This window comes from Massilia aurea, assembly GCF_024753205.1.
GTDB classification, from domain to species: Bacteria; Pseudomonadota; Gammaproteobacteria; order Burkholderiales; family Burkholderiaceae_D; genus Telluria; species Telluria aurea.
In genome coordinates this window covers 451,249-508,350 of sequence record NZ_JANUGZ010000005.1, presented here as the reverse complement: position 1 = coordinate 508,350, position 57,102 = coordinate 451,249, and the positions used below count along the sequence as shown (strand labels likewise).

Genomic DNA, 57,102 nt, shown 5'->3' with positions numbered 1-57,102 from the left:
CTTTTGACTTCCCCGAGATGGCCACCCGACTCGACGCGTGTTCTTCTGAAGAACTGGACCAGCTCGATTTCGGCGTCATCGGTTTCGACGCCAACACCGAGGTCAACCGGTACAACGCGTTCGAGTCGCAAGCCGCCGGCCTGTCGCCGCAGCGCGTCCTGGGCCAGCCGCTGTTCACCAACGTCGCACCGTGCATGAACAACTTCATGGTGGCGCAGCGTTTCGATGACGCGCTGGAACAAAACGTCGCGCTTGATGAAACCATCGACTACGTCCTGACGCTGCGCATGCGTCCGGTAAAAGTCGCCCTGCGCCTGCTGTCCACCCCGGGCAACGCAACGCGCTACGTTCTCGTCAAGCGGCAGCCAAAGTGACTGACGACCTCGCCCAGCTCAGCGCGGAATACGAGGCGCTGATCCAGTTCCTGTATCTCGCCCCGGTTGGGCTGGTGCAGCTCGACGGCGATGGCGACATCGCCATGATCAACCCGATCGCGGCCCAGCTCCTGATGCCGCACTCGCGCAATGGCGGGCTGGACAACCTGTTCGTCGCGCTCGAAGACATTGCGCCCGACCTGCGCAACCTGTGCCAGCAAAGCACGGTCCAGAGCGGCAAGATCTGCGACGGCATGCACGTGCACCTGCATGCCGGCAGCGGCTGCAGCAAGCGCATGCCGCAGATCCTGTCGATCACGCTGCTCCGTCTCGACGCCAGCCGCATCATGGCGGTCATCGACGACATCACCGAGCAGGTGCGGCGCGAATGCCGCCAGCGGCAGAACGACGCCTGGCTCAATGCGGTCCTGACCGGCATCACCGACTATGCGCTCGCCAGCCTGGACGCCCACGGCCGCCTGTGCGAATGGAACCCGAGCATCGGCCGCGTGACCGGCTTCGGTCCTGAAACCGCCGGCCAGAGCTACACGATGTTCTATCCAAACGATGCGATCACGCCCGAGCGCGCGCTGGACCGCCTGCGCGAAGCCGACGCCGACGGCTGGGCGCTGGACGAAAGCCGCCTGCTGCGCGCCGACGGCAGCGCATTCTGGGGCAGCGTGATGATCGCGCCGCTGCCGGAAGCCGACCGCGAGGCCGCCGATGGCGCCCCGAGCCTGCCTTGCGAAGAGGGTCCGGCCTACTGCCTGATCCTGCGCGACGTGAGCGACAAGCGCGACATCGCCGAGCGCCGCAGGCGCGAAGCGTTCAGCGACCACCTCACTGGCCTGGCCAACCGCCGCGCGCTGTTCGACGCCGCCAGCCAGGAGTTCGAACGCAGCCGCGCCGCGCCGCGGCCGACGGCGATGATCATCCTCGACGCCGACCACTTCAAGGCCATCAACGACCGCTACGGCCATCCGGGCGGCGACGCCGTGCTGCAACACCTGGCGGCGATCCTGCTCGACTTCTTCCGCGAAGTCGATGTCGTGGCGCGCATCGGCGGCGAGGAATTCGCCGTGCTGCTGCCGTCGACCGACCTGGCGCATGCGCTGGATCTGGCCGAACGCCTGTGCGCGCGCGTCGCACTGGACGCCAAGAGCTTCGACGGCCAGGCGATCGTGTGCACGATCAGCGCCGGCGTGGCGGTCTCGGTCGACGGCCAGTGCGGCGTCGACCTGCTCATCAAGCAGGCCGACCAGGCCCTGTACACGGCCAAGCGCGCGGGCCGCAACCGCGCCCTGGCCTGGCAACCCGAAGCCGTCGCCGCCCCGCAGGAGGCGCTCGATGGAGCCTAAAGTGCAGCACGACGCGGTCGACGCTTATGAAGCGCTGGTGCAGTTCCTGTACCGGGCGCCGATCGGCCTGGCCCAGACCTCGCTCGACGGCACGGTCGACATGCTCAACCCGATGGCGTCGCGGCTCCTGATGCCGCTGGCCACCGCACAGGGCCTGGACAACCTGTTCGACGTGCTTGCGCCGGTGGCGCCGCACCTGGCAACCATGGTCGAGGCATTTCTCGAACCATCCGGCATGATCTGCGAAGGCCTGCGCCTGCCGGTGGGCGTGCCGCACGCCGCCAGCGGCAGCCTGCAGGTGCTGGCGCTGAACCTGATGAAGCTCGACCCCGAGCGCCTGATGGCGACCGTGGCCGACGCCACGTTTGAAGTACAGCGCGAGCAAGAGGTGCTGTCGCGCCGCCTGCGCAACGCGGCGCGCACCGATAACCTCACCCGCATGCCCAACCGCGAGGCAGTACGCGACGCGCTGCAGCACCTGCTGGCGCAACCGGTGTCCGACGTCGGCTTCGCGGTACTGACGCTCAATTGCGACCGCTTCCGTCAGCTCAACGACAGCCTGGGCCAGGCCGTGGGCGACCATCTGCTGATGCACATGGCCGACCGCCTGCGCGGCGCGCTGCGCCCGGCGCTGGGCCGTATTGAACCTGGTACGCAGGCCGGCCAGCTGGCAGCCCGCACCGGTGGCGACGAATTCGTCATCCTGCTCGACGGTCTGCGCGGACGCGCCGATGCCGAGCGCATCGCGCTGCGCCTGCTCGATGCGCTGGCCCACCCGTATCTGGTCGATGGCCACGACATCGTCTGCGGCGCCAGCGTCGGCCTGGCCTGGAGCCTGGACGACCCGGAGATCGTACTGCGCGAGCCGGACGACGTGCTGCGCGACGCCGGCATCGCGATGGTCGAGGCCAAGCGGGCCGGCGGCAACCGCCACGTGGTATTTGCGCCAAGCATGCGCGAACGCGCTGCGCGCCGCGCCGGCATCGAAGCCGAACTGCGCCAGGCCCTGGTCGAGGAACAGCTGTTCGTCGTCTACCAGCCGGTCGTGCGCCTGCTGCCGTGTGGTGGCGTCGATTACGCCGCCGGGGTCGAGGCGCTGGTGCGCTGGCGCCATCCGGTGCGTGGGATCGTGCCGCCGATCGACTTCATCGAGGTGGCCGAGGAATGCGGCCTGATCGGCATGCTGGGCGACTTCGTCCTCGAACGCGCCTGTCGCGACTTTCTTGACTGGCGCGCGCGTCTGGGCGACCGCGCCCCCGGCCTGATGGCTGTGAACCTGTCGCGTGCGCAGCTGGCGCAACCGGGGTGGATCGACGGTGTACGGCGGATCCTGCACGACACCGGCATGCCGCCGGGCTGCCTGCAGCTGGAAGTGACCGAAAGCCTGGCCGCCCAGGACCAAGATATCCAGCAGCGCCTGCACGACCTGAAGGGCCTGGGCATCCAGCTGGCGCTGGACGATTTCGGTACCGGTTATTCGTCTCTGTCGAGCCTGCACCTGCTGCCCGTGGACACGGTCAAGATCGATCGCTCGTTTGTCTGCCAGGCCGATACCAGCGCCCATCATCGCGTGCTGATCGAAGCCACCGTCAAGGTTGCCCGCAGCCTGGGGATGACGACGGTGGCCGAGGGCATCGAAACGCAGTCGCAGCTGGACGTGGTGCGCAGCCACCTGTGCGACAAGGTGCAGGGCTATTTCTACAGCAGGCCACTACCGGCTGCCGAGCTGCTGGCCTGGCTGGCCACCCACGAGGCAGAAGTTCATTGACGACTGTACTGACGCCTGCGCTGACGTGCGCTGGGCGTGTCGTCCTACAAGAATGAACTCTCCGTTCCTATTCGTGTGAACCCGCGGTTGCTTGATGATAAGACAACTTAATCATCACGGAGACAACCATGACACGCACCCTCGGAACCGCACTGATCGCAGGCATGATGGCATTTGGCCTGGCAGCATGCGACACCCCAAGCAAGACGACCGACAGCATGTCGGGCTCGAGCAGCACGATGTCGAGCACCGGCTCGGTGCAGACCCCAAGCACCACCGCAGGCCAGGGTAGCTGGAATTCGGGCGCCACCGGTGCTACGGGCGTGAACAGCGCCTCGGGCACCTCCAGCAACAACGAGCCAGTCACCAACTCGGCCACCGGTCGCTGATCCATAGGCAGAAGTAGAAGCACGAACCCACAGCTGCACAACGTGCGCGTGGGCAGTCAGTCGGTCACCCCCGGGTGGCCGCACCTGACCATGTCATTCCACTCTCAAGGAGCAATGCTATGAAATCTCTTCACACTGCACTCATCGGCGGCATCATGGCTCTGGCCCTGGCCGGTTGCAACACCACCGACACCATGGGCACCAGCAGCAGCGGTTCGTCCTCGATGGGCTCGACGGCAGCTGGCTCGACCGGCAATTCGACGGTCGATGCCCAAATGGGCATTACCCCGACCGAAGGCGCGAGTACCGGTACGCCGACCGCGACGGGCAACGCCAGCACACCGACCAACACGGGTCACACGACCACCGGTTCGGATACAAAGTAACAAGCTGATAGACGCATGGCCGGCCTCCCGGTCGTGCGCCGGGCTGGCGCGGTAGAATCGCTCCATGCCCATACCTCTCCAGATGTCCTCCCCATGAAGCGCTGGCTTGCACGCCTGTTTGGCAATGCACCCGCATCGCCTGTCGACTACCCGCTCAACTCGCGTACCCTGCCGCCATCCGCCGAGGCCACCACGCCGATCGCCTGTGAATCCCCCTTGCCTGACCTGGATCTCGCCTTTTTCCATTGGCTGGCTGGTCCGCATATCACGGGCGCAGCGGGCGACGAAAGCCTGGTGCTCGATGAACTGGCGCGGCTCGTGCGCGATCCGCAGGCGGCCAGCACCCTCGTGCCGCGCGTGCCGGCCGTGATCCCGCAAGTACTGCGCAGCCTGCGCAGCGATATTGCTTCATCGGCCGACCTGGCGCGCCAGGTGGCGCAGGACGCCGTGCTGGTGGCGGAGGTCCTCCGTGAAGTCAACAGCCCGTATTACCAGCCAAGTTCGCCCGTGCGCAACCTGGAAGGCGCGCTGCTGCTGCTTGGCCAGAACGGTCTGCGCATGCTGCTGGCACGCGTGGCGTTTCGCCGGATTATCAGCCTGCAGACCAGCCGCCTCGCACGCCTCGTCGCGCCGCAGTTGTGGAGCCAGTCCGAGAAATGCGCGCAGGCGGCCAGCCTGCTGGCCCCAAGCCACGGCGCCGATCCGTTCGAAGCTTATCTGGCGGGGCTGATGCACAATGTCGGCCTGATCGTGGCGCTGCGCGTGATCGATGGCCTGTTGCCCACCGGCGGCCTGCCCGACAGCGATGCCTTCGGCCTTCGCCTGGTGCACGCCGCGCGTCTGATTTCGGCCGGGATTGCCGGCGAGTGGGAACTGCCACCGGCCATCGGCCACGCCATCGCGCATCTGGGCGACGCCGCGACCGTGTCCACCAGTCTGCCCGCCGCGCTGGGCGGGGCCGACCGCCTGGCCAAGCTGCACATGCTGGCCGGCGGCGGCCAGCCGGCATTCGTGGACGCCGTAACAGCCCTGCCCGCAGGCCTGAGACAGGTCTACGATACCTTCAACGACACCGACAACGCCAACCGGCAGGACACCTGAATGCCCTTTCCCATCGAAGAAAAACTCGTGATCGGCGTCGCTTCCAGCGCGCTGTTCGACCTGTCCGACTCGCACCAGGTGTATCTGGACGAGGGCCCGGAAGCCTATCGCAGCCACCAGGCGCGCCAGCGCGACGTGATCCTGGCGCGCGGCGTCGCGTTCCCGTTCATCCGGCGTTTCCTGAGCCTCAACCGGTGCTTCCCGCAACAGGCGCCCGTTGAAGTGGTGCTGTTCTCGCGCAATTCGCCCGAGACGGGCCTGCGTGTGATGCGTTCGATCGCCCACTACGGCCTGGACATCTCGCGCGCCGTGTTCATGAGCGGCAAATCGCCTTATCCGTATCTGCCCGCATTCAATACCGCCCTGTTCCTGTCCGCGAACGAAGAGGACGTCAAAAGCGCCATCACGGTCGATTACCCGGCCGGTCTCGTGCTGCCGTCCGCGATCGCCGACGAAGAAGACGACATCGAGCTGCGGGTGGCGTTCGACTTCGATGGCGTCATCGCCGACGATGAATCCGAAACGGTCTACAAGCGCAACAACGACCTGGGCGAGTTCCACGCCCACGAAACCCTGCACATGGCGCGCCCGCACCAGCCAGGCCCGCTGGCCGGGATGTTTCGCAAGCTGGCCATGCTGCAGCAGCTGGAACACGACGCACAGCAGGCCGACCCGGACTACCGCCGCATCGTGCGCATTGCCATCATCACGGCGCGCAGCGCGCCGGCGCACGAACGCGTCGTGACCACGCTGGGCAGCTGGGGTGTCTCGGCCGACGAGACCTTCTTCCTGGGCGGGATGGACAAGGCGCGCGTGCTGTCGGTGTTCAAGCCGCACATCTTTTTTGATGACCAGCTCACGCATCTCAAATCCGGCCCGGGCGGCACGATCCCGATGGTGCACGTGCCGTTTGGCGTCGCGAACCGGCGCGTTGTCGAAGGCTCCTAAAGCCGCGGCAGCGCCATCAGGCGGTCGAGCTCAGGCTGCATCGCCTTCGCCCAGATCGCATAGCCTGCTTCGTTCGGGTGCAGCAGGTCGGGCATGATCGTCTTGCTCAAGGTGCCATCAGGCGTGAGGAACGCGCGGTTCACGTCCAGGAACACGACCCGGTTGCCATCGGCCAGCGCCGGCAATTGCGCATTGATCGCTTCGTTGGTGCGGCGCAGTGCGCTCTCGGGCGTCGCATCGCGCGGGAAGATCGCCACGAGCAAGATGCGCGTGCGCGGCAGCCGTTGCTGGATTTCGTCCAGATTGCGGCGGATGCCCGCCACCGTATTCGCCGGGAAATCGCCGCGCAAGCCCGTGTTGTTGGTCCCGATCATCAGCACCGCCACCTTCGGATCGAGCCCGTCGACGGCGCCATTCTGCAATCGCCACAACACGTTTTCGGTGCGGTCGCCCCCAAAGCCGAGGTCCAGCGCATCGAACTTCGCATAGTGCGTTTGCCAGACGGGCGCCCCTTCCTTCTCCCAGCCCTGTGTGATCGAGTCGCCGATGAAGACCAGTTTCGGGCTACGGGCTTCGCGCACCAGCTGCTGCGCCTCGTCCAGTTTCTGGCGATGGCGGGGCAGCCACCAGTCGATCGACCAGGCTTCGTCGAGCTTGGCCGGCGTGACGGCCACCGTGCGCCAGTCAGGGCACGCCGTATTGGGCGTGCCGCCCGCTGCGATGGCCACGTTGGCGATGCCGACCTGGCCGCTGCCCGTGCCTTCCAGCGCAAACGGCCTGGCGACCTGCGAGAAATCGTCGCCATCGCGGGCGAAGCACGACAGCGCCAGCACGACGCGCTGCCAGCCCTTGCCCTGCGCGGCGCGCCCCGGGAGAACGAACGGCACCTGGCGTTCGCAGGACGGACCGCACCCGACCTTGACCATAAGGCCACCGGCGTCGAGTGCATCGACCTTCAGGTCGAACGCCAGCGTGCCGCGCGCCAGGAATGGCCGCAGGTCCTGTGGGGCCGTCTGCAGCGCCACGCCGCTTTTCCAGATCTGGCGCCATTGCAGCGTGAGCGCCGCGCCGCCATCGGGCCGCTTGCTGCGTGCGAGTTCGATGGCGCTGTCGGGGAACGTCGTGCGCAGCGCGGCGTCAGCGGTGACCTTCTCGCCATCCAGCCGGTGCGTGGTATCGGGCGCCAGCGCCAGGATCTCGACGCCGGGTCTCGGCGCATCGCCCAGCAGGACCACCGGCGCTGGCGGCGCCGCGCTGGCTGCTGCGCTCAGCAGGCATGAAACAAGCAGTGGCAAGGCGGTAAAAGAAGGGCGCATCGTATCTCCATCGTTTTTATGTTAGCGCAAGCATGCCCGCGATTCGGCTTTGGGACAAGCTGCCTCTCTCCACGCGGCGCGGCGGGCGGACACACGTTCGACTATAATTGGCGACCACTTTCCAGCGCATTTTTCACGGATATCTTACGCACGCGGCATGCCTTTCGACCTCGAGAAACACCTCCCCAAAGCAGGCCATCGTTTCGTCCTGCCGCTCCTCCACGGTTCGTCCGACGCCTACGCGCTGGCGGTTGCCGCCCTTGCTCTCAAGGCCCAGGGCCAGATGCTCACCGTCGTCGTGGCCAATGCCAGCGACGGCCAGCGGCTGCTCGATGAAATCCCGTGGTTCGCCGATGGCAAGCTGGCCTGCCACCTGCTGCCGGATTGGGAAACGCTGCCATACGATGCGTTCTCGCCGCACCAGGACCTGGTGTCCGAACGCCTGGCCACGCTGCACGAGATCCGTAACGGCCAGTGCGACGTGCTGATGGTGCCGGCGACCACGGCGCTGGTGCGCCTGGCGCCGCCGTCGTTCCTGGCGGCCTACACGTTCTTCTTCCGCCAGGGCGAACGCCTCGACGAAGTACGCCTGAAGGCGCAGCTCACACTGGCCGGCTACACGAACGTGTCGCAGGTGATGTCGCCGGGCGAGTACTCGGTGCGCGGCGGCCTGATTGACCTGTTCCCGATGGGCTCCGCCCTGCCCTACCGCCTTGACCTGTTCGGTGACGAGATCGAATCGATCCGCACGTTCGATGCCGACACCCAGCGCTCGCTGTACCCGGTGCGCGAAGTGCGCCTGCTGCCGGGCCGCGAATTCCCGATGGACGAAGCGGCAAGAACCGGCTTTCGTGGCCGCTGGCGCGAACGCTTCGAAGGCGACCCGTCACGCTCGCCGATTTACCGCGACATCGGCAACGGCATCGCCGCAGCCGGTATCGAGTACTACCTGCCGCTGTTCTTCGACTCGACGTCGACGCTGCTGGATTACCTGCCGGACGGGGCGTCGCTGGCACTGATCGGCGATATCGAAGGCGCCATCAACCGCTTCTGGATGGACACCGAGTCGCGCTACCGCTTCCTGAAAAGCGACCGTGAACGTCCGATCCTGGAGCCGACCGAACTGTTCCTGAGCGCCGAGCAGTTCTTCACCTGCATCAAGCCGCACGGCCGCTGGAATATCGCGCGCGACCCGCTCGCACCGGCCTCCGAACTGTCGGCGCCGATTCCCGACGTCGCCGTCAACCGCCGCCTCGACGATCCGCTGGCCAGTCTGCGCACGTACCTCGAGCGCAGCGACACGCGCGTGATGATCTGCGCCGATTCGGCCGGCCGGCGCGAAACACTGCAGCAGTACTTCAGCGAATACAGGCTCGATCTGGTGCCGGTCGAAGGCTTCGAGGGCTTCCGCGCGAGCGACGCCCGCCTGGCGCTGGGCGTGGCGCCGCTGCAGGCCGGCTTCGAGCTGCTCGATGCGGGCGCCGGCCACCTGGTCTTCATCACCGAGACCGAGCTGTATGCCGGTTCGGGCCGGCGCGCCGGCAAGAAGAAGCAGGAAGCGACGAGCCAGGTCGAATCGATGGTGCGCGACCTGTCCGAGCTCAAGATCGGCGACCCGGTCGTGCACATCAACCACGGCATCGGGCGCTACATGGGCCTGACCAGCATGGACCTGGGCGAAGGCGAGACCGAGTTCCTGCACCTGGAATACGCGAAGGACACGAAGCTGTACGTGCCGGTCTCGCAGTTGCACGTGATCGCGCGCTACTCGGGCACGGCCGCCGAAGACGCGCCGCTGCACTCGCTCGGCTCGGGCCAGTGGGAAAAGGCTAAGCGCAAGGCCGCCGAGCAGGTGCGCGATACCGCCGCCGAACTTCTGAACCTGTACGCGCGCCGCGCCCTGCGCCAGGGCCACGCGTTCGAGTATTCGAACGTCGACTACGAAAACTTCTCGCAGAGCTTCGGCTTCGAAGAGACGCCCGACCAGGCGGAGGCGATCCACAACGTCATCAAGGATATGACGTCGGGCCGCCCGATGGACCGGCTGGTGTGCGGCGACGTCGGCTTCGGCAAGACCGAAGTGGCGCTGCGCGCCGCCTTCATCGCCGTCATGGGTGGCAAGCAGGTCGCGATCCTGGCGCCGACGACGCTGCTGGCCGAGCAGCATGCGCAGACTTTCGCCGACCGCTTCGCCGACTGGCCCGTGAAGATCGCCGAGCTGTCGCGCTTCCGGACCGGCAAGGAGATCAACAACGCGATCAAGGGCATGGCTGACGGCACGCTCGACATCGTCATCGGCACCCACAAGCTGCTCTCGCCCGACGTGAAGTTCACGCGCCTGGGCCTGGTGATCATCGACGAAGAACACCGCTTCGGCGTGCGCCAGAAGGAAGCGCTGAAATCGCTGCGCGCCGAAGTCGATGTGCTCACGCTGACCGCGACGCCAATTCCGCGCACGCTGGGGATGGCGCTGGAAGGCTTGCGCGACTTTTCGATCATCGCCACCGCGCCGCAAAAGCGCCTGGCGATCAAAACTTTCGTACGGAGCGAAGACGGCTCGATCATCCGCGAGGCCTGCCTGCGTGAACTCAAGCGCGGCGGCCAGATCTACTTCCTGCACAACGAAGTCGACACCATCGAAAACCGTCTCACGATGCTGCAGGAGCTGCTGCCGGAAGCCCGCATCGGCGTGGCGCACGGCCAGATGCACGAACGCGACCTCGAAAAAGTCATGCGCGACTTCGTGGCGCAGCGCTTCAATATCCTGCTGTGCACGACCATCATCGAGACCGGCATCGACGTGCCGACCGCGAACACGATCATCATGCACCGCGCCGACAAGTTCGGCCTGGCGCAGCTGCACCAGCTGCGTGGGCGCGTTGGCCGCTCGCACCACCAGGCGTATGCCTACCTGCTGGTGAGCGACGTGCAAAACCTGACCAAGCAATCGCAGCGCCGCCTGGACGCCATCCAGCAGATGGAAGAACTGGGCAGCGGCTTCTACCTGGCCATGCATGACCTCGAAATCCGGGGCGCGGGCGAAGTCCTGGGCGAGAACCAGTCCGGCGAAATGCTGGAGATCGGCTTCCAGCTGTATTCGGACATGCTCAATGAGGCAGTGCGCTCGCTCAAGGCCGGCAAGGAACCCGACCTGGCCGCGCCGCTCTCGTCGACCACCGAGATCAATCTGCACGTGCCCGCCCTGCTCCCGGCCGACTACTGCGGCGACGTGCACGAGCGCCTGTCGATCTACAAGCGCCTGGCCAACTGCGAAAGCGCGGACCGTATCGACAGCATGCAGGAGGAACTGATCGACCGCTTCGGCAAGCTGCCCGAGCCCGTGAAGGCGCTGGTCGAGACGCACCGCCTGCGCATCGCCGCCAAGGCCGTGGGTATCGTCAAGATCGACGCCCATGGCGAAGCGGCCAGCCTGCAGTTCATGGAAAAGCCGCCGATCGATCCGATCAGGATCATCACGCTGATCCAGAAGAACCGCCACGTCAAGCTGGCTGGCCAGGACAAGCTGCGCATCACGGCCAGCATGCCCGACCTGTCGGCGCGCGTGAACCAGATCAAACAGACCATCAAACAACTACTCGCATGAACACGACGATGAATCTGGTGCTGCAAGGCCCGCAGGCCGATCCCGCCACACTGGCGCGCCTGGCGCAACTGGCCAGTCCGCAGCGCACCACGGCCCTGGGCGCGCATGCGCTGCGCTGCGAAGGCGTGGTGTTCAGCACTGACCTGAAAGAGCGCATTGATGCCGCTGCGTTCGAGGCAGGCGTGGACGCGACCTTCATCGCCCCCGGCCGCTCGCTGGCCGACGTGCGTCTGGTGGCGATGGACATGGATTCGACGCTGATCACGATCGAGTGCATCGACGAAATCGCCGACATGCAGGGCCTCAAGCCGCAAGTGTCCGAAATCACTGAAGCAGCGATGCGGGGCGAGCTCGATTTCTCGGAAAGCCTCAGGCGCCGCGTGGCCCTGCTGGCGGGGCTGGACGCGCGCGCGCTGCAGCGGGTGTACGACGAGCGCCTGCGCATCTCTCCGGGCGGCGAGGCGATGCTCAAGGCCGTACAGGCGGCCGGCATCAGGACGCTGCTGGTGTCGGGCGGGTTCACGTTCTTCACCGAGCGCCTCGGGGCGCGTCTGGGGCTCGATTACACACACGCGAACGTGCTTGAGATCGCGGATGGCAAGCTGACCGGCCGCGTCATCGGCGGGATCGTCGATGCAGAGGAAAAAAAACGTACCGTCGAGCGCGTGTGTGCTGAACTGGGCATCGCGCCATCGCAGGCGGTCGTGATGGGCGACGGCGCCAACGACCTCAGCATGATGAGTATTGCCGGGCTGTCAGTGGCATTTCGCGCCAAGCCGGTCGTGCGCGCGCAGGCCGATGTGGCACTGAACTTTTCCGGTTTGGATGGGTTGCTGACGATCCTGGCCTGACCAGCGCTCACGCATATGTACCGGTTTTTTTCGCGCTGTAACGAGGTGTAAAACCGTGCGCCACGTTGTCAGCAAGCTCGTATGATGGCTTCATGAGGAGGAGCGCCATGAAAAATCTTGCCATCATTATCGTGTCTCTGGGCGCGCTGGCCGGCTGCGCCGCGCCGGGGCCCTACTACAGCAATCAAGGCTATGCGCAACCGGCAGACTCGAGCCAGTGGCGTGTCGTATCCGTAACTCCAGTGCCAGTCGGCACCGGTGCACGTGTGGCGTCGTCTGGTGGCAGCACAGTCACATCGACCCCAGTGCCTGCAACAAGCTATTCGACCCCGTACTACACGCCGCAACAGCCGGTGTATGTCCAGCAGCAGCCGGTGTATGTGCAGCAGCCGGTGTATGTGCCGCAGCCGGTGTATGTCGAGCAGCCAAACTATTGGTATCCACCAATCTCGATCGGGCTGGGCTTCGACTTTGGCCGCAGCAGCTGGCGCGGCCATCGTGGCCGGGGATGGGGCGGAAGTATCGGGACGCATTTCCCGTACCGCAGATAATGTCCAACGAAGCCGGCCGATGCCGGCTTTTTTCATGCAGAAAAGCCGGGGTCAGGTCTGACATTTGGACACGATCTCGACAGTTGGCTGTCGAAACCAGATGGCACCAAGCCATTCTATTGCTGCTCAAGACGCCATTGAAAGTGGACAAGGCTGAGTTCGTGTCTGAATGTCAGACCTGACCCCGGCTGTGCCACATCCTCGCGCTTACGACAAATCGTGCAAATCTTTCTGCAGTGCTGGCTGTACGGAGAACTTGCTGAACAGTACCTCCAGACCACCACGCTTAGGAGTGCAGCACATGGGGCCGACGAGGTAATGGCCCGCCACGGGAAATGGTGCCAGACGCAGCAATGGCCACACGATACCATCGACCGAATACTGCGCCCTTACGGTGCCGGAACCAATGGTGACGCGGATCCAGAACCCGTCGCAGATAAACGGCGCAGGCATTACCGCCCAGTCGGACTTTTCGTTCGTCAACACGGTACTGAGCATCAATTGATCGTCTGAGAACTCGACACCGATCTTGATCCAGCGAGTCTCGTCGATCCTTACCATCAAACCCGCCTGGTCGTACAACGCCTGAAAGTCCGCGCGTACGTGCAGTTGAGCGGTGAAAGCATGATCGACAGGCCTGCCAAAGAAATGGCCATTGTCGTGAATAAAATCGTATTCGGTAATGCGCCAGAAGTCCGTGTTTTCACTGGTGATGACTTTTAGTGCGTCATGGTCGATCTGATGTTCGGGTGGCGTTTGAAGCCACGTGCATTCGTTGAACATGTAAGCTCTCTTTCATACTGTTTCGCTGCTTCACTAAAACGCATGTGCTTGGCAAAAAGCGGGGATCAGGTCTGACATTCGGACACGATCTCGACAATCGGGTAGCCAAAACCCGCTGGCACCGGGCAATGATAATACTGGTCAAGGTACCATTTTAAGTGTCGAAGGCTGAGGTCGTGTCCGAATGTCAGACCTGACCCCGGCTATACAATCAGCCACGCAAGCGCGGTTTGTGGATCAACTGCCGAACAGATCATGTGCATCGAGAATCGCCCAGGCGATCTCGGGCCGCATGGTCAAGCACCTCCGCACCGCTGCCGGCACGGATTGCCGTACCTTCTTGCACAGACCGGGCCGGTCTTCGAGCACGATCACGATGCCGCGCACGCTGCGCACTTCGTTTGGCCCCGGCGCGATGTGCAGCGTGGCGCCGATGTTCTTGTGGATCAGTCCCTGCACGTGCTGCAGGTCGGCGAGACTGTCGACTCGCTCGATCCGCTCGATCAGCTTGAGTTCTTGCTGGCGCGTGATCGTCAACGGGCGCTGATCCAGCTGCGGGTCGGCCAGGACGCGCGCCCGATCGCAAACGCAGGCGCCGGGCGGGCACTCGACGCGCAGGGGCACGGCGGCGGGCTGCGGGCCTGCAGTCGGGCCCGGCTCTGACTGGACGGCGGTGAATGAGTTCACTCGGATTGCGCAGTGACGTTTGGACTCGCTGATTCTACCCCGCCCTGGTCGCCCGACGGACCTACTTCATGCCCCATCAGTTCGAGCGCATTGGGCACGGCCGCGCCCTCGGCTGTATTGTCGAAGATGCACCATACCGTGCGGCCTGCCGCGACCTCGCGAGCGATGCGGCTGCGCCAGCGGGCAATCTCGTCGCCCGGATACGCCGAGTAATAGATGCGCGGCGCGCCGTGCAAGCGCACGTAGACGTGGGTATCGCTCGTCGGCTCGTGCGCCCCTGGCTGGCCGGCAGCAGGATCCGCGATGACGCGCACAATGCCGCACTCGCGCAGCGTCGCCGTGGCAGATTCCGAGAACCAGCTGGCGTGACGCGCTTCGAACGCGATGCTGCACCCGAAACGTTCACGCACCTGCCCAAAGAACGCATGCGCCAGTACGTCATCGAAACCGAAACGCGGCGGTAGCTGGACCAGCAGGCAGCCCAGCTTGTCGCCCAGCATGCCGGCTTCGCCCTGGAACCGGTCAAGCAGCGCGTCGACATCGCGAAGCCTGGCATCATGCGTGATCGCGCGCGGCACCTTGACCGCGAAGCGGAAGTGTTCGGGCACGCTGGCGGCCCAGCGCGCGTAGGTTTCGGGTTTGTGGGGCCGGTAGAACGACGAATTGATTTCCACGGCCGGAAATACGGCGGCGTAGCGTTCGAGGTGGCTTCCCTCTGCCGGAAACGCGGCGAAGTCCTTGCTCCCAAGGCTCCAGCCGGCACAACCGACCAGCAGGCGGCCAGGCATATTCTGCTCAGGCATACGATCGTCTCATTTGTATTATTGCAACCATTCTAGCGAGCGGAGGCAGCGGGCGGCGCATGGAAGCGCTGGCGACGTCGAGACCAGGCCCCGCTTACAATAAGAACATCGTATCGAACGGAGGAAGCCAGCATGACCGAACCAACCCACATCGTTTGCCCGCACTGCGACGCCGTCAACCGCATGCCACAGTCGCGCCTGCAGGACGCGCCGACCTGCGGCAAATGCACGCAGTCCCTGTTCACGGGGCGTCCGCTGGACGTCGACAGCGCGCGTTTCGAGCGCCACATCGGCCGCAACGATATTCCCGTACTGGTGGACTTCTGGGCCGAATGGTGTGGCCCGTGCAAGATGATGGCGCCAGCGTATGCCCAGGCGGCCGGGCAACTCGAGCCAGCCGTACGCCTGTTGAAAGTGGACACCGAGCGCGCGCAGGATCTATCGGCGCGCTTTGCGATCCGCAGCATCCCGACACTCGCGCTGTTCAAGGGCGGCCGCGAAATCGCGCGCCAGTCCGGTGCGATGGATGCGATGCGCCTATCCGCCTGGGTGCGCCAGCACACTGGGTAAAGCGGCGCGATAGCGACCGCTGATGGTGCTGCTACAATGGCAACAAAGGGGGTTGTCCCCGCACGAGGAGACGGTATGTCGCAAGAACTGATTCTGGAACGAGGCGTCGAAGACAACAAGCACTGGGCGCGCATCCTGTATGTGATCCACGCGCTGACATTCTTCTTTTCGCTCGGCATGCTGTCGATCGTGCCGGTGATCGTCAACTACGTGAAGCGTCCGGACACGGCCGGTACGATGGTCTACACGCACCACACGTGGATGATCCGCTCGTTCTGGTGGTACGTGGTGTGGATGGCGGTTGGTGCGGTGCTGTTCGCCACCATCATCGGCATTCCTGCCGCGTGGGTGGTCTGGCCCGTGGCATGGGTCTGGAAAGCCTATCGCCTGATCCGCGGCTTCATTGATTTGAACAACAACCGCGCAATGCCGGTGTAAAGAAATGGGGCCAGCGGCCCCATTTTTCATGTCATAACGCGTCGAAGGCCTGGGCCAGATCGGCGATCAGGTCGGCAGGGTCTTCCAGGCCCACATTGAAGCGCACCAGTACCCCGCCCTCCCACCGATCCCGCAAGCTGTTGATCCGATATGGCATCACAAGGCTGTTGGGTCCGCCCCAGCTATAGCCGATGCCAAACAGCGTCAGCGCATCGACCATGCGATCGACCTGCGCTTCGTCGAAGCGTGCGTCGAACACCACCGAGAACAAGCCGCCCGCCCCCGTGAAATCGCGCTGCCAGAACGCATGGCCCGGGCAATCCTCGAATGCCGGATGCAGCACCTTTGCGATCTCGGGCCGCGCCTTGAACCAGGCTGCCAGTTCGCGCGCGCTGGCGTCGTGCCGCTCGAAGCGCATCTTCATCGTCGGCAAACCGCGCTGCACGAGATACGCATCGTCGGGGCTCACACCCAGGCCCAGGCGCATGTGCGCCAGCGCCAGCCGGTCGTTCAACGCGCGGTCGCGCGTGATCACGGCGCCCATCAAGAGGTCGGCGCCGCCCGACTGGTACTTGGTCAGCGCGTGCATGACGATGTCGGCGCCAAGATCGAACCCGCGCAGCGCCAGGCCCGCCGACCACGTGTTATCGAGCGCCACGAGCACGCGCCGCTTGTGGGCTGCATCGCACAGCGCCGGCAGGTCGGGCACTTCCATCGACACCGAGCCTGGCGCCTCGGCCCACAGCAGTTTGGTGTTCGGCTGGATCAGCGCGGCGATGCCGGCGCCGATCATCGGATCGTAGTAGCGCGCGGTGACGCCGAAATCGGCGCTCAGCCAGCGGCCCAGTTCACGGTTCGGGTTGTAGACGTTCTCGGGCAACAGGACATCGTCGCCGCTTTTGAGCAGCGCAAAGTCGACCATCGCGATCGCCGCCAGGCCCGATGGCGTGAGCAGGCAATGGTTGCCGCCCTCGATCTCGGCCAGCTTGCCTTCGAGCGTGAACGTGGTCGGGGTGCCGTGCAAGCCGTAGGTATAGGCGGTCTTGTCTTTCCACTGGCTCGCGCGCATTGCCGCCGTATTCGCAAACAGCACGGTCGACGCGCGGTGCGTCGCCGGCGGGAAGGCATCGAACCCCGCCGGCGCGACATAGTCGCTATGCACCAGCGTGGTCTGGATCGACTTGGCGCTCATGAGCTCAGCTGCTTAGACGGGGTTAGCCCACAGGTCGTGCGCATCAGCCTTCGTGATGACGACATCGGCGAACTGGCCGACGACCAGTTTGCTCTTGCCTGGCACGAGTGGCCGCTTGATGTGCACGACGCCGTCGATCTCGGGCGCATCGGCGCTCGAACGGCCGATCGCTTCGCGGGCGCCGACTTCGTCGATCAGCACGCGCAGCGTCTTGCCGACCTTGGCCTGCAGGCGCTTGGCCGAGATCTCTTCTTGCAGCAGCATGACGCGCGCGCGGCGCTCTTCACGCACTTCTTCCGGCACCGGATTGTCGAGCAGGTTCGCCGTTGCGCCTTCGACCGGCGAATAGGCAAAGCAGCCCAGGCGATCGATCTGCGCTTCTTTCAGGAAGTCGAGCAGATACTCGAACTCGGCCTCGGTCTCGCCCGGGAAGCCAGCGATGAAGGTCGAACGGATCGTCAGGTCCGGGTTCATCGAACGCCATTTCAGGATGCGCTCGAGGTTGCGCTCGCCGCTGGCCGGGCGCTTCATGCGCTTCAGGACATCCGGATGCGCGTGCTGCATCGGAATGTCGAGGTACGGCAGCACGTGGCCATCGCCCATGAACGGGATCGCATGGTCGACGTGCGGGTATGGATAGACGTAATGCAGGCGCACCCAGGCGTCGTACTGGCGCGCGAGCTGGCCCAGCGCTTCGACTAGCTGCGTCATGTGCGTCTTGATCGGGCGGCCATTCCAGAAACCGGTGCGGAACTTGACGTCCACGCCGTAGGCGCTGGTGTCCTGCGAGATCACGAGCAGTTCCTTGACGCCCGATTTGAACAGGTTCTCGGCTTCGACCAGCACTTCGTCGATGCGGCGCGAGACCAGATCGCCGCGCATCGACGGGATGATGCAGAAGCTGCAGCGGTGGTTGCAGCCTTCGGAAATCTTCAGATAGGCGTAGTGCTTCGGCGTGAGTTTCACGCCGTGGTCCGGCACCAGGTCGATGAACGGATCGTGCGGCTTCGGCAGGTGCAGGTGGACCGAGTCCATCACCTCGGCCAGCGCATGCGGGCCGGTCACGGCCAGCACCTTCGGGTGTACCTTGGTGATGATGTCGTCGCCCGCGGCGTCCTTCTTGGCGCCCAGGCAGCCGGTGACGATCACCTTGCCGTTTTCGGCGAGCGCTTCGCCGATGGCGTCGAGCGACTCCTGCACGGCGGCGTCGATGAAGCCACAGGTATTGACGATCACGAGGTCCGCACCGTCATACGAGTTGGCGGTTTGATAGCCTTCGGCGCGCAGCTGGGTCAGGATCTGCTCAGAATCGACCAGCGCTTTCGGGCAGCCAAGCGAGACAAAGCCGACCTTCGGCGCGATCACGCCGGGCATGGGCGCCGGAATGATGACGCCAGGCGCCTTGGCTGCGGCAGCCAGGCTGCTAGAGTTGGCGGAAGGACTACGACGAAGTTCAGTCATGGGCAGCGGAAAAGTGTTTGGGCAATCCGCGATTGTACCTGAACCGGGCCTCGAAGGTGAGGCCCTGCTGCCCCAATACCGGGTGGTTTATTTCTTGTCGGTCGGCGGGGGCGTCATGCCCGGGAATGGAAACACACCGAACATCGCCTTGCTCTGACTCTGCATCTGTTCCTGCATCTGGATGAACAGGTTCTTGCTCTGGTCGATATAGTTGTTCATCATGCCCTGCATCATCGGACCCTGGACGTTCATGAACTGGGTCCACATCTCGGGGCTGAATGGCTTGCCCTCAATGGCGCCGGCGGCGTTGCTGGTGAATTTGTGCTGGATGTCGGTGAATGCCTGGACGTTCTTTTCCAGGTACGAACCCATCATGCCCTGCATCGCGTGGCCGTAGTAGCGGATGATTTGCGAGAGTACCGAGCTCGAGAACATCGGCACGCCATTCGCTTCTTCTTCAAGAATGATCTGAAGCAGGATCGCGCGGGTCAGGTCTTCGCTGCTCTTGGCGTCGACCACCGTGAAATCGTCGGCGTCGAGCACCAATTGCTTGACGTCCGACAGCGTGATGTAGGAACTGGTCTGCGTGTCGTACAGGCGACGGTTCGGGTATTTCTTGATCAGGCGTTCTGCACTCTTCTTCACACTGCTCATCTCTGGTTCCATGGTCTGCGGCGCTGCTTCGTGAGCCGCGCACTTATGATTATTCTGGCCGGCGTGGCCGGCCCGTCTCCACCCGACCCACGGCCAGATCGACCGTGGGGGATAACAGACACCTTACCATGCAATTGTGGCGGTTGCAGCAATTACCAGATGCATCACAAGTATGGCTTTTATGTCAATACGTAGCATCGACTGCTAGTCGGCCCTGACTTGCACATAGCGCCCCGGCGCTGGCTCGGATGGTGGATAGTCGCTGCTCCCAGCGGCGGCTGGGGCCGGCACTTGCGCGCCGCCGTTCTCCGCCAGAAATTTTGCCCACTCAGGCCACCAACTGCCTTTGTGCTCTGCAGCACTCTCGAACCAGGCAGCATCCGTCTTGGGCCGCGACTTGCCGCCCTTGTCGTTGGCCCAGTAACTGCGCTTGTTTTTCGAGGCCGGGTTGATGACGCCGGCGATATGGCCCGACGCACCCAGCACGAAGCGGTTCGCTTTCGGGTTGCCGGGATTGAGCAGCTGCATCGAGGCGAATGCCGCCGTCCACGGCACGATATGGTCTTCTTTCGAGCCATACACGAACACCGGCGCGTCGATGGCGCCCAGATTGATCGGCACGCCGCACACCGTCAGCGCGCCCGGTTGCTTCAGCTTGTTCTCCAGGTACATATTGCGCAAGTACCAGCAGAACATCGGGCCCGGCAGATTGGTGCTGTCGGCATTCCAGTACAGCAGATCGAAGGCCGGTGGTTCCTTGCCCTTCAGGTAATTCTGCTGGACATAGTTCCAGACCAGGTCGTTCGGGCGCAGCGACGAGAACGTCGTCGCCAGGTCGCGGCCCGGCATCAGGCCGCCAGCGGCGAGCTTCTGCTCACGCAGCGCCACCTGGGTTTCGTCGATGAATACTTCGAGCACGCCGGCATCCGAAAAGTCCAGCAACGTCGTCAGCAGCGACAGGCTGGCGGCCGGCTGGCGTCCACGCGCCGCCAGCACGGCCAACGCGGTGGCGGCGATGGTGCCGCCGACGCAGAAGCCGAACACGTGCGCTTTCTCCTGCCCGGTAATTTCGGCGACGACGTCGAGCGCGCGGATCGCGCCATCTTCGACGTAGTCGTCCCAGCGCAGGTGCGACTGGCTGCGATCCGGATTGCCCCAGGAGACCATGAACACGGTATGGCCCTGCTCCACCACGTAGCGCACCAGCGAATTCTCGGGCTGCAGGTCGAGGATATAAAACTTGTTGATGCACGGCGGGATCATGACCAGCGGCACGCTGTGCACGTTCGCCGTGGTCGGCGTGTACTGGATCAGCTGGAACAAATCGTTTTCGAATACGACCTGGCCAGCCGTATTGCCGACATTGCGGCCCACTTCGAAGGCTGTTTCGTCGGATTGCGAAATGCGGCCCTTCTGCATGTCGGTCAGCATATTGCTCAAGCCCTTGGTCAGGCTTTCACCCTGGGTCTCGATCATGTGCTGCTGCGCTTCCGGATTCGTGGCCAGGAAGTTAGCCGGCGACATGGCGTCGATCATCTGCTGCACCGAGAAGCGCAGCTTCTGGCGCTCGCGCGGGCCAACCTCGACCGCATCGGCCATGGCCATCATGCATTCGGCGTTGAGCAGGTACGAGGCGGCCGAGAACGCCGACAGCGGATTGCCGCGCCATTCGGCTGCGGCGAAGCGCCGGTCGCTCAGCTCGGGCGTCTTGCCCAGCATGACGTCTTGCCACAGCTGAGTTGCTTTCTTGAGATAATCGTCACGGATCGCTTCCATGCGTGCCGTGTCGATGCTGGCGCCGGCATCTTTCAGGAAGCCGGCCAGCGGACTGGCGCCGCCCGGGGCTGGCATGGCAGGCATGGCTGGCATGGTGGACATCATCGTCATCCAGGGTTGCCAGGCGGCAGGGTCGGACCATTGGGACAACCAGGCAGCGGCAAGCGCTTGTGGATCAGGCATGTTCATGTGGGCATCCGTTGTTAGAATCGCGTCTCTTCAACCAGGAACTACAACAAGGAACTACTGCATGTGGATCGTTGCCATTGCCTGGATATACGTTGTGGTGCTCATGGCGGCGACCGAGCCGACCGTCGTGGCCGGCATCATGACGTTCGCGTTTTATTGCGCACTGCCATTATCCATACTTTTTTATATCACTGGCGCGAAACGGCGCCGGCAGCGCGGGCAAAAGCCGCAGCCACGGCGTCAGGTCGGTACACGGCGGGAGTCGCCCGCTGACGACATGGATGACGGCGGCGGTGACGGCGACTGAGCCGTACCGCATCGCACGCCGGATCTAGTTGAGCCAGATGACGCTGGCCTGGCGGCCGGTGACGCCATCGCGGCGATAGGAATAAAAGCGCTCCGGCGCACTGGCCGTACACAGCCCGCCACCATGCACGCGTTCGACGCCGTCACGCGCCAGAGCCAAACGTGCCAGCGTGAACATGTCAGCGAGGTATTTACCGGGACGACCCGGATAGGCAGAGAAGCAGGCACGTATTGCGTCGCCCGGCAGCACCGCGGCAAATGCCGCCACTACGTCGTCGCCAACCTCGAACGCATCGGGACCGATTGCCGGCCCCATCCACGCTGTGATCTCGCCCGCGCCGGCCGCACGCATGGCGCGCACGGTGGCGCCCAGCACGCCGCCGGCCAGTCCGCGCCAGCCGGCGTGCGCCGCGCCCACCACCTTGCCATCCAGATCGGCGAACAGCACCGGCAGGCAATCGGCAGTCAGGATGGCGCACACGACGCCAGGCATCGTGGCGATGCTGGCGTCGCCCGTGCGCACCGGCTGGTCGGCGCCCACGGTGCCGGCGTCGACAACGTCGGCGCCATGCACCTGGGCGATCCAGGCCGGACGGCCCGGCAGCCAGGCCTGCAGCAAGGCGCGGTTGGCGGCGACAGCGTCTGGCGCGTCGTTCACGTGCAGGCCCAGATTCAGGCCCCCGCCACCCTTGCCGTCGTCGTACGGACCGACCGAGACGCCGCCACCGCGGCTGGTCGCCAGCGCGCCGACGGTTGCCGGCAAGTCAGGCCAATCGGGCCAGACCAAGGCCGACCGGTCCAGCGCGGTCATGCGCGGTAAGTGACGACGCCGTTGTCGTCGTCAGCGGCAGCCTCGATCGCCGTGCCGAACTCGCCCAGTTCCGGCTCTTCGATACCTGCCCGCGCGATCAGCTCGGCGAAATCGTCGGCCAGCGGCACGGTCCATTCGCACTGCTCACCGGTGGCCGGATGCACGAGGCCGAGGCGACGCGCCTGCAGCGCCTGGCGCGGGAACACCGGCGTCAGGTGACGCTTGCCATAGACGGCATCGCCGACGAGCGAAAAGCCCAGCGACTGCATGTGCACGCGAATCTGGTGGGTGCGGCCAGTCTCCAGGCGGCAACGCACCAGCGTGACCGGACGCCGATCGAGCTCGCCCGAAATGACGCGCTCGTAATGGGTGATCGCCGGCTTGGCAAACGGGCTGCTCGAGACCGCCATCTTGACGCGATCTTTTGCGTCGCGCCCCATCGGGCTGTCGATCGTGCCCGACAGGCGCGGCGTGCCCCATACCAGCGCAAAGTATTCGCGCTTGACGGTGCGCGCCTGCAGCTGGCGCACGAGATCGGTTTGCGCGGCGAGCGTCTTGCCGACGACCATCAGGCCACTGGTATCCTTGTCGAGACGGTGGACGATGCCGGCGCGCGGCACGCCGACCAGTTGCGGGCAGTGATGCAGCAGGCCGTTGAGCAGCGTGCCGGTCCAGTTGCCCGAACCCGGGTGCACGACGAGGCCCGCCGGCTTGTTGACGACCATGATGTCGTCGTCTTCGTACACGATGGTGAGATCCATCGCTTCCGGCGCGAACGCCGTGTCTTCAGGCGCAGCTTGTGGGACGACGACAATGGCTTCATCGCCATAGGCCGTGTCCTTGCCCCGGGCCGGTTTACCGTCCACCGTGATGTGGCCGCTTTCGAACCATTGCTGCAAGCGGCTGCGCGAGAACTGGGGCACCAGGCCAGCCACTACCTTGTCGAGGCGCTGGCCGCAGTGTTCCTCTTGCAGCGCCAGGGTAATGGGCGACAGATCGGTGCCTGGCAACGGGACGAACCCGATCTCCAGTTCATCGTCAAAATCAGGGTCAATCGGTAAATCCGCCGGATTCGGCGCAGGAGTTAATATCACGTGAGTCCCATCGGCTATAATCAGCCGTTCGTTGAATCTAGGTAAAACATTTCTTGCAAAAAGCTATGCAAAAAAAATTGTCTGTGTTGGTCGCTACTTGCGCCCTCGTCGGTCTGTCGGCATGCAGTATGCTGCCAAAGGCCAAGGACGAGTCCAAAAACTGGTCGGCGGAGAAATTATACGCTGAGGCGCGCGAAGAGATGGCAGGTGGGCACTACGAAGCCGCAATCCCGTTGTTCAACCGGCTCGAAACCAACTTCCCATTCGGCGTGTACGCAACACAAGCGCAAATGGAAGTGGCGTACGCCCACTACAAGTCGGCTGACCAGGCGCAAGCGCTGGCAGCGGTCGAGCGCTTCATCAAGCTGCACCCGAACCACCCCCAGGTCGACTACATGTACTACCTGCGTGGCCTGATCAATTTCAACGATCAGCTCGGGTTCTTCAGCTTCGTGTACTCGCAGGACCCGACCGAGCGCGATCCGCGTGCAACGCGTGAAGCGTTCGCGGCGTTCAAAGCACTGGTCGACAAGTACCCGAACAGCAAGTACGCGGCCGACGCGACCGAGCGCATGAGCTATCTGATCAATGCGATGGCCCAGTACGAAGTGCACGTGGCGAACTATTACTACCGCCGCGGCTCGTACCTGGCGGCGCTCAATCGTGCCCAGGATGCGGTGACCAACTACACCGACGCCCCGGCGCGTGAAGAAGCACTGTTCATCATGATCCGCTCGTACGACAAGCTCGGCATGCCGCTGCTGCGCGACGATACGCAGCGTGTGTTCGCGCTGAACTATCCGGACAGCTATTTCCTGAATCCGAACGCACGCGGCGATGCGCCGTGGTGGAAGTTCTGGTCCAAGGGTGGCGCCAAGGCAGCGCCGAAGGATGCGGTCCAATAGGGTGGACGGCTGTGCCGTCCACGCGTTCAAACCAACCTCGCGTTGTGGTATGCGAAGGCGGGTTGAACGCGTGGGCGGGAGACCCGCCCACCCTACGATGTTTACCCGATAGCGTCGGCGATGCGGCGCCGAAATACCCACGAGCGCTCGTTTGACGCCGCCGGCTCGAATGCGTAGCCATCCATATCAAAGTCCTTGAGACCCTCGGGATCGGTAATGCCGTTCTCGGTCGCATAGCGCGCCATCATCCCCCTCGCACGCTTGGCATAGAACGAAATGATCTTGTACTGGCCGTTCTTCCAGTCCTGGAACACGGGTTCGATGACGGGTGCGGCCAGCAGCTTGGGCTTGACCGACTTGAAGTACTCGGTCGAGGCCAGGTTCACCAGCGCCGTCGAGCCGTTCTCGGCCAGTTGCTGATTCAGGGCGGCGGTGATCGTCTCGCCCCAGAACGCATACAGGTCCTTGCCGCGCGATGTAGCCAGCCGGGTACCCATTTCCAGGCGATACGGATGCATCTGGTCCAGCGGGCGCAATACGCCATACAGGCCCGACAGGATGCGCACGTGGCGCTGGGCGAACGTCAGCGCCTCGGTGTTCAGCGTGCGCGCATCGAACCCCGTGTACACGTCGCCATTGAACGACATGATCGCCGGCCGCGCTTGTCCATGATCGGCTTCCCAGTGGGCATAGCGGCCGACGTTGAGCATCGACAGCGCGTCGGACAGGTCCATCAGTTCGCTGATCGATGCAGGCGAATGGCCGCGCAGGACCTCGATCAGTTCGCCCGCATGGGCAATGAAGTCAGGCGTGGACTGGTGCGGGGTGGTCAGGGGCGATTCGAGATCGAGGGACTTGGCGGGAGACAGGACAATCAGCATGGCCGTACGAAACTTTTCCATAAATAAACAACCGACATGATAACCGCTCCAGCCCCAACCATCGTCATCGACACCAATGTGCTGCTCGACCTGTTCGTGTTCCACGATCCGCGCTGGGCCGACCTGCTCGCCGCCATCGAGGCGCGCGAGATCGATGCCATCACGCGCGCCGACTGCCGCGCCGAATACCTGGCTGTGCTGCACTACCAGCACCTGCCGCTCGACGACGACAGCCGCCTGGCCGCCGCCGCCCGCTTCGACGCCCTGCTGCGCCTCGTCGACGTCGATTCGAAAGCGATCCGCCTGCCCGTGTGCACCGACCGCGACGATCAGAAATTCATGGAGCTCGCGCGCGACGCCGGCGCGTCGATCCTGATCAGCAAGGACAAGGCGCTGCTCAAGCTGGGACGCAAGACCGCGCAGGCGGGTCTCTTTCGCATCATGCTGCCCGAGGTGTGGGTCGCCATGTGGCGCCAGGCCAGGGCCGAAGGCACGCTAAAATAAGGCTTCACCCCAACTGCTTTCGATCAGGATGCATTCATGAGCCTTCCACCGCTGGTCTCCCGCCTGCCGCACATCGGCACCACCGTGTTCACCCGCATGTCGCAACTGGCCATCGACCATGGCGCCGTCAACCTGGGCCAGGGTTTTCCCGATTTCGCGTGCGACCCGGCGCTGGTCGAGCTGGTGACCGACGCGATGCGCGCCGGCCATAACCAGTATCCGCCGATGACCGGTCTGCCGGCATTGCGCCAGGCGATTGCGGCAAAGATCGAGACCACCTACGGCCATCGCTACGATGCGAACACAGAAATCACCGTCACCGCCGGCGCCAGCCAGGCGATCCAGTCGGCGATCCTGGCCGTCGTGCACCCGGGCGACGAGGTAATCGTCATCGAGCCGGCCTACGATTGCTATGCGCCGGCCATTGCGCTGGCGGGCGGTGTGGTGGTGCCGGTGACGATGCGGCTGGACGCCGATGGCTACCGTGTGGAATGGGCCGACGTGCGGGCCGCCGTCACGCCGCGCACGCGGATGGTCGTTATCAACACACCGCACAACCCGACCGGCACGATCCTGCGCCAGGCCGATCTCGAGGCGCTGGTGGCGATCGTGCAGGACACGCAGATTCTGGTGCTGTCGGACGAAGTATATGAACACATGGTGTTCGACGGCGAGCCGCATGCGTCGGTAGCGCGCCATCCGGCGCTGGCCGAACGTGCATTCGTCGTGTCGAGCTTCGGCAAGACCTTCCACGTCACCGGCTGGAAGATCGGCTACGTGGCCGCGCCGGCCGCATTGATGGTCGAGTTTCGCAAAGTCCACCAGTACAACGTCTTTTGCGTCAACGCGCCGATGCAGCATGCGATTGCCGGCTACCTGCAGGACCCGGCGCCGTGGCGCGATCTGCCGGCGTTCTACCAGGCCAAGCGCGACCTGTTCCGTTCGGGGTTGGCAGAGTCGCGCTTCACGCTGCTGCCATCGGACGGCACCTACTTCCAGTGCGTGCGCTACGACGCGATCTCGGATGTGAGCGAAGCTGAGTTTGCCGAATGGCTGACGCGCGAGATCAAGGTCGCCGCCATTCCCGTCTCGGCGTTCTACAGCCAGCCGAAAGAATCGCACGTGGTGCGTTTCTGCTTCGCGAAAAAAGACGAGACGCTGCAGCTTGCGCTGGAGCGTCTCGTACGGTTGTAAAAGAAACCTAGTGGGCGGCAGGCGTCGCCGCCCCGAGCGCCTTCTGCCCCGGGTCGAGGCGCTTGACCAGTATCTGGTCGATGCGGTGATGGTCGACGTCGAGCACCTCGAAGCGCATGCCTTCGTACTCGACGCTGTCGGTCTGCTTGGGCACCTTGCGCAGCATGAACATCATGAAGCCGGCCGCCGTCTCGTAGCGCTCTTCTTCGGGCAGCGACTGCAGGTCGATCACGCGCTTCATCTCCGCCACCGGCGTGCTGCCGTCGATCAGCCACGAACCATCTTCGCGCTGCATCGTTTGCTGGTCGGCTTCCAGCGGACTGCCCCAGCGCCCCATCACGGTCACCATGATGTCCGACAGCGTGATCACGCCGACGACAAACGCATACTCATTGATCACGACCGCGAAGGTCTCCTTGCTGGAGCGGAAGCGGTCGAGCAGCTCGGACAGCGTCAGGCTGTCGGGAATGATCAGGACCGTGCGGATCGTCGATTCGCTCAGGTGGAAGTGCGACTGGTTGTTCAGCAGGCGCACCAGGATGTCGCGCGTGTCGACATAGCCGACCACGCGGTCGATCACGCCGTCGCAGACGGGGAATTTCGACAGCGAGTGCGCAGCGATCTTCTGGCGCACGCTCTCTTCGGGCTCGGTCAGGTCGAAGAACACGATGTTTTCGCGCGTCGTCATTGTCGACGTCACGGCGCGCGACTCGAGTTCGAACACGTTCTCGATGAAGTGCTGCTCCTGCTTTTGCAGCACGCCGGCCTGTGCACCCGCTTCAACCACGGCCGAGATTTCATCGAACGTGATCCGGTCTTCGCGCGTCATGTTGATGCCAAACAGCTTGAACAAGCCGTTGGCGATCACGTTCAGCGTCCACGAAAACGGCTTGAACAGGCGGATGACGAACAGCACCGGGCGGATTACCGCCATCGCCGTCGTCTCGGGCGAGATCAAGGCCAGGCGCTTGGGCATCAGGTCCGAGAACAGCACGAACAGCGTGGTGACGAACACGAACGACAGCGTGAAAGCGATGTTTTCGCGGCCCGGCCCCGCGTAGAACACCGACAGCCACTCGAGGAAGAACGGGCGCAGAGCCCCTTCGCCCAGGATACCGCCAAGGATCGCAATGGCGTTCAGGCCAAGCTGCGAAGCGGCGAAGAAGTCGGCCGAATGCGCCTGCAGCGCCATGACCTTGCGGGCACGGTCGTCGCCCGCCTCGGCCAGCAATTTGAGTTTAATTTTGCGGGCGCCAGCCAGCGAGATTTCGGTGAGCGACAGGAAGCCCGCCGCAAGCACCAGCACGGCCAGCAAGGCCAAATGTTCGAACAAGTTCATGGGACACCCGGGGTACTGTTATTGGGTCACGCTCGTTGACCGGGGAGCTGCGCAGGGGTACCTGCGCAGGCATGACACTTTACCATGCCCGCCCTCCCCGGCGGCGGCCTCAACGACCGAGTTGACCCAGTCGGCGCTCGACGAAGGCCTGCAGTTCGGGCGACAGCGTCCCGCTGGCCTGCGCCTGCGTGAAGGCAGCGCGGCTTTCGGCGTCGCGCTTGTCGGCCTGCAGCGCGATGCCCAGGCCCATCCACCACACGCCATTGCCGGGCGAGCGCTTGAGCGCGGCCTGATAATGGTCAGCCGCTTCATGCACACGACCTTCACGCTGCAGCACGCCGGCCAGGAATGCGTGGTACTCGCCGTTGCCCGCCGCATAGGGTAGCGTGCGCATCAAGGTATCGATGGCCGGCCCGCCCCGTTCGAGCTGCAGGCGTGCCAGCAGCATCGCCAGCGCCGGCTGGCGCGCATCGATCGCGAGCGCGGCCTGCAACTGGCGCATCGCATCGTCCGGACGGCCCGCTTCGATCAGCAGGCCCACCAGCGTCTGGCGCGCTGCTTCGTGGCGCGGATCGATCTGCAGACCTGCCTGCAGCGTGGCGATCGCCTCGGTCACACGGCCGTCTTCCAGCACGCCGAGTGCACGCCGGTAGGCGTTTTCGGCCCGTTGCGATGGCGTGTCGGTGCGGCCGGCTGCTGGCGCAGCCGGTGTGTTCTTCGCCACCGAAACCGTGCGTGGTGTGGGCTTGGCGGTTGGTGCCGGAGCGACCGGCCTGACACGCTTGGGCGCCGGTGCTGGTGCTGGTGCTGGCTCCGGTGTTGGCTCCGGTGTTGGCTCCGGCGCTGGCTCTGGCTCCGGTGCTGGCTCCGGCTCCGGTGCCGGCGCTGGAACGGCTGGCGCCACAGCGACCACCTGCACCGGCGCTGCTGCCGGAATGTCCACCACCACCGCCGTGCGTGCGGCGACTGGCGCAGCCGCCAGCACGGCAGGCGCCGGTGTCGGCGTGGGCGCCGTCTGCATCGTCTTCCAACCAACCGCACCAGCGCCGACCGCCAGCAGCGCGCCACCGACCAGCGCCGCGCGCAGCACCGGCCCACGCCGCTCGGGTGCAACTACGGGCCGCACGTCAGCCGGCAGCGGCGCCGCGCCGGGCTGACCTGCGCGCGCGTCGAGGTCCTTGAGCATCTTGTTGATCAGGCTCATGGCGCCACCACCCAGGCAAACACGCCAAGGGCGCCCATGACGATTGCGCCGCCCGTCAGCCACTGGCGGATCGCGCGCCCAACGCCCACCGTGTCACGCGCGGCGATGGCGACATGGCCACCCGCGACCTGCTGTTTGCCCTGGCCATAACTGAGCATCATCGCCTTGTGCGCCATGATGTTGACCAGGCGCGGCACGCCGCCACTGGCCTTGTAGAGGCTGCGGATCGCGGCGCTGGAAAACAGCCGCGCGCCGGTGAAGCCGGCCACGCGCAGCCGGTGTGCCACATAAAAATCGATGTCGTCGCGGTTCAATGGTCCCAGGTGGTAGTGGAACGTGATGCGCTGGGCCAGCTGGCGGATCGAGTCCAGTTGGAGCTTGCGATTGAGTTCGGGCTGCCCGAACAGGACGATCTGCAGCAGCTTGCGCTTCTCCGTTTCCAGGTTCGTCAGCAGCCGCAGTGCTTCCAGGCTGTCGACAGGAATGGCCTGCGCTTCGTCCAGGCACAGCACGACACGCAGGTCCTGCGCGGCCAGTTGCAGCAGGCGCAGGTTGATCGCCTTGAGCAGCTGATGCTGGTCGACATCGCGTTCGAGCACGATCTCCAGTTCGTCGGCCAGCGCCAGCATCAAGGTGCGCGGTTCGAGGTACGGGTTCGGAATGTAGGCCGTGACGAATCCTTCGCCGAGCGTCGCCATGAACTTGCGGCACAAGAGCGTTTTGCCGGTGCCGACTTCACCCGTGATCTTGATGAAGCCTTCGCCGCCGCGCGCCGCGACCAGCAGCGTGTTGAGGGCTTCCTGCGAGCGCGGGCTGCCGAAGAAAAAGCTGGTGTCCGGCGTGATCCCGAACGGCAGCTCGCGCAGGCCAAAATGCGCCGCGTACATCAGTCGCGCCCTCGCATACGGGGATCGAGCTGCTCGATGCGGCGGCTCGCGTCCATCATGTCTTCGCTCCAGTCACTGGCGCCTTCGACGATGGTCGGCTTGATCAGCACGACCAGCTCGCGCTTCTGGTTGGTCCGGTTCTTGTTACGAAACAGGTTGCCCAGGAGCGGGATCTTGTCGGCGCCCGGCAGCTGGTCGGTGTCGCCGGTAGATGCCTGGCGCATCAGGCCGCCGATGGCCACCACTTGCCCGTTGCGGCCGCGCACGATGCTGTCGAGTTCCGACGTGCTCGATGCCGCCAGCGGCAGGCGCAGCGTGCCGCCCGAGCCCAGATCGACATCCTTGTTGACGGTGGTGACCTGGCTGACCGACGGGTGCACGTGCAGCAGGATGTTCCCGTTGGCGTCGATCTGCGGCGTCACGTCGAGCACGACGCCGGAGAAGAACGGCTGCACCGTCACGCTCGGGCTGACGATGCTGCCGTTGTCGCCCGTCGTGATGTTATTGGTCACACCGGTGACAAAGAATTCATCGGTGCCGATCTTGAGCACGGCCTTCTGGTTGTTGACCGCCGCGATGCGGGGGCTCGACAGCACGTGCACGCTGCCCTGCGATTCGAGGAACGTGATCAGCGCTGCGAAGTTATTCGTCTGGAACGCAAAGCCGAACAGCGAGCCGGCCGCCGTCGCGGCATTCGACAGCGAGAAGCCGGTGCTGGCCGCGAGGCCCTGGCCGCTGTTGATGACAGGCGGCTGACCGCCCGTGTAAGGCAGCGGCGCCAGGTTGGCGCCGGGCGAGATCAGGCCGCCCGAAACGCGGTTGGGGTGCGAGCCGCGGAACGAGGCGAATGAGGCCCAGTTGATGCCGCTCTGGAAGCTGTCGTTCAGCTCCACCTCGAGGATCTTGGCTTCGAGGATGACCTGGCGGTCGACCGACAGCTGGGTGGCCTTCAGGTAAGCGTCGACATTGCGCAATTCGTCCGGCATCGCGCGGATCACGAGCACGCCCGATTGCGGGCTGACGACGACGCTGCGGCCGCCTTCAGTCGAGCCGACGATGGCGGCAATCGACAGCTTCAGATCGCCCCAGAAGTCGTTGTCCGAGCGCGTGCGAACGTCGGTGCTGTTGGTCTGGGTCTGGCCGTTGCTGTTGTTGCCGTTGTTGCCGTTGTTGTTACCGTTCTGGCCGCCGTTGTTCTGGCCGCCGTTGTTGCCGCCACCGTTGTTATTGTTATTGTTGTTGCCGTTGCCGGCGTCCGCCACCGACGTCGATGACACGCGCAGATTCGACGTGCCGCTGCGCTGCGCTGTCAGGTAGTTCACATGGAACATGCGCGTCTGCATCGTCAGCGGGCGGATCGCGATGCGGGCGCCGTCGATCTTGTAGTCGTAGCCATACATGTCGCGCACCGCTTCCAGCGTTTCGACCAGCGTCACGTCTTTCAGGTTGGCGCTGATATTGCCCGTCACGTCCGGGTGCACCAGTATGTTGTAGCGGGTGCCGGCCACGATCGAGCGGAAGAACTGCTGCGCCGGGACGTTGTTGAAGGCGACGTTGAAGCGCTCTTCCAGTGCGGGCCTGGCCTTGGGCAGCTGGCTGGCCAGCGTTGCCGCCGGCGGCAGCAGCGCATTGGCCACCGCGTCGTCCACCGCAGGGCGGGCGCCCTGCTGGGTGCTGGCTTTCGTCAGCTCTTTCGTGATCGCGTCATAGGTGGCGTTCTGTGGCGCGCTCTGGCAGCCGCCAAGGAGCACGGTGACGGCAAGCGCCACGGCCAGAGCGCGCGGCGCCATTACAAACTTGGGTGTCATGGTGGGTACGTACTTCATTGGTTAGCGGGCAACCGGCGTCATGCCGGACAGCGGTGCATCCATGCGCAGCACCTGGCGCGCGTTGCCGCGCATGAGGATGACCTCGCCAGGCTTGATACTCGTGATCCGTGCGCCTTTGTAAAGCTCTCCCAGACGCAGCGTTTCGCCGTCGATCACGGCCACGTGACGCCCGCCCGCATGCGGCGCGATCAGCACCGATTGCAGGCGCGGGACGCTGGCCTGTACGGCCGGATCGAGCGCGATCCGGTCCATGCCGGCCGGTGGGCGGGTCGGGTCCTGCAACGGCTGCGCGACGGCAGGCAGCTGGCACAGCGCGAGGCAGGCCAGCACGGTCTTGGTCAGGTTCTTCACAGCTTCATCCATTGTCGGTCCAGGCTGAGCGTATGCAGCGTGAGCGTCAGGCGCGCGGTCGGATAGGTTTCGACGTCGAGCTGGGCGCGGCCCCAGAACATCCGCGTCGGCATCGCGTCGAGTGTGCTCATGTAGTCGACCATGTCGAGGTAGTTGCCGCGCACCGTGACTTCGACGCCGTGCCGGTACAGCAGGGGCACATCGCCCCCCGCTGCAGGCGAAGGTGTTGCCGGCGCTGCCGGTGCTGACGGTGCTGCCAGCGGTTCGGCCGGCAACGTGCGCATCGAGACCAGCTTGAGGCGGCCGTTGGCGCGCAGGATGCCTTCGACCAGTGGCCCCATGCGCTCGGGCGGCACCAGGCCATGTTCGAGCGCCAGCAGCTCGCTGCCCAGCTGCCCCATCTCCTGCTGCATTGTGTTCAGGCGCGTGCGGGACTGGGCGTCGGGGTCGATCCGGGAACCCTCCACGCGCGCCGTGATTTCGGCATCGATGGCGGTGCTCGCGGCCTGCTGTTGCTCGATTTGCGTGCGCAGGGCTGCCTGTTTCGCGTCCTGCGGCGTCAGCACAAAGGTGTGCCCGGCAAACGCCAGCACCGCGATGGTGGCGCCGAACACCATGCCGCGTTCACGCAGCGACAGGGCGTCCATGCGCGCCGCCACATCGAGCACGCGCTGCTTGATCGAGGCGCTCATGGCTGCGGCTCCGTGGCAACCGACTGCAGGCTGAATTCGACATACGGCGCGGCGCGGGTCGGTGCCTGGCCATCCGCGCCGGGCACGGCTGCCGGCACTGGCAGCGGCGCCGCTTCGCCGATCTGCAGGCTGGCGAACGACTTACCCTGCATCAGGGGCTCGCTCGTCAGGCGATTCAGGTAGCCAGGCACCATGGCCGGGTCCATCGCGCGGCCGCGGATGCCGATCTGCGCGCCGCCCGCACCGACCGTCACCCCGGTCAGCCACAACCCCGGCATGCTCTGGCGCGCGAGCGCCTTGAAGTAGCCACCGAAGCCGTTCGTGTCACCCAGTTCGCCCCGTGACAACGCACCCGATACGTGGCGCATGGCGGCCAGCTTGCGGTCGGCGTCAAGGAGCTGGTCCGCCATCGTCGCGTCTTTCGCGCGCGGCACGAATTCGGTGTTGACCGAGGCCAGGCGTGCTTGCCGCTTGTCGAGCTGAACCGCACCAGCATCCGCCTGCTGCTGCAGCTCGGCCGTGCGCATGCTCCCCAGCAGTGCCAGGCCGGCGATGCCGACGACGATCACGCCGGCGGCCAGCGCCAGCTGCGCTGCCGACAGCACGTGCTTTTGCGGCTGGAACGCCGGATTGAACAGATTGATCTGCTGGCTCATGCGCCCTCCCCGTCCCGCAGCGCGGCGCCGATGGCCAGGAAAAAGCGCTGCTGCTGGGCCAGGTCGGCCAGCTCGGGCGTGCGCGACAGGTCGAACAAAGCGGCCAGGTTCAGCGTTTCAACCGGCGTGTACAGATTGCTGGACAGGTATTCGTCGAGCCCCGTCACGGCCGAGGGGCCGAGAATGAGCTTGGCGACGCTGATGAACGAATACTGGCGCTCGAAATGGTCGAGCGAGCGTTGCAGTTCGAGCGTAATCTTGTCGAAGCTCGCATGTTTGCGGTCGTGGTCCGGTTCGAGCAATTGCGCCAGCGTGACATCGAAGCGGCGCGACAGGTACAGCTCGCCGCGGTAGGACACCGTCAGCAGTCCGCCATCGTCGCCAAACGACAGCATGGCGATGCCGCGGCCTTCCGGCTCGAGCATGGCCGACACATTGCGCTGGGCCATTTCAGGGATATCGATCGCCGTCAGTTCGACCTTGGCATCCAGGAACAGTTTCTGGCGCGGCGCGATGATGCTGTTTTTCGCCGCGACGACGAACACCGATTGCTGGGCGCGCGAGTTGGCGTCTAGCGCAATGTCGAGCACGTCGATGGTCGCTTCAGCGGCCGGAAAGTCGAGAATGTCCTTCAGGCGCCAGCGCACGGCCGTTTTCACTTCGTCGGGCGGGACGTTCGGGGCTTCGACGTTGAGGATCTGGTAGTCGCCGCCGGTGAGCAGCGTGGTGCAGTGACGCACACCCGCCTGACCTTCGCGGCCTGCTTTTTCGATGGTTTCGACACCAGAATTACCCGGAAAGAATTGCGCGAAATGCACGAGTGGCTTGGCCTCGGGCGCACGCTTGACGCTCGTGATGGCCACACCGTCGCGCCCGATGGCAACAGCGAGCCAGCCATCTTTTTTCTTCGCTCTTTTAAACAGACGCATGCAAGCAGCCAGTGTTGATCGCAGAGTAAGTCGATACCGACAGAAGTCTTGATTATAGACAAGAGTGATTGGGGGCAATTACAAAAAGACGTAGGACACGTGAAGTAATCGTCGGCGTGTGGCTACCTAGCCACCGATTTCGCCCCCTCGGCGTTCCTCGCTTGGTGTCATTCCAAGCTAACGAGTACACCACCATAAAAAAAGCGCTGCCTTAGCAGCGCTTTTCTGATCAGATCACGACGATTATTCGCACTTCGTGCTGACCACCTGAATGACCGGTGCCGGGACAGCGGCGGTCGCTTCGGTGTAGCGCACGTTACAGGTGGTATCCAGGGCTGGCGGCATGTTCAGTGGCGTGAACGTCACGGTTTGACCATTGATTGCCGACTTGTAGTCCTTGTCGCTCAGGCCGGCTGCCGCGCCGATCGTGGCCACGCTTGGGTAGCCGTTGACCATCTTGATGGTCTCGCCTTCAACAACGATATCGGTCGTGTTGGTAATCAGAAACTTGCCACGCAACATCGACGACGCGGCGCTCAAGGCACCGCGGGCGCCCTGCAGCGACGCTGCACGGGCATCGCCGCTCAGGCTGGCGAATTTCGGCAGCGCCGTTGCTGCAAGAATGCCCAGGATCACGATCACGACGATCAGTTCGATCAGGGTGAAACCGCCTTGCGCGCCTTTGTTGAAACCTTTGTTCATCGCTACTCTCCGTATGATTGAAAGGATGAAAATCCTTTCGACTGTATGATTGAGGACCGGTGCACCAAGGCACGCAGCAGACCGATCCCTCTGGTATCTTTGCCCTCATCCAGGCCTGACGGCGGAGAGCGCACAAAGAATTCTACATTGGCCTAGGGAAATTTCGATATACAGGAAGAACTTTCCACAAAGTATTTTGCGCTAGCGCGGATTTTCTGCTCGGCAACCCCTGATTTGGTGCCATTACGCAACACTCGTCTGTGACCCGTGTTATTTCGGATGCAATGCCGCCTGTCCCAGATCCCAGATCGGCAGGAAAATACCCAGCGCCAGGATCAGCACCATGATGCCCAGGAAGGTGATCAGGATCGGCTCGATCTGGCTCGAGAGCGTCTTGAGTTCGTAATCGACTTCGCGCTCGTACATCAGGGCGATCTCGTCCATCAGGTCATCGATCGAACCGGTTTCCTCGCCCACTGCGATCATCTGCAGCACGATCGGTGTGAACACGTTCGCGGCGGTCGATGTGCGCAGGATGCTCTCCCCGCGTTCGACGCCGTCGCGCATCTGGTCGACGCGCGAACTGAGATAGGCGTTGTCCGCCGTCTGCGATACGACCGTCAGCGCTTGCACGATCGGTACGCCACTGCGCAGCGACAACGCAAAGCTGCGCGCAAACCGCGCCATCGTCCCTTTATGGATAATCTTGCCGGCAACTGGCAGGCGCAGCTTGACGCGGTCCCAGACCAGCCGGCCATTCAACGTGCGGGTCCAGGCCTTGAAGCCAATGATGGACGCAACGGTCACACCGGCCAGTGCCGGCCACCAGGCGATGGTGAACTGCGAAGTCGTCAGCAGCACACGCGTCATCAGCGGTAATTCGGCGCCAAACGACTGGAACACCGATGCAAACTTGGGGATCACGAAAATATTCACGACGACCATCGCCAGCACCATGGCGATGACAACGAAGGTCGGATAGCGCAGCGCCGTCTTGACGCGCTCGCGCATATCGCGATCGAACTCGAGGTGGTCGAACAGGCGTAGGAACACTTCTTCCAGGCGCCCGGTCATTTCACCGACCTTGACCATCGACAGGTAGAACGGCGTGAACACGAGCGGGTGGCGGCCCATTGCGATGGACAGCTCGCGCCCGGCGTCGAGCGACTCGCGCAGGTCCTTGATGATGCGCGCGAATGCCGGGCTGATGGCCGACTCCTGCAGCCCGGCCAGCCCGCGCATGATCGGCACGCCTGATTTCAGCAGCGTGTAAATCTGGCGGCTGAACAGTTGCACGTCCATCGACGTGACCTTTTTCTCGAACAGGCGCTCGCGCCAGCCGAGGCTGCTGCCAGCGCCGCCGCTGGTCGCGCGCCGCTTGGTCACGCTGATCTCGAGCGGCGTCACGCCGCTGCCGAACAGTTGGTCCGCGACCGCGCCGCTGTCGACGCCTTCAAGCACGCCCTGCAGCAACTCGCCGCGTCCGTCGCGGCCTTTATAGGCAAAAAATGGCATCGTTTATCGGCTCTCGCCTTAATCGTCGAACTGGTTACTGACCCGCATCGCCTCGGAGATCGTGGAGCGCCCCTGCACGGCCAGGCTCACCGCATGGCGGCGCAGCGTGTCGCCGCGCATCTCGGCCTGGGCGACTTTCAGAAAGTGCCCCGGATCGGGATGGTTGACGGCCTCGGTCACGGCGCGCGTCATTTCCAGCAGTTCGTAGACGCCGGTGCGGCCCCGGTAGCCGGTACCGTTGCAATGCGAGCAGCCCTTGCCGTGGAAGAAGCGCGTGCTCGCGGCCAGCTCCTTCAGTTCGGAGCGCAGCCACTCGACTTCGTTTGCGGCCGGCTGGTAGTCGACCGTGCAGCTCTCGCAGATCACGCGCACCAGGCGCTGGGCCAGCACGGCCTGCAGCGAGCCGCCGACCATGTAGCGCGGCACGCCCATGTCCATCAGGCGCAGCGGCGTGCTGGCCGCATCGTTCGTGTGCAGCGTCGACAGAACCAGGTGACCAGTCATTGCGGCGCGCAGGCCGATCTGCGCCGTTTCCTGGTCACGCATCTCGCCCACCAGCACGATGTCCGGGTCTTGCCGCAGTGCCGAGCGCAGCACGCGCGCAAAGGTCAGTTCGATCTTGTCGTTGACCTGCACCTGGTTGATGCCCGAGAGGCGATACTCGACCGGGTCCTCGACCGTGATCAGCTTCTTCTCGACCGAATTGAGTTCGGCCAGCGCGCTGTAGAGTGTCGTCGTCTTGCCGCTACCGGTCGGCCCGGTGACCAGCACCAGCCCGTTCGGGCGCGCGACAATCGCGCGGAAGCGCTCGACCAGGCGCGCCGGCATGCCGATGGCGTCCAGGCGCAGATTGGTGCCGCCCTGGTTCAAGAGACGCATGACGACCGATTCGCCGTACTGCGTCGGCATGGTCGAGATACGCACGTCGATACGCTGGTTGCGCACCTTGACGGCAAAGCGGCCATCCTGCGGCAGGCGCTTTTCGGAGATGTCCAGGTCGGCCATCAGCTTGAGGCGCAGCGCCAGCGGCGTGGCCACCTTCAGGTCGGCCTCGGTCTGCAGGTGCAGCACACCGTCGATGCGAAAACGGATCTGCAGGCGCCCGTCCTGCGGTTCGATGTGGATGTCGGATGCACGCACCTGGGCCGCATCGTCGAACACCGATTGCAGCAGCTTGACGATCGGGGCCTCTTCGAGTCCCGGGTTGGCCGCCAGCGCGCCGAAGTCGATGGACACGTCGCCCAGGTCGGCCTCGACTTCGCGCGCCAGGCCCGTGATCTCGCCGGTGCGGCGGTAGATGCGGTCGATCGCGCCCAGCACCTCGGTCTCGTTGACCACGGCCAGTTCGACGCCCTTCTTGATCAGCCGCGCGATTTCATCGTAGGCGAACAAGTCGGTAGGGTCGGACACGCCCACCAGCATGGCGTCGCCACGATCTTCCAGCACCAGAGCGCGAAAGCGGCGTGCAGCGGTCTCGGGCAACAGCCGCACCAGATCGGCGTTGATGTTGTAGAACTTGAGGTTGATATACGGGATATCGAGCTGGCGCGCCAGTGCGCCGGAAATCTGATCCTCGGTGACGAAACCGCTCTCGACAAAAACGCGCCCGAGTTTGCGACCAGTGCGCTTCTGGTCAGCAAGGGCCTGCTGCAGCTGTTCTTCACTCAACAGCTTTTGCTGCATCAATACTTCGCCGAGACGCACTTTCTCTGGCCGTGCCATACCGTTCCTTGGTCTAATTCTTGCAGCGTAGATTCTATGCCAGAAAGAATAAAAATTGACTCAAGGAATTAAAATGTGTCGGCTTTTGGCGTCAGTCCTGCTACCTGGCAGTAGCGAAACGACATCAAACACGGCATTCGCAGCATTCCAGAGTGACAAATCCGCGCTCGGCCAGGATTGCGGGCGGGTCAGCTCCCGCGATCATGTGTTCTGTACAGTTATCGACATCATCCACAGAACATGTTGACTACGCCAACAAAAAAGGCTGCATCCGAAGATGCAGCCTCGATCAGGCAGCGCGATACTGCCGCGCTTCAGGTACGACGCTTACTTGGCATTGGCACTGGCATTGGCGGTGACAGCGCCGCCTGCTGGTGCGACGACCATGTACGGCATCACGCGCGACGCCATCCGCGTGTCCGTCTTGAGCATGCCCACCTCATCGGCGAGGATGTTGGCCGTCTCTTGCAGCATGACGTCCTTGGCATCCTTGGCCGCTTTTTCAGCTGCCAGCTCGGACTGCAGATTGCGCTCGTCGGCCTGCAGACCGTCATCCTGACGCGGCGTACCGCGCACGGCGACGACCGATTTCTTGGCCTTGGTCGGGTCCGGCGCTTCGGCGCGCTTTTCCTTACTGCCCGGACCGCTGGCAGGTTCGTCCGGCGTTGCCGACGTGCCACCCAGGCGGGCTTCACGCAGCTTCGAGCGGGCATCCTGCGTATCGCGCTCCTTGCGGCGCACGGCCTCGTTCAGCGAAATCACGTTTTCCTTGCGCAGCTTGAGCACCTCGGCGATATCCTCTTGCAGGAACTGGAAGTCCTTGTCCTTGGCAATGCGCGCTTCATGCCGTTGCTGCAGCGGCGCCACCAGTTCCTTCAGGTCGCCCGCCGGCATGTAGGTAGCAGGCTTGATTGCCACCCATGGCAGCGCATTGTCGTACGACGATTCGCCAAAGCTGTCGAGGTCGGTCATGACCGGCAGCTTGATGTCCGGCGTCACGCCGCGCAGCTGCGTGGTGCCACCATTGATGCGGAAGAACTGGGCGATCGTCATCTTGAGCTCGCCGTAGCGGGCTTTTTCACCCGGTGCGAAGCGGTCGAGGTCGATCAGTGTCTGGACCGTGCCCTTGCCGAAGCTTGGCTCGCCGATGATGATGCCGCGGCCGTAATCCTGGATCGCCGCCGCAAAAATCTCGGACGCCGAGGCCGAACCGCGGTTGATCAGCACGCCCATTGGGCCATCCCACGCCAGGCCGGCCTTGACATCGCTTTCGACTTCGACGCGGCCTTCGGCCGTGCGCTGCATGACAACCGGGCCCTTGTCGATGAACAGGCCCGTCAGTTCGACAGCCTCGGTCAGCGAACCGCCGCCGTTGTTGCGCAAGTCGATCAGGACATTGTCGACCTTGTCTTTCTTGAGCTCGACCAGGATGCGCTCGACGTCGCGCGTGGCGCTGCGGAAGTCTTTTTCACCCTTGCGGCGGCCTTCGAAGTCTTGATAGAAGGTTGGCAGCGCAATGACGCCGATGCGGCGCTCGACGCCGTTTTCCTTGACCTTGATGATCGACTTCTTGGCGGCCTGCTCTTCCATGCTGATCTTGTTGCGCACCATCGACACGCTCACGTGCTTGGCGTCGATGCCGCCGTCGCCCGGAATCACGTCCAGGCGCACCGTGGTGCCCTTTTCGCCGCGCACCAGCGCGACGACGTCGTCCAGGCGCCAGCCGAGCACGTCGGTGAACGGTGCATTGCCCTGCGCGACGCCGACGATGCGGTCACCCACCTTGAGCTTGCCGGATTTTTCAGCAGGACTACCAGGAACGACTTCGCGGATGATCGTGTAGTCGTCGCGCGACTGCAGTACGCAGCCGATGCCTTCGAGCGACAGGCGCATCGCGATATCGAAGTTGTCGGCCGAGCGCGGACCCAGATAGTTGGTGTGCGGCTCGATAGCGGTGGCATACGCGTTCATGAACATCTGGAACACGTCTTCGTTGTTCAGCTTGCCAATGCGGTTGACGTAGTTCTCGTAGCGCTTGTCGAGCGTTTCGCGGATCGATTTATCGTCCTTGCCGGCGAGCTTCAGGCGCAGCCAGTCGTTCTTGACGCGCTTGCGCCACAGATCGTGAATTTCATCGTCGCTCTTGGCCCACGATGCTTTTTCGCGGTCCAGTTGCATCGTTTCTTCGGTCGAGAAGTCGAAGTTGCCCTTGAGCAGACTACGAGCGTACGCCATGCGTTCGCCGAAGCGCTTCTGGTACATGTTGTAGATCGAAAACGGTGCGCTCAGGTCTTCATTGTTGATGGCGTCGTCCATCTTCGTGCGCAGGGCGCCGAAGCTGTCGAGGTCAGCCTGCACGAAGTACAGTTTTTCGCTGTCGAGGCCTTCGAAGTATTTATCGAAGATCTTCGCTGACATCGCGTCGTCGAGCGGGACCGGGCTGTAGTGGTAGCGGCCCAGCACGCGCGAGGCCCACAGCGCGGCCTGGGTCTGGGCGGCGATCGGCTTCATGTCGGCGGGAATGGCCGGGGTGGCGGATTTGCCGGCGGGCTTGGCAGCAGACTTCGCCGAATCGGCGGCCTTGGCCGGAGCCGGTGGCGTTGCGACGGCAGCGGATTTCTCGGGCTGCGCGGTCACCACATGGGCGGACATGGCAAACGCCATGGCGGCGAGGAGCACGTGCTTCTTCATTCTGCGATTCTCCGAACGGGATTCCTGTTGCGGTTGCGGCATGGCGCAAGGCAAACCTGCCATACCGCGCTTTTCGGTTCATTCTACAGGTAGATGACCGTGTTAGCGCCGGCCTGACCCGCTTGCGGCAACGCAAACGCTGACAATTAAGGTTGCCGTAAGCCTGCTCACATCCCTGTATTTACCCTTTGACAAGCCTCAATAGCGCGTCGCCGTAATACCAGAGCGCGGCGAGCAGGATCAGCAGCGGCGCCCATGGCCACGAGCGGGCGGCCAGCTTCCAGTCGACCGGCGACGGCCAGAACGACAGGAACTGCGGCGCGAGAAACACCATCAGCGCGAGGTCGACCGGCTCGAAGGCCAGTCCATGACGCGTGCGCCACCAGGCCACGCCCAGCGGCACGAACAGCACCAGGAGCGGCGCCAGCGCGGCTGGCGCCGCGTTGTACCAGCGCAGATTGGCAAACGTGACCGAGCCCAGTTCCCAGTTGTGCCCGCCCGCCTTGCTGCCCTTCGCGCGCTTGATGCGGCGCGGCAGCACACTCATCCCGACCGGTTCGGCATTGGTGAGCAGCCCCACCGAGAAATGCGCCAGCTCGTGGCACAGCGTACCGGCAGCGGTGAACACGAAAAAGACGGGGTGCGCGGCCGAGGCAATCCACAGCAGGAACGCCAGCGCCGCCGACGGAATCAGGTAAATCAGGATGTCGAGCGACGCGGCGGCCATGGCGCAGGCGGCGGCGGGGAGCCAGGCGCTGCAGCCGGCGAGCATCGCGTCAGCGTTCGTAGAAGCAGCGCCCGCACGCCTGGCGGTAGCTTTCGTTGCCGCCGATACTGACCTGCTCGCCTTCGCGGATACGGCGCCCCTGCTCGTCGACGCGAATATTCATCGTCGCCTTCTTGCCGCAGGTGCAGATGTTCTTGATTTCCTCGATATCGTCGGCCAGCGCCAGCAGATAGGCCGAGCCGGGGAATGGCTCGCCGCGAAAGTCGCTGCGCAGGCCATAGCAGATGACGGGCACGCCGCGCAGCTGGGCCAGCTGGTGCAGCTGGCTGACCTGGGCCGCCGTCAAGAATTGCGACTCGTCCACCAGCAGGCAGGCGACGTTCTCGACCTGGTCGAGAAAGTTGGTATCCGCATGAAAGACTTCAGCGGGCCGCTGCGCGCCCAGGCGCGACGTGATCACGCCAACGCCATAGCGGTTGTCGATTGCTGCCGTGTAGAGCTTGACCTGCTGGCCCTGCTCTTCGTAGTTGTGCGCGACCTGCAACAGGGCCGTCGATTTGCCGGCGTTCATCGCCGAGTACCTGAAATAAAGTTTGGCCACTGCCCTGTCCTGCCTGTCTATCCGATGCGACGAAGGCTGCGATTATAGCGTGCCGGCAACCTGGATCGCCAGCCCATCGCAGCACGATCACAGCCCGATTGTCACTTGCCCGGATGGTATTTGCGCTCGAGATTGCGCTCGATATCGTCCTTGTAGAACAGCACGTCCTTGAACTCGCCGCGCGCATACATGGCGGCCTGATCGTTGAAGTGCGGCGAGCGGGGATCGCTGCTCTGGCCACCAGCGAGAATACTCTTGGCGCGCACCTTCGGGCCGAACTCCACGGCAGCGACAAAGCTGTTGCCGCGGTCGCCATAAATGCGCTTCGTCGTTTGCTTGGCCGTCATGCCGAACGATGCCAGCGAACCCCAGTTGGCCGATGTGAACGGCACCGGAATGCTGGGCTTGCTGTCGTCGTATTGCTGGTCGACCGCGCCCGAGAGACGTTGGAAGCGGTTGATCTCGCCCCATGGCGTGCGCCAGTCACCGAAGTCGGCCATCAGTTTGTCCGACGCGCGCAGCAAGCCGTCGAGGCGGTCCGCCGGGGTCAAGCGCTGGGCGATGTAGTCGACCGGCGGGATCGTCTCGCCTTTTGCGCGCGCGCCGTGCTGGGCCACCAGGTCCTGGCCCCAGTAGACGGCCAGCGACGTGGGGACCGAGTCGATGGCGTAGCGCATGTTCCAGCTGCGCAGCGCGTCGATCTGTTCGGCCAGCGCCGCCTTGCGCGGGTCTTCCGGCGGCAAGGCGTCGTAGTCGGCAACCACGGCCGGCACGAGCGGCTCGAACGCCTGCAGGCGCGTGTCGTACGAGGCCGCGATCAGGCCGTCGATGTCGAGGCCCTTGGCCTCCTTGAAGACGCGCGCGGCATTGCGGCCACGCGCATTCTCGGGCAGCGACCACATATAGGCCGGGTAGTTCGCGCACTTGGGACTGCTCACGCCGGCCGCCGTGCAGGGCCAGTTGTTGGTATTGAAGATGTAGCCGCTGGCCGGGTTGAACAGCGTAATGGTCTCGTCGATCTCGTGCAGGCGCTGCCATTCGTTGGCGGGATTGCTGCCGTCCACCGGGCGGGTCCAGTCCACGCGCGGGTCGCGTTTCGGGATGAAGTTGCCGTGGAAGTAAGCGATATTGCCCTTCGCATCGGCGTACACGGTGTTGTTGGACGAATTGGTGCGCAGCTCCATGGCCTTGTAGAACGCGCTGTAGTCACGCGCCTTGGTGCGGGTGTACGACTGGGTCAAGGCGTTCAGCGGGTCGTCCATCAGCTTGACCGACACCCACTTGCCGCCCTCGGCGCGCACGACGGGGCCGTGGTGCGTGAAGTAGGCAGTGACGCTGCGGCTGGCCATCGTTCCATCGGGCATCTTGTACGGCAGCGCGATCGCGACCTTGCGCATCGGCGCCTCATGCTTGCCGTATTTATAGAAGTACTCGCCGTTGCGGTCGACGACGGTTTCCAGGTATTCGTCGATGACATCGCCGCCACCGGACGTGTGCATCCAGCCCAGCTTGTCGTTGAAGCCCTGGTAGATGAAGAACTGGCCCCAGGTCACGGCGCCATAGGCATTCAGGCCCTCTTCGCTGACCATGTGCACTTCGGGGCGGAAGTAGAACGACGTGTGCGGGTTGATCATCAGCAGCGCGTGGCCATTGGCGCTCAGTTTGGGGGCGATGGCAAAGCCGTTCGAGCCACGCGGTTCCGGGGCGAAGCCGCGCGAATCCAGGCGCTGCGCGTTCAGTTGCGCCACTGCAGGGCGCTTGCCATAGAACGCGGCCAGGTCGGCCAGCTCGATCGATTCGATGTCGCCGCCGATGCTGCCTTCGCTGAACGTGAGCGCCATCCACGGCTCGAAGTGGGTCAGCAGCTTCGGCTTGACCTCGGGGTGCGTGTACAGGTAATAGTTCAGGCCATCGGCAAACGCCTTCATCAGGTTCTGCAGCCAGGCGGGACTCGCGGCATATTGCGCCTGCATGGCGGCCGGCTGGACGTACAGCTTCATGCGCAGGTCGCGCCAGATCTCGGCCTCACCCTCGACTTCAGCCAGGCGCCCCATCGCATTGATGTAATTGAGTTCGATGCGATTGAAATCGTCCTCGGCCTGCGCGTACAGCGTGCCGAACACGGTGTCGGCATCGGTGCGGCCGAACACGTGCGGAATGCCCCACTTGTCGCGCATGATCGTCACGCGCTCGGCCGTTGCCTTCCAGCGCGCGACCGTGGCCGCGCTCGGCGCAGCTTGCGCGCTGGTGGCCGCGATCGGTGTCTTCTTGGGCGCAACAGCGAGCGATGGCGCGGCGGCGCCGATCAGGAGCAAGCCGAGCAATGCCGGCGTGAACGAACGTGACGTGGGCATGGGGGCTGGCTCCTTGAGGACGTGGCGAGGTTCAGTCGGCGCCGAGACCGGCGTTGACGAGGCGTTGCTTGAGGCGTTCGTTTTCGGTCAGCAGCGTGGCCAGGCGGTCTTTCATCGCTGCGCGTTCGCTGCGCAATGTGGCCAGCTCGTCGGCCGGATCGACCACTTCTTTCTCTTTGCGCGGGCGGGCCGCGCTTTTCTGTTCACGCACCTGGCGCGCAGCCTGCTGCAATTCCTTGCGACCGCCGGCCACGGCGGCCAGCTGCGCCGACTCGGGCAACTGCGCCACATTGGCGGCGGCATTGATCGAGATGGTGCCGGTACGCACGGCTTCGCGCAGCTCGGGCGTCGCCGCTTTCTGGATGCGTTCGATCTGGCTGATCGTATTGCTCGACACGCGCGCCGCACGCGCGACGTCTTCGCGCGTATTCCATGGCGGCGAGGCGGGGTCCAGCGCCGCGTCGGCATCGCCTGCCTCATCGGCAGGACGCTCGGCCACGCGGGCCGAGACGATTTCTTTTTTCTTTAACGCCAGCACGCCGCGCTGGAAGTCCGACACGCTGCGGCGCGCCAAGTGGTTATCGATCATCCACAGCATGACGTCCTCGATCGACTCGAAGGTGTTGTTGTGGACGGTGCGGAACGGAATGCCGTGCTTCTGGCACAGCTCATAGCGATTGTGGCCGTCGATCAGCGTATCGCGCCAGAGTACCAGTGCGTCGCGGCAACCTTCGGCGAGCAGGCTGCGCTCGAGCGCGGCTTGTTCGATCGGGCTGAGCGGATCGACGAAAGAGCGCAATTCGTCGTTGATCGTGATATTCAATTCGGGTCCTTGCATGTCGTGCTGGGGAGTGTCGTGGTGCGGCGGCCGCATCGAGGTGCCGAATGGCATGCTACACCATCCGGACGAGGCCGCTGACCTGCGCTTGCCATAACGGAACGTATGGACAGTCGCATATCGGAGTGAGTGCATCGGCGCTGTCGCGCCATGATTGGCGTGGAGCGCCAGAATAATTCGTGGTGCGGGCAGCCGGAATCGAACCGGCACGCCTCACGGCGGCAGATTTTAAGTCTGATGCGTCTACCAATTTCGCCATGCCCGCGCCGCCCGGATTGTACTACGTGGAGCAACCCGGGTGTTAGTGGCTGAGCTGCGCTGCCAGATATAAACACGTACTCTCAACATGGCTATTACACCAAAGTGCTTCAGGTTTCAAGGGAGCGCGGCCTTAACGCGAGCTGACATAAAATCAACGCATTATCTTGTCATTTCTTTTCGCCTGGGCGGCGCCATCGTATCGACGCCAACATCACGGTGAACAACGTACTGTATAGAAGGAACTTCCAAACATGGAACAATTCAGGGAAATCAAGCTGTCCCGGCGCGATGTATTGATCGCCGGCGCAGTATCGGCTTCGGCCGTGGCAATGCCGGGCGCAAACGCGCAGACGGCCGCCAACGCCCCGGCCGCCAACCCGGAGCCGGTCAAGGTCGGCGTCTCCTTCAACGTCAACGGCAAGGACGTCACGCTCGAACTCGACACGCGCACGACGCTGCTCGACGCGCTGCGTGAGCACCTGCACCTGACCGGCTCGAAAAAAGGCTGCGACCAGGGCCAGTGCGGCGCCTGCACCATCATCATGGATGGCCGCCGCATCAACTCGTGCCTGTCGCTGGCGATCATGCACGACGGCGCCAAGATCACGACGATCGAAGGCCTCGGCACGCCGGACAAGCTGCATCCGATGCAGGCAGCCTTCGTCAAGCACGACGGCTACCAGTGCGGGTACTGTACCCCGGGCCAGATCTGTGCCAGCGTGTCGGTGATCGAAGAAATTCGCGCCGGCATGCCGAGCCACGTCACGGCCGACCTCAACGCCAAGCCACAGATGACCGTGGAAGAAATCCGTGAGCGCATGAGCGGCAACATCTGCCGATGTGGCGCCTACTCCAACATCATCGACGCCATCAAGGAAGTCGGAGGGGTCAAAGCATGAAGGTCTTTACTTACCAACGCGCTACCACGCCTGCACAGGCAGCGCAAACCGTCGCCCGCACGCCAGGCTCACGTTTCATCGCCGGCGGGACCAACCTGCTCGACCTGATGAAGCTCGAGATCGAAACCCCGGGCGCCCTGGTCGACGTCAATAAACTGGGCTTCGACAAGATCGAGCCAACCGCCAACGGCGGCCTGCGCATCGGCGCCTTCGTGCGCAACACCGATCTGGCATCCGACCCGCGCGTGCGCAAGGACTACGCCGTGCTGTCGCGCGCCCTGCTGTCGGGCGCCTCGACCCAGTTGCGCAACAAGGCAACGACGTCGGGTAACCTGCTGCAGCGTACCCGCTGTTCGTACTTCTACGACACCGCGCAAAAGTGCAACAAGCGCGAGCCGGGCAGCGGTTGCGCCGCCATCGGCGGCTTCACCCGCAACCTGGCCGTGGTCGGCACGAGCGATGCCTGCATCGCCACGCACCCGAGCGACATGGCCGTGGCCATGCGCCTGCTGGACGCCGAAGTCGAGACCGTGCGCGCCGATGGCAGCAAGCGCACGATCCCGATCGCCGATTTCCATCGCCTGCCGGGCAACACCCCGCACATCGAAACGGTGCTCGAACCGGGTGAACTGATCACCTACGTGACCCTGCCAAAACCGCTGGGCGGCGTGCACGCGTACAAGAAAGTGCGTGACCGCGCATCGTATGCGTTCGCGCTGGTGTCGGTTGCCACCGTGATCCTGCCGGACGGCACCGGCCGCGTGGCCGTTGGCGGCGTGGCCCACAAGCCATGGCGCGTCGAAGCCGCCGAGCAGCAGATGGGCGCGGGCGCCAAGGCCGTGGCCGATCGCCTGATGGCCGGCGCGAAGACCACCGAAGAGAATGCCTTCAAGGTTCCTTTGGTACACCGTATTTTGGCCGCAGCAATGCAAGACGCAAAGAAAGCCTAAGCCATGAAATTCCTGACTCCAGCAACCACCAATCCGATTGACCGCATGCGCTATGTCGGTCAGCCGACCAACCGCATCGACGGCAAACTCAAGACCACCGGCACGGCGCCGTACGCGTACGAGCATCACAAGGACGTACCGAACGCCGCGCAGGGCTTCGTCGTCGGCTCGGGCATCGCCAAGGGCCGCATCGCATCGATCGATATCGAGGCTGCACGCCGCGCGCCGGGGGTACTGGCCGTCGTCACCGCCGAGAACGCAGGCAAACTGGGCAAGGGCGACATGAACACCGCCCACCTGCTGGCCGGCCCGAACATCCAGCACTATCACCAGGCCGTCGCGCTGGTGGTGGCGGAAACGTTCGAACAGGCGCGCGCTGCTGCGCACCTGGTCAAGGTCAAGTACACGGTCCAGAAGGGCCGCTTTGACCTGGACGCCGAAAAAGGCAATGCCGTGAAACCCGAGGGCGAGTCGGATCCGCCGGATACCAAGACGGGCAACTTCGCGCGCGGTTTCGAGACCTCGCCCGTCAAGCTCGACGCCACCTACCACACGCCCGACCAGTCGCACGCGATGATGGAGCCGCATGCCTCGACCGCCTTCTGGGAAGGCGACAAGGTCACGGTCTACACGTCGAACCAGATGGTCGCCTGGTGCCGCGGCGACCTGGCCAAGACGCTGGCCATCCCGAAAGAAAAAGTGCGCGTGATCTCGCCGTACGTCGGCGGCGGCTTCGGCTCGAAGCTGTTCCTGCGCGCCGATGCGCTGCTGGCAGCGCTGGGCGCGCGCGCGGCCAAGCGTCCGGTCAAGGTGTCGCTGCACCGCCACCTGATCTTCAACAACACGACGCACCGTCCGGCAACGATCCAGCGCATCCGCATCGGCGCCGGCCGTGACGGCCGCATCATGGCCATCGGCCACGAAACCTGGAACGGCAACCTGCCAAAAGGCAGCGCCGAAGTGGCGACCGCGCAAACGCGCCTGCTGTACGCCGGGACCGACCGCATGACCGCCACCCGCGTGGCCGAGCTCGATCTGCCGGAAGGCAACGCGATGCGCGCACCAGGCGAAGCGCCGGGCATGATGGCGCTCGAAGTGGCGATGGACGAGATGGCCGAAAAGCTGAACATGGACCCGGTCCAGTTCCGCATCCTGAACGACACCAAGGTCGATCCGGAAAAGCCGATCCGGAAGTTCTCGGAACGCCGCTACATCGAGTGCATGCGCATGGGCGCCGACAAGTTCGGCTGGGCCAAGCGCAATGCGAAGCCAGGCCAGGTCCGTGAAGGCCGCTGGCTGATCGGCCATGGCGTGGCATCCGCCTTCCGTAACAGCCCGGTGATGAAATCGGGCGCCCGCGTCAAGCTGGGCACGGATGGCCGCGTGACGGTGGAAACCGACATGACCGATATCGGTACCGGCAGCTACACGATCATCGCGCAGACCACGGCTGAAATGCTGGGCGTGCCACTCGATCGCATCGATGTGCGCCTGGGCGACTCGGACTTCCCGGCATCGTCCGGCTCGGGTGGCCAGTGGGGCGCGAACAGTTCCACATCAGGCGTGTACGCGGCCTGCGTCAAGCTGCGCGAGCAGGTTGCCGCCAAGCTGGGCGTGAACGAAGCCGACGCCGAATTCGTCGACGGCACCGTGCGCGTGGGCAGCAACAGCCAGCCACTGGTTAAAGCGGCGGCAGGTGGCGAACTGGTCGGCGAAGACACGATCGAATTCTCCGGCGGCCTGGACAAGAAAAACCAGCTGTCGACGTTCGGCGCGCACTTCGTCGAAGTCGCGGTCGATTCGGTCACGGGCGAAACGCGCGTGCGCCGCATGCTGGCCGTGTGCGCAGCAGGCCGTATCCTGAACCCGATGCAGGCACGCAGCCAGGTCATCGGCGGCATGACGATGGGTATCGGCGGCGCGCTGATGGAGCACCTGGTGGTCGACAAGCGCCTGGGCTTCTTCGCCAACCACGACATGGCCACCTACGAGGTGCCGGTGCACGCCGACGTGCCGCACCAGGAAGTCATCTTCCTCAAGGAAGAAGACGAAATCTCGTCGCCCATGAAGGCCAAGGGCATCGGCGAGCTGGGTCTGTGCGGTGTTGCTGCGGCAGTTGCCAACGCAATTTACAACGCGACCGGCGTGCGTGTGCGCGAGTATCCGATCACGCTCGACAAGCTGATCGAAAAGATGCCGCTGTCGGTTTGATGGTCGTTTGATGTTCCAGTGGCGGCGGCATGATGCCGTTCGCCACATTGCCCTCGTGGCCCCGTCCCTGGCGGCCATGAGGCGCTCCCCTCTTTTTCCGGTGCACCGAACCCCTCCCCCGCGCCATGCGGAGGCGAATAAAGGCCGAGCCCATGAAATTTACCACCCCCGCTACCACCAATCCCATCGACACGCTGCGCCACGTAGGCAAGCCGTACGACCGCGTCGATGGCCCGCTCAAGTGCACCGGCCAGGCACCGTATGCCTATGAACACCACGCGGCCGTACCGGACGCCGCCCACGGCGTGATGGTCGGCGCCACAATCGCCAAGGGCACGATTCTCGCCATCGACGACGCGGCAGCCCGCCGCGCGCCCGGCGTGCTGGCCGTTGTCACTGCCGCCAACGCCGGCGCACTGGGCAAGGGCCAGAAGAACACGGCCCGGCTCCTGGCCGGACCCGAGGTGATGCACTACCACCAGGCAGTCGCCCTCGTGGTGGCCGAGACGTTCGAGCAGGCGCGCGCTGCAGCCTATCTGGTCAAGGTCAGCTACAGCGAGGCCAAGGGCAGCTTCGATCTGGCCAGCGTGAAGGACAGCGCTACCCCGCCCAAGGGTGAACGCAACTCGCCGCCCGATACCCGCGTCGGCGATTTCGAGCACGCATTCGACAGCGCCCCGGTCAAACTCGACGCCACCTACACGACACCCGACCAGGCGCACGCGATGATGGAACCGCACGCGACCACCGCACGCTGGGACGGCGACAAGCTCACAGTCTGGACCTCGACGCAGATGGTCGACTGGTGCCGCACCGATCTGGCCAAGACGCTGAATATCGGCAAGGACAAGGTGCGCGTCGTCGCGCCCTACATCGGCGGCGGCTTCGGCGGCAAGCTGTTCCTGCGCACCGACGCCGTGCTGGCCGCGCTGGGCGCCCGCGCTGCCGGCCGTCCGGTCAAGGTGGCCCTGCAGCGCCACCAGATCTTCAACAACACGACGCACCGGCCGAAAACCATCCAGCGCCTGCGCATCGGCGTGGGCCGCGATGGCCGCATCCAGGCCATCGGCCATGAAACGTGGAACGGCAACCTGCCGGGCGGCCGGCCCGAGGTCGCAACGCAGCAAACCCGCCTGCTGTACGCGGGCGCACACCGGATGACGGCGACCCGCGTGGCCGTGCTCGATCTGCCAGAGGGCAATTCGATGCGCGCACCGGGCGAGGCGCCGGGCATGATGGCGCTGGAAATCGCGATGGATGAACTGGCCGAGAAGCTCGGCATGGACCCGGTGCAGCTGCGCATCCTGAACGACACGAAGGTCGACCCGGAAAAGCCGAACCGTCCGTTCTCCGAACGGCGCCTGGTCGACTGCCTGCGCACCGGGGCTGAACGCTTCGGCTGGAAGGCGCGCAATGCCAAGCCCGCCCAGGTCCGTGAAGGCCAGTGGCTGATCGGGCACGGCGTCGCGGCGGCCTTTCGCAACAGTCCCGTGGTCAAGTCGGCCGCCCGCGTGCGCCTTGGCACGGATGGCATCCTGACGGTGGAGACGGACATGACCGACATCGGTACCGGCAGCTACACGATCATTGCGCAGACCGCCGCTGAGATGCTCGGGTTGCCGCTCGATCGCGTGAAGGTGAAGCTGGGCGACTCGGAGTTTCCCGTGTCGGCCGGCTCGGGTGGCCAGTTCGGCGCCAACAGTGCGACGGCCGGCGTGTACGCTGCCTGCGTCAAGCTGCGCGAACAGATCGCGGCCAAAATGAACATGACGGACCCGGTGTTCGCCGACGGCGTCGTGCGCGCTGGCGGCGCCAGCCAGCCGCTGGCCAAGGCGGCCGAGGGCGGTGAGCTGGTGGCCGAGGATGTCATCGAGTTCGGCGAGCTGGCGAAAAAGAACCAGCTCTCGACCTTCGGCGCGCATTTCGTCGAAGTCGCGGTTGATTCGGTGACGGGCGAGACGCGCGTACGGCGCATGCTGGCCGTCTGCGCGGCAGGCCGCATCCTGAACCCGAAGTCGGCGCGCAGCCAGGTGATCGGCTCGATGACGATGGGTGTGGGCGGCGCGCTGATGGAGCACATGGTGGTCGACAAGCGCCTGGGCTTCTTTGCCAATCACGACATGGCAACCTACGAGGTGCCGGTGCATGCCGATATCCCGCATCAGGACGTGGTTTTCCTGGACGAGGAAGACGAGTATTCGTCGCCGATGAAGGCCAAGGGTGTGGGTGAACTGGGGCTGTGCGGCGTGGCGGCAGCGATTGCCAATGCGGTCTACAACGCCACTGGCGTGCGGGTGCGCGAGTATCCAGTCACGCTCGACAAGCTGCTGGAGAAGATGCCGCTGCCGGTGTAGTGCTCTGGGGCCGACGCTGCAGCCGGGACCGGCGTCAGCGTCGGCGTCGCCACCCGGATCAGGCTTGCTGGCCGAGCATGTGCCAGGCCATGGCGCAGCAGAGGATCACAACGCAGCACAGCAGGCCGTAGACGAAGATGCGCATCGACGTGGCCAGGCCGGTCACGGCGCGGTTGGCGTTATCGCCAAGCTTGCCACGCTTGCGCGCGCTGTTCATCAGCATCGAGAAGAAGATGAACAGCGTCGCGCAAATCAGGACGACTTTCATGACGGCCTTTGTTTAACTAGGTACGTACGGCCACGAGCACGAGCGCCACGACCGACAGCAGGCCGGACAGCGCTGCGGTCGCGCCCATCCACGTCATCTTCTGGCGCTGAGCATCCATCTTGGCGATGAGCTGCGCATTCTGGTCGGCCAGGTTGGCGATGATTTCGGAGGCCGAACGCATCTGGTTGCGCAGATCGGTGATCTCGGCATCATTGCGCTCGACGCTGCGGATCAGGATATCGAACACGTCTTCTTCCTGCCCCGCCATCCCGGGCGCCACGCCCATCGGCTCATCGGGCATGCCCTGCCGGTTGCGGTTGACCGTGTCCCACAGCCGCCGCGCGCCGTTGGCCACCTGCGGCGCTGCGCTGATTACGTCGCTCCAGGGAACGGTTCTTAATACTGTCCACCAACCTGCTGCCATACCTGCTCCTCATCAATCGTTGTATTCCTGAGCATACCATTGCGGCGTGCTGCGGCCAAATGCCACACGCGTCGCGCGCGGGCAGAACACGGTGCGACGCGTCCAGCCGCCTTGCGCTACCATTACCCGCATGTGTGGACGAATTGACCAAAGCCAAACGGCCCGTTACTACGCCAGCGTCATGGGCTGGCTCGACGCCGTGTATGACAGCGAATCCGAACCGGCTTACAACGTGCCGCCCGGCACCTATCGCCCTGTGCTGCATCTGCAGGACGGCGAACGGCGCGTGGACGACGTGTACTGGAGTTACCAGGCGCGCTGGGCCAAGGGCAAGGTCCCGGTGACCATCAACGCGCGTATGGACAAGCTGGACAACCGCTACTGGCGCGGCCTGCTCAAGTCGGGGCGCGCGCTCGTGCCTGCCTCTGGCTGGTACGAGTGGACGGGCGAAAAAGGCAGCAAGCAGCCGTGGCATATCCACCGCAAGGATGGTGCACCGCTGTTCATGCTGGCGCTGGCGAACTTCGGCAGTTTTACCGAAAACCGCGCCGAGGCCGGCTTTGTCATCGTGACCGACGATGCTTCGGGCGGCATGCTCGACATCCACGACCGGCGGCCGGTGGTGCTCGACGCCGAGGATGCCGAGCGCTGGCTCGATCCGGCGCTCTCGAGCGAAGAGGCGCTGGCGCTGGCCCGCTCGGCTGCCCTGCCCCCGGACGCATTCGTCTGGCACGAAGTCAGCACACAGGTCAATCGCGCCGGCGCCGGTGGACCTGAGGTCGCGCAACCCATCGACAGCAACGCCTGAGCCATCCCGCCGCACAGTCCGGCAGTACGAATATCCTGGAACCCGGCCGTTGTCTGATCTGGATCGAACCGGGGATGCAACCAAACGTCGTGTTCGCCAGTCTTACCGGACTGCTACCACACGTGAGGTGAATCCATGGGCGAATACATGCAAATCCGGGGCCTGCTGCAAGAGGGTGAAGAATACGCTGGCCTCATCCTGGGCAAAGACGATCCCGACTACCACCTGGTCCTGCTGCCAGGCGACAGCGCGGACGTAAGCTGGCCCACGGCCGCCGACTGGGCCGCCAGCCAGGGCGGCGCCCTGCCCACGCGGCGCGAGCTGGCGCTGCTGTTTGCCAACCTGCGCGAATCGTTCCAGCGCGACTGGTACTGGTCCAGCGAGCCGCATGCCACGCGCGCCCAGCTGGTCTGGGGCCAGAATTTCGCCAGTGGCATCCAGACCATCTACGGCCGGCCATACCGCGGGCATGCGCGCGCGGTACGGCGGATCAGTACAGCGGCCTGACCCGCGGCCTGACTCGCAGCCTGACCTGCAACCTGACCCGCATCACGGCGCCGGCACGCTGGAGCGGCCAATTGGCTGCTCCATATTGGCCAGATACCAGGCCGTCGCCGCCATCAGCGCGACGTTGCGGCGCAGGCTGTCGGGATCGACCTTGTCCAGCGTGTCGGCCGGCGTGTGGTGGATGTCGAAATAGTTCGCTGTATCGACGATGGGCGCGAAGCTTGGCACGCCTGCGCGTTCCAGGCCGGCCAGGTCGCCCGTTGCCAGCACGTCCTGGCGCTGGAACACGCCGGCGCCGATCGGCTGCAAGGCCGCTTGCAGCGGCGCGAACAATTTCACCGACTGCGGCGTCACGCTGGCGCGCAAGCCGAACGGGCGGCCAACGCCATTGTCGCTCTCGATCGCGCCAAAGTGTTTGGCGGTGTTCGCCTGTTCGGCGGCAAGATAGGTGCTCGCGCCGCGCATGCCGTTCTCTTCGTTCATCCAGGCGATGAAACGGATCGTGCGGCGCGGCCGGTAATCGAGTTTTTTCAGCACATCGAACACGGCCATCGCGCTGGCCACGGCGGCGGCGTCATCGTGCGCGCCGGGCGACAAGTCCCACGAATCGAGGTGGCCCGAGACGATGACGATTTCTTCCGGCTTGTCCGTGCCCGGCAGATCGGCGATCACATTGAAGCTGTCGGCGTCGGGGAGGTTTTTCGGGGTCAGCACGAGTTTGAGCTTGACCGGGCCGCGCTTGGCCAGGCGTGCCATCAGCATCGCGTCTTCGGCCGTCACGGCGGCTGCCGGGATGCGCGCATCATCCGACAGGCCGGACGAGCCCGTGTGCGGCAATCGATAAGCAGCGCCACCGACCGAGCGCACCAGTGCGCCGACAGCGCCCAGCTCGGCCGCAAGGCGTGGACCATTGCGGCGGTAGTTCGAACCCGCGCCATAGGCCGGCCCGGCCAGGCCGCGGTCGGCCATATGCTGGTCGAAAGCGACATCGAACAGCACGATCTTGCCCTTCACTTCGGCTGACCGCGCCTTGAGTTCTTCGAAACTACTGAGCACGAGCACAGGCGCGACAAGGCCGTCGACTGGCGTGGCGCCCGAGCCGCCCAGCGCGGTCAGCACGATGCGCTGCGTGATGCCGGCTGGGCGGCCCGTGTAATCGACCAGTTCGCCCGTCTCGATCCCGCGCACCCAGTGCGGGACCTTCACCGGCTGCAGCGTCACCTTCGCGCCAAGTTTGCGCATGGCGTCGGCAACCTGGGTCACCGCCGCCGCTGCGCCTGGCGAACCCGACAGGCGCGGGCCGATCAGGTCGGTCATGTCTTCCGTGCGTTGCCAGGCGTAGTCGCTCGTCATTGCCGCGTCGCGGATCTTGACCAGCGCAGCAGGATCGTTGCCGGGGCTGGCGGCCAAGGCCGGTGTGACGATCAGTGTGGCGGCGATGGCGCCCAACATGGGAAGACTGCGAAGACGGCGAACGGGGAAGTTCATGCGGGAATCCTTGCGGTATTGAAAGGATTCAAACAATAGCGCATCCGGCAAGGTTTCGCCCCGACTTTCCTGATGAAGTGGCCGGGGCCAGGCCCGGTTGTCAGGCCGCCACCAGGCGCACCAGCGTGATTTCCGATGGCGCGCCAAAGCGCTTCGGCGGCCCCCAGTAGCCGGTGCCACGGCTCGTGTACACCCACATCTCGCGCACCCGGTTCAGGCCAGCCACGAACGGCTGCTGCAGCGGCACGAACAGGTTCCACGGGAAGAACTGGCCGCCGTGCGTATGGCCCGACAGTTGCAGGTCGAACCCCGCGGCCGCTGCCGCCGTCGCGCTGCGTGGCTGGTGCGCGAGCAGCACGCGCGCGCCAATGCCGGCCGGCGCACCGGCCGCAGCGCGTTGTGGATCGCTCTTGTGCTCGGGATGAAAGTGATGGGCGTGATAGTCGGCCACGCCCGCGATCATCAGGCGCGCGTCACCCTTGTGCACGATCACGTGCTGGTTCATCAGCACGTTCAGGCCCAGGCGCCGCACTTCGGCAATCCACTCGAGCGCGCCCGAGTAGTACTCGTGATTGCCGGTCACGAAATACACACCATCGCCCGCGCGCAGGCGGCCCAGTGGTTCCGTGTGCGGCGCCAGGCGCTGCACGCTGCCGTCGACCAGGTCGCCCGTGACGGCAATCGCGTCCGCTTCCAGCGCGTTGACCTTGTCGACAATGGCATTCAGGTAGGCGCGCTTGATGGTCGGGCCCACGTGCACGTCCGAAATCTGCGCGATCGTGTAGCCGTGCAGTGCCTCCGGCAAGTCGCGAATCGGCACATCCACCTTCACGATGCGCGCGACCCGGCGTGCGTTGGCATAGCCGATCAGCGTCACCGCCAGCGCGATCAGCGGCACCGCCAGCGCGCTGATATACAGCACCGGGGCGGTGACTGCGCCAATGACCATCAGCCCCAGCAGTATCAGGTCGCGTAGCACCGTCGCCACCAGCAGCGACGAG

53 protein-coding genes and 1 tRNA gene (2 of these 54 cut by a window edge) are annotated in these 57,102 nt (G+C 64.4%); 22 read left to right on the top strand and 32 right to left on the bottom strand.

The window, feature by feature from the left end; genetic code table 11:
* From NX775_RS21645 to NX775_RS21615, 7 genes are all read left to right on the top strand, one after another.
* On the top strand, positions 1–374 hold the 3' portion of the coding sequence (locus tag NX775_RS21645; RefSeq protein WP_258837842.1) for a PAS domain-containing protein. It extends 10 nt beyond the left edge of the window; only the last 374 of its 384 coding nucleotides appear in the window; its start codon lies beyond the left edge, outside the window; its stop codon occupies positions 372–374.
* Entirely contained in the window at positions 371–1,732 is a 1,362-nt protein-coding gene (locus NX775_RS21640) for a sensor domain-containing diguanylate cyclase (RefSeq protein WP_258837841.1), read from the top strand. Before NX775_RS21645 ends, NX775_RS21640 begins: the two co-directional genes overlap by 4 nt.
* On the top strand, positions 1,722–3,500 hold the full coding sequence (locus tag NX775_RS21635; RefSeq protein ID WP_258837840.1) for a putative bifunctional diguanylate cyclase/phosphodiesterase: 1,779 nt from the start codon (positions 1,722–1,724) through the stop codon (positions 3,498–3,500). The genes NX775_RS21640 and NX775_RS21635 overlap by 11 nt, the downstream gene beginning before the upstream one ends.
* Positions 3,501–3,628: 128 nt before the next feature.
* The gene (locus tag NX775_RS21630) at positions 3,629–3,889 is read left to right on the top strand and encodes a hypothetical protein (protein WP_258837839.1); all 261 of its coding nucleotides are present in this window, start codon (positions 3,629–3,631) and stop codon (positions 3,887–3,889) included.
* A gap of 119 nt (positions 3,890–4,008) precedes the next feature.
* Positions 4,009–4,275 carry a hypothetical protein gene (locus tag NX775_RS21625; RefSeq protein WP_258837838.1) on the top strand — a complete coding sequence of 89 codons (267 nt, stop codon included), beginning with the start codon at positions 4,009–4,011 and terminating at the stop codon, positions 4,273–4,275.
* A 93-nt stretch (positions 4,276–4,368) separates the two neighbouring features.
* Positions 4,369–5,376, top strand: a complete 1,008-nt coding sequence (locus tag NX775_RS21620; protein WP_258837837.1) for an HDOD domain-containing protein — start codon at positions 4,369–4,371, stop codon at positions 5,374–5,376.
* Positions 5,377–6,324: a 5'-nucleotidase gene (locus tag NX775_RS21615; protein WP_258837836.1), complete on the top strand. Its 948-nt coding sequence runs from the start codon at positions 5,377–5,379 to the stop codon at positions 6,322–6,324.
* Here the strand turns inward: NX775_RS21615 and NX775_RS21610 are convergent.
* Positions 6,321–7,640, bottom strand: a complete 1,320-nt coding sequence (locus tag NX775_RS21610) for a GDSL-type esterase/lipase family protein (RefSeq protein WP_258837835.1) — start codon at positions 7,638–7,640, stop codon at positions 6,321–6,323. The two genes, NX775_RS21615 and NX775_RS21610, sit on opposite strands and share 4 nt — an antisense overlap.
* Before the next feature lie 157 nt (positions 7,641–7,797).
* On the opposite strand from NX775_RS21610, the gene mfd reads away from it, so the two are divergent.
* The 3 genes from mfd (at position 7,798) to NX775_RS21595 (ending at position 12,646) form a co-directional block, all read left to right on the top strand.
* Entirely contained in the window at positions 7,798–11,244 is a 3,447-nt protein-coding gene (mfd, locus tag NX775_RS21605) for a transcription-repair coupling factor (RefSeq protein WP_258837834.1), read from the top strand.
* On the top strand, positions 11,241–12,095 hold the full coding sequence (gene serB / locus NX775_RS21600) for a phosphoserine phosphatase SerB (RefSeq protein WP_370660608.1): 855 nt from the start codon (positions 11,241–11,243) through the stop codon (positions 12,093–12,095). The genes mfd and serB overlap by 4 nt, the downstream gene beginning before the upstream one ends.
* A 107-nt stretch (positions 12,096–12,202) precedes the next feature.
* On the top strand, positions 12,203–12,646 hold the full coding sequence (locus tag NX775_RS21595; RefSeq protein WP_258837833.1) for a hypothetical protein: 444 nt from the start codon (positions 12,203–12,205) through the stop codon (positions 12,644–12,646).
* 207 nt (positions 12,647–12,853) lie between these two features.
* On the opposite strand, the gene NX775_RS21590 is transcribed toward NX775_RS21595, so the two are convergent.
* The 3 genes from NX775_RS21590 to NX775_RS21580 all read right to left on the bottom strand — a co-directional run bounded on the left by NX775_RS21590 (position 12,854) and on the right by NX775_RS21580 (position 14,919).
* Positions 12,854–13,429, bottom strand: a complete 576-nt coding sequence (locus NX775_RS21590; RefSeq protein ID WP_258837832.1) for a DUF1349 domain-containing protein — start codon at positions 13,427–13,429, stop codon at positions 12,854–12,856.
* Between the two features lie 237 nt (positions 13,430–13,666).
* Positions 13,667–14,053 carry a hypothetical protein gene (locus tag NX775_RS21585; protein ID WP_258837866.1) on the bottom strand — a complete coding sequence of 129 codons (387 nt, stop codon included), beginning with the start codon at positions 14,051–14,053 and terminating at the stop codon, positions 13,667–13,669.
* A gap of 59 nt (positions 14,054–14,112) precedes the next feature.
* On the bottom strand, positions 14,113–14,919 hold the full coding sequence (locus NX775_RS21580; protein ID WP_258837831.1) for a DUF72 domain-containing protein: 807 nt from the start codon (positions 14,917–14,919) through the stop codon (positions 14,113–14,115).
* A gap of 132 nt (positions 14,920–15,051) precedes the next feature.
* Between NX775_RS21580 and trxC the strand changes: the two genes are divergently transcribed.
* Both trxC and NX775_RS21570 read left to right on the top strand, forming a co-directional pair.
* A complete protein-coding gene (gene trxC, locus NX775_RS21575; protein WP_258837830.1) occupies positions 15,052–15,489 on the top strand; it encodes a thioredoxin TrxC in 438 nt (145 codons plus the stop codon).
* Positions 15,490–15,564: 75 nt separating this feature from the next.
* Positions 15,565–15,927, top strand: coding sequence for a DUF4870 family protein (locus tag NX775_RS21570; protein ID WP_258837829.1), 363 nt, complete (start codon positions 15,565–15,567; stop codon positions 15,925–15,927).
* A 31-nt stretch (positions 15,928–15,958) separates the two neighbouring features.
* Here NX775_RS21570 and NX775_RS21565 read toward each other — a convergent pair whose 3' ends face one another.
* The 4 genes from NX775_RS21565 to phaC form a co-directional block, all read right to left on the bottom strand.
* On the bottom strand, positions 15,959–17,119 hold the full coding sequence (locus tag NX775_RS21565; RefSeq protein ID WP_258837828.1) for a cystathionine beta-lyase: 1,161 nt from the start codon (positions 17,117–17,119) through the stop codon (positions 15,959–15,961).
* A 12-nt stretch (positions 17,120–17,131) separates the two neighbouring features.
* A complete protein-coding gene (gene rimO, locus NX775_RS21560) occupies positions 17,132–18,493 on the bottom strand; it encodes a 30S ribosomal protein S12 methylthiotransferase RimO (RefSeq protein WP_258837865.1) in 1,362 nt (453 codons plus the stop codon).
* 174 nt (positions 18,494–18,667) lie between these two features.
* On the bottom strand, positions 18,668–19,234 hold the full coding sequence (phaR, locus tag NX775_RS21555) for a polyhydroxyalkanoate synthesis repressor PhaR (protein ID WP_183551781.1): 567 nt from the start codon (positions 19,232–19,234) through the stop codon (positions 18,668–18,670).
* A gap of 204 nt (positions 19,235–19,438) precedes the next feature.
* Complete coding sequence (gene phaC / locus NX775_RS21550) at positions 19,439–21,199, bottom strand: class I poly(R)-hydroxyalkanoic acid synthase (protein ID WP_258837827.1); 1,761 nt, start codon at positions 21,197–21,199, stop codon at positions 19,439–19,441.
* A gap of 61 nt (positions 21,200–21,260) precedes the next feature.
* On the opposite strand from phaC, the gene NX775_RS21545 reads away from it, so the two are divergent.
* Positions 21,261–21,506 carry a hypothetical protein gene (locus NX775_RS21545; protein WP_258837826.1) on the top strand — a complete coding sequence of 82 codons (246 nt, stop codon included), beginning with the start codon at positions 21,261–21,263 and terminating at the stop codon, positions 21,504–21,506.
* Between the two features lie 24 nt (positions 21,507–21,530).
* Here NX775_RS21545 and pgeF read toward each other — a convergent pair whose 3' ends face one another.
* The gene (gene pgeF / locus NX775_RS21540; protein ID WP_258837825.1) at positions 21,531–22,316 is read right to left on the bottom strand and encodes a peptidoglycan editing factor PgeF; all 786 of its coding nucleotides are present in this window, start codon (positions 22,314–22,316) and stop codon (positions 21,531–21,533) included.
* Positions 22,313–23,410, bottom strand: a complete 1,098-nt coding sequence (locus NX775_RS21535; protein WP_258837824.1) for an RluA family pseudouridine synthase — start codon at positions 23,408–23,410, stop codon at positions 22,313–22,315. The genes pgeF and NX775_RS21535 overlap by 4 nt, the downstream gene beginning before the upstream one ends.
* A 65-nt stretch (positions 23,411–23,475) precedes the next feature.
* Between NX775_RS21535 and NX775_RS21530 the strand changes: the two genes are divergently transcribed.
* Entirely contained in the window at positions 23,476–24,315 is an 840-nt protein-coding gene (locus NX775_RS21530; RefSeq protein WP_258837823.1) for an outer membrane protein assembly factor BamD, read from the top strand.
* A gap of 101 nt (positions 24,316–24,416) precedes the next feature.
* Here NX775_RS21530 and yaaA read toward each other — a convergent pair whose 3' ends face one another.
* Positions 24,417–25,196 (bottom strand): peroxide stress protein YaaA, encoded by a 780-nt coding sequence (yaaA, locus tag NX775_RS21525; RefSeq protein WP_258837822.1) that lies wholly within the window; start codon positions 25,194–25,196, stop codon positions 24,417–24,419.
* Positions 25,197–25,232: 36 nt separating this feature from the next.
* Between yaaA and NX775_RS21520 the strand changes: the two genes are divergently transcribed.
* Both NX775_RS21520 and NX775_RS21515 read left to right on the top strand, forming a co-directional pair.
* Positions 25,233–25,700 (top strand): putative toxin-antitoxin system toxin component, PIN family, encoded by a 468-nt coding sequence (locus NX775_RS21520; RefSeq protein ID WP_258837821.1) that lies wholly within the window; start codon positions 25,233–25,235, stop codon positions 25,698–25,700.
* A gap of 36 nt (positions 25,701–25,736) precedes the next feature.
* Positions 25,737–26,894 carry a pyridoxal phosphate-dependent aminotransferase gene (locus NX775_RS21515; protein WP_258837820.1) on the top strand — a complete coding sequence of 386 codons (1,158 nt, stop codon included), beginning with the start codon at positions 25,737–25,739 and terminating at the stop codon, positions 26,892–26,894.
* 7 nt (positions 26,895–26,901) lie between these two features.
* Here NX775_RS21515 and paeA read toward each other — a convergent pair whose 3' ends face one another.
* From paeA to NX775_RS21430, 17 genes are all read right to left on the bottom strand, one after another.
* On the bottom strand, positions 26,902–28,233 hold the full coding sequence (gene paeA, locus NX775_RS21510; protein WP_258837819.1) for a polyamine export protein PaeA: 1,332 nt from the start codon (positions 28,231–28,233) through the stop codon (positions 26,902–26,904).
* 109 nt (positions 28,234–28,342) lie between these two features.
* Positions 28,343–29,437 carry a tetratricopeptide repeat protein gene (locus NX775_RS21505; protein ID WP_258837818.1) on the bottom strand — a complete coding sequence of 365 codons (1,095 nt, stop codon included), beginning with the start codon at positions 29,435–29,437 and terminating at the stop codon, positions 28,343–28,345.
* Positions 29,434–30,324 (bottom strand): ExeA family protein, encoded by an 891-nt coding sequence (locus tag NX775_RS21500; RefSeq protein ID WP_183551746.1) that lies wholly within the window; start codon positions 30,322–30,324, stop codon positions 29,434–29,436. The genes NX775_RS21505 and NX775_RS21500 overlap by 4 nt, the downstream gene beginning before the upstream one ends.
* Positions 30,324–32,132: a pilus (MSHA type) biogenesis protein MshL gene (gene mshL / locus NX775_RS21495; RefSeq protein ID WP_258837817.1), complete on the bottom strand. Its 1,809-nt coding sequence runs from the start codon at positions 32,130–32,132 to the stop codon at positions 30,324–30,326. Before mshL ends, NX775_RS21500 begins: the two co-directional genes overlap by 1 nt.
* 21 nt (positions 32,133–32,153) lie before the next feature.
* Positions 32,154–32,516 (bottom strand): hypothetical protein, encoded by a 363-nt coding sequence (locus NX775_RS21490; RefSeq protein ID WP_258837816.1) that lies wholly within the window; start codon positions 32,514–32,516, stop codon positions 32,154–32,156.
* On the bottom strand, positions 32,501–33,196 hold the full coding sequence (locus tag NX775_RS21485; RefSeq protein ID WP_258837815.1) for a hypothetical protein: 696 nt from the start codon (positions 33,194–33,196) through the stop codon (positions 32,501–32,503). The genes NX775_RS21490 and NX775_RS21485 overlap by 16 nt, the downstream gene beginning before the upstream one ends.
* On the bottom strand, positions 33,193–33,852 hold the full coding sequence (locus tag NX775_RS21480; protein ID WP_258837814.1) for a hypothetical protein: 660 nt from the start codon (positions 33,850–33,852) through the stop codon (positions 33,193–33,195). The genes NX775_RS21485 and NX775_RS21480 overlap by 4 nt, the downstream gene beginning before the upstream one ends.
* Positions 33,849–34,781 carry a type IV pilus biogenesis protein PilM gene (locus NX775_RS21475; RefSeq protein WP_258837813.1) on the bottom strand — a complete coding sequence of 311 codons (933 nt, stop codon included), beginning with the start codon at positions 34,779–34,781 and terminating at the stop codon, positions 33,849–33,851. The genes NX775_RS21480 and NX775_RS21475 overlap by 4 nt, the downstream gene beginning before the upstream one ends.
* Positions 34,782–35,024: 243 nt before the next feature.
* Entirely contained in the window at positions 35,025–35,483 is a 459-nt protein-coding gene (locus NX775_RS24110) for a prepilin-type N-terminal cleavage/methylation domain-containing protein (protein ID WP_307732361.1), read from the bottom strand.
* Positions 35,484–35,753: 270 nt separating this feature from the next.
* Positions 35,754–36,998 carry a type II secretion system F family protein gene (locus tag NX775_RS21465; protein ID WP_258837812.1) on the bottom strand — a complete coding sequence of 415 codons (1,245 nt, stop codon included), beginning with the start codon at positions 36,996–36,998 and terminating at the stop codon, positions 35,754–35,756.
* A gap of 18 nt (positions 36,999–37,016) precedes the next feature.
* Positions 37,017–38,720 (bottom strand): GspE/PulE family protein, encoded by a 1,704-nt coding sequence (locus tag NX775_RS21460; protein WP_258837811.1) that lies wholly within the window; start codon positions 38,718–38,720, stop codon positions 37,017–37,019.
* A gap of 327 nt (positions 38,721–39,047) precedes the next feature.
* Positions 39,048–41,411, bottom strand: a complete 2,364-nt coding sequence (locus NX775_RS21455; protein ID WP_258837810.1) for a carboxy terminal-processing peptidase — start codon at positions 41,409–41,411, stop codon at positions 39,048–39,050.
* A gap of 181 nt (positions 41,412–41,592) precedes the next feature.
* Positions 41,593–42,183, bottom strand: coding sequence for a hypothetical protein (locus NX775_RS21450; protein WP_258837809.1), 591 nt, complete (start codon positions 42,181–42,183; stop codon positions 41,593–41,595).
* Positions 42,184–42,187: 4 nt separating this feature from the next.
* Entirely contained in the window at positions 42,188–42,739 is a 552-nt protein-coding gene (locus tag NX775_RS21445; protein ID WP_258837808.1) for a thymidine kinase, read from the bottom strand.
* A 101-nt stretch (positions 42,740–42,840) separates the two neighbouring features.
* A complete protein-coding gene (locus tag NX775_RS21440; RefSeq protein ID WP_258837807.1) occupies positions 42,841–45,093 on the bottom strand; it encodes a penicillin acylase family protein in 2,253 nt (750 codons plus the stop codon).
* Positions 45,094–45,124: 31 nt separating this feature from the next.
* Positions 45,125–45,916, bottom strand: coding sequence for a ParB N-terminal domain-containing protein (locus tag NX775_RS21435; RefSeq protein WP_258837864.1), 792 nt, complete (start codon positions 45,914–45,916; stop codon positions 45,125–45,127).
* Between the two features lie 195 nt (positions 45,917–46,111).
* Positions 46,112–46,196 (bottom strand) — tRNA-Leu (locus tag NX775_RS21430).
* A 247-nt stretch (positions 46,197–46,443) separates the two neighbouring features.
* On the opposite strand from NX775_RS21430, the gene paoA reads away from it, so the two are divergent.
* From paoA to paoC (NX775_RS21410), 4 genes are all read left to right on the top strand, one after another.
* Positions 46,444–47,091 carry an aldehyde dehydrogenase iron-sulfur subunit PaoA gene (gene paoA / locus NX775_RS21425; protein WP_183551712.1) on the top strand — a complete coding sequence of 216 codons (648 nt, stop codon included), beginning with the start codon at positions 46,444–46,446 and terminating at the stop codon, positions 47,089–47,091.
* The gene (locus NX775_RS21420) at positions 47,088–48,041 is read left to right on the top strand and encodes an FAD binding domain-containing protein (RefSeq protein ID WP_258837806.1); all 954 of its coding nucleotides are present in this window, start codon (positions 47,088–47,090) and stop codon (positions 48,039–48,041) included. Before paoA ends, NX775_RS21420 begins: the two co-directional genes overlap by 4 nt.
* 3 nt (positions 48,042–48,044) lie before the next feature.
* The gene (gene paoC / locus NX775_RS21415; RefSeq protein WP_258837805.1) at positions 48,045–50,252 is read left to right on the top strand and encodes an aldehyde oxidoreductase molybdenum-binding subunit PaoC; all 2,208 of its coding nucleotides are present in this window, start codon (positions 48,045–48,047) and stop codon (positions 50,250–50,252) included.
* A gap of 152 nt (positions 50,253–50,404) precedes the next feature.
* Positions 50,405–52,606, top strand: a complete 2,202-nt coding sequence (gene paoC, locus NX775_RS21410) for an aldehyde oxidoreductase molybdenum-binding subunit PaoC (RefSeq protein ID WP_258837804.1) — start codon at positions 50,405–50,407, stop codon at positions 52,604–52,606.
* Positions 52,607–52,664: 58 nt separating this feature from the next.
* On the opposite strand, the gene NX775_RS21405 is transcribed toward paoC (NX775_RS21410), so the two are convergent.
* Both NX775_RS21405 and NX775_RS21400 read right to left on the bottom strand, forming a co-directional pair.
* Entirely contained in the window at positions 52,665–52,874 is a 210-nt protein-coding gene (locus tag NX775_RS21405) for a hypothetical protein (protein WP_258837803.1), read from the bottom strand.
* 16 nt (positions 52,875–52,890) lie between these two features.
* A complete protein-coding gene (locus NX775_RS21400; RefSeq protein ID WP_183551696.1) occupies positions 52,891–53,298 on the bottom strand; it encodes a hypothetical protein in 408 nt (135 codons plus the stop codon).
* Positions 53,299–53,428: 130 nt separating this feature from the next.
* Between NX775_RS21400 and NX775_RS21395 the strand changes: the two genes are divergently transcribed.
* Together NX775_RS21395 and NX775_RS21390 are read left to right on the top strand one after the other, a co-directional pair.
* Positions 53,429–54,106, top strand: a complete 678-nt coding sequence (locus NX775_RS21395) for an SOS response-associated peptidase (protein ID WP_258837802.1) — start codon at positions 53,429–53,431, stop codon at positions 54,104–54,106.
* Between the two features lie 135 nt (positions 54,107–54,241).
* Positions 54,242–54,613: an Lcl C-terminal domain-containing protein gene (locus NX775_RS21390; protein ID WP_183551690.1), complete on the top strand. Its 372-nt coding sequence runs from the start codon at positions 54,242–54,244 to the stop codon at positions 54,611–54,613.
* A 42-nt stretch (positions 54,614–54,655) separates the two neighbouring features.
* Here NX775_RS21390 and NX775_RS21385 read toward each other — a convergent pair whose 3' ends face one another.
* Together NX775_RS21385 and NX775_RS21380 are read right to left on the bottom strand one after the other, a co-directional pair.
* Positions 54,656–56,101 (bottom strand): M20/M25/M40 family metallo-hydrolase, encoded by a 1,446-nt coding sequence (locus NX775_RS21385; protein WP_258837801.1) that lies wholly within the window; start codon positions 56,099–56,101, stop codon positions 54,656–54,658.
* Positions 56,102–56,201: 100 nt separating this feature from the next.
* A protein-coding gene (locus tag NX775_RS21380) for a metallophosphoesterase (protein WP_258837800.1) crosses the window boundary here: on the bottom strand, positions 56,202–57,102 show its 3' portion. The gene runs 236 nt beyond the window's last position; the window shows 901 of its 1,137 coding nt (coding positions 237–1,137); its start codon lies beyond the right edge, outside the window; its stop codon occupies positions 56,202–56,204.

Coding starts and splice junctions, on each gene's coding strand:
- NX775_RS21475 (WP_258837813.1), bottom strand. CDS start 34,781: ATGCGTCTGTTTAAAAGAGCGAAGAAAAAAGATGGCTGGCTCGCTGTT.
- NX775_RS21420 (WP_258837806.1), top strand. CDS start 47,088: ATGAAGGTCTTTACTTACCAACGCGCTACCACGCCTGCACAGGCAGCG.
- pgeF (WP_258837825.1), bottom strand. CDS start 22,316: ATGACCGCGCTGGACCGGTCGGCCTTGGTCTGGCCCGATTGGCCTGAC.
- phaC (WP_258837827.1), bottom strand. CDS start 21,199: ATGAACATGCCTGATCCACAAGCGCTTGCCGCTGCCTGGTTGTCCCAA.
- trxC (WP_258837830.1), top strand. CDS start 15,052: ATGACCGAACCAACCCACATCGTTTGCCCGCACTGCGACGCCGTCAAC.
- NX775_RS21455 (WP_258837810.1), bottom strand. CDS start 41,411: ATGAAGAAGCACGTGCTCCTCGCCGCCATGGCGTTTGCCATGTCCGCC.
- paeA (WP_258837819.1), bottom strand. CDS start 28,233: ATGAACTTGTTCGAACATTTGGCCTTGCTGGCCGTGCTGGTGCTTGCG.
- serB (WP_370660608.1), top strand. CDS start 11,241: ATGAACACGACGATGAATCTGGTGCTGCAAGGCCCGCAGGCCGATCCC.
- NX775_RS21590 (WP_258837832.1), bottom strand. CDS start 13,429: ATGTTCAACGAATGCACGTGGCTTCAAACGCCACCCGAACATCAGATC.
- NX775_RS21485 (WP_258837815.1), bottom strand. CDS start 33,196: ATGAGCGCCTCGATCAAGCAGCGCGTGCTCGATGTGGCGGCGCGCATG.
- NX775_RS21385 (WP_258837801.1), bottom strand. CDS start 56,101: ATGAACTTCCCCGTTCGCCGTCTTCGCAGTCTTCCCATGTTGGGCGCC.
- paoA (WP_183551712.1), top strand. CDS start 46,444: ATGGAACAATTCAGGGAAATCAAGCTGTCCCGGCGCGATGTATTGATC.
- NX775_RS21580 (WP_258837831.1), bottom strand. CDS start 14,919: ATGCCTGAGCAGAATATGCCTGGCCGCCTGCTGGTCGGTTGTGCCGGC.
- NX775_RS21545 (WP_258837826.1), top strand. CDS start 21,261: ATGTGGATCGTTGCCATTGCCTGGATATACGTTGTGGTGCTCATGGCG.
- mfd (WP_258837834.1), top strand. CDS start 7,798: ATGCCTTTCGACCTCGAGAAACACCTCCCCAAAGCAGGCCATCGTTTC.
- NX775_RS21480 (WP_258837814.1), bottom strand. CDS start 33,852: ATGAGCCAGCAGATCAATCTGTTCAATCCGGCGTTCCAGCCGCAAAAG.
- NX775_RS21505 (WP_258837818.1), bottom strand. CDS start 29,437: ATGAGCCTGATCAACAAGATGCTCAAGGACCTCGACGCGCGCGCAGGT.
- NX775_RS21490 (WP_258837816.1), bottom strand. CDS start 32,516: ATGGATGAAGCTGTGAAGAACCTGACCAAGACCGTGCTGGCCTGCCTC.
- NX775_RS21565 (WP_258837828.1), bottom strand. CDS start 17,119: ATGAGCGCCAAGTCGATCCAGACCACGCTGGTGCATAGCGACTATGTC.
- NX775_RS21570 (WP_258837829.1), top strand. CDS start 15,565: ATGTCGCAAGAACTGATTCTGGAACGAGGCGTCGAAGACAACAAGCAC.
- paoC (WP_258837805.1), top strand. CDS start 48,045: ATGAAATTCCTGACTCCAGCAACCACCAATCCGATTGACCGCATGCGC.
- paoC (WP_258837804.1), top strand. CDS start 50,405: ATGAAATTTACCACCCCCGCTACCACCAATCCCATCGACACGCTGCGC.
- NX775_RS21395 (WP_258837802.1), top strand. CDS start 53,429: ATGTGTGGACGAATTGACCAAAGCCAAACGGCCCGTTACTACGCCAGC.
- NX775_RS21460 (WP_258837811.1), bottom strand. CDS start 38,720: ATGGCACGGCCAGAGAAAGTGCGTCTCGGCGAAGTATTGATGCAGCAA.
- yaaA (WP_258837822.1), bottom strand. CDS start 25,196: ATGCTGATTGTCCTGTCTCCCGCCAAGTCCCTCGATCTCGAATCGCCC.
- NX775_RS21440 (WP_258837807.1), bottom strand. CDS start 45,093: ATGCCCACGTCACGTTCGTTCACGCCGGCATTGCTCGGCTTGCTCCTG.
- NX775_RS21595 (WP_258837833.1), top strand. CDS start 12,203: ATGAAAAATCTTGCCATCATTATCGTGTCTCTGGGCGCGCTGGCCGGC.
- NX775_RS21530 (WP_258837823.1), top strand. CDS start 23,476: ATGCAAAAAAAATTGTCTGTGTTGGTCGCTACTTGCGCCCTCGTCGGT.
- NX775_RS21610 (WP_258837835.1), bottom strand. CDS start 7,640: ATGCGCCCTTCTTTTACCGCCTTGCCACTGCTTGTTTCATGCCTGCTG.
- NX775_RS21625 (WP_258837838.1), top strand. CDS start 4,009: ATGAAATCTCTTCACACTGCACTCATCGGCGGCATCATGGCTCTGGCC.
- NX775_RS21500 (WP_183551746.1), bottom strand. CDS start 30,324: ATGTACGCGGCGCATTTTGGCCTGCGCGAGCTGCCGTTCGGGATCACG.
- NX775_RS21405 (WP_258837803.1), bottom strand. CDS start 52,874: ATGAAAGTCGTCCTGATTTGCGCGACGCTGTTCATCTTCTTCTCGATG.
- mshL (WP_258837817.1), bottom strand. CDS start 32,132: ATGACACCCAAGTTTGTAATGGCGCCGCGCGCTCTGGCCGTGGCGCTT.
- NX775_RS21520 (WP_258837821.1), top strand. CDS start 25,233: ATGATAACCGCTCCAGCCCCAACCATCGTCATCGACACCAATGTGCTG.
- NX775_RS21400 (WP_183551696.1), bottom strand. CDS start 53,298: ATGGCAGCAGGTTGGTGGACAGTATTAAGAACCGTTCCCTGGAGCGAC.
- phaR (WP_183551781.1), bottom strand. CDS start 19,234: ATGAGCAGTGTGAAGAAGAGTGCAGAACGCCTGATCAAGAAATACCCG.
- NX775_RS21635 (WP_258837840.1), top strand. CDS start 1,722: ATGGAGCCTAAAGTGCAGCACGACGCGGTCGACGCTTATGAAGCGCTG.
- NX775_RS24110 (WP_307732361.1), bottom strand. CDS start 35,483: ATGAACAAAGGTTTCAACAAAGGCGCGCAAGGCGGTTTCACCCTGATC.
- NX775_RS21515 (WP_258837820.1), top strand. CDS start 25,737: ATGAGCCTTCCACCGCTGGTCTCCCGCCTGCCGCACATCGGCACCACC.
- NX775_RS21630 (WP_258837839.1), top strand. CDS start 3,629: ATGACACGCACCCTCGGAACCGCACTGATCGCAGGCATGATGGCATTT.
- NX775_RS21465 (WP_258837812.1), bottom strand. CDS start 36,998: ATGCCATTTTTTGCCTATAAAGGCCGCGACGGACGCGGCGAGTTGCTG.
- NX775_RS21450 (WP_258837809.1), bottom strand. CDS start 42,183: ATGCTCGCCGGCTGCAGCGCCTGGCTCCCCGCCGCCGCCTGCGCCATG.
- NX775_RS21615 (WP_258837836.1), top strand. CDS start 5,377: ATGCCCTTTCCCATCGAAGAAAAACTCGTGATCGGCGTCGCTTCCAGC.
- NX775_RS21620 (WP_258837837.1), top strand. CDS start 4,369: ATGAAGCGCTGGCTTGCACGCCTGTTTGGCAATGCACCCGCATCGCCT.
- NX775_RS21390 (WP_183551690.1), top strand. CDS start 54,242: ATGGGCGAATACATGCAAATCCGGGGCCTGCTGCAAGAGGGTGAAGAA.
- rimO (WP_258837865.1), bottom strand. CDS start 18,493: ATGCCCGGCGTGATCGCGCCGAAGGTCGGCTTTGTCTCGCTTGGCTGC.